General features: G+C 65.4%; 41 protein-coding genes and 1 pseudogene. 30 read left to right on the top strand and 12 right to left on the bottom strand.

From position 1 onward, the window contains the following. Positions 1-55 precede the first annotated feature (55 nt). A complete protein-coding gene (gene lexA, locus GO615_RS20015; protein WP_169131294.1) occupies positions 56-667 on the bottom strand; it encodes a transcriptional repressor LexA in 612 nt (203 codons plus the stop codon). A gap of 139 nt (positions 668-806) precedes the next feature. On the opposite strand from lexA, the gene GO615_RS20010 reads away from it, so the two are divergent. The 3 genes from GO615_RS20010 to GO615_RS20000 all read left to right on the top strand — a co-directional run bounded on the left by GO615_RS20010 (position 807) and on the right by GO615_RS20000 (position 3,937). Next, entirely contained in the window at positions 807-1,319 is a 513-nt protein-coding gene (locus GO615_RS20010; RefSeq protein WP_169131292.1) for a peroxiredoxin, read from the top strand. Beyond that, positions 1,285-1,764, top strand: a complete 480-nt coding sequence (locus tag GO615_RS20005) for an FKBP-type peptidyl-prolyl cis-trans isomerase (RefSeq protein WP_169131290.1) — start codon at positions 1,285-1,287, stop codon at positions 1,762-1,764. The genes GO615_RS20010 and GO615_RS20005 overlap by 35 nt, the downstream gene beginning before the upstream one ends. 91 nt (positions 1,765-1,855) lie before the next feature. Beyond that, entirely contained in the window at positions 1,856-3,937 is a 2,082-nt protein-coding gene (locus GO615_RS20000; RefSeq protein ID WP_169131288.1) for an ABC transporter ATP-binding protein, read from the top strand. An 18-nt stretch (positions 3,938-3,955) separates the two neighbouring features. On the opposite strand, the gene GO615_RS19995 is transcribed toward GO615_RS20000, so the two are convergent. Next, complete coding sequence (locus GO615_RS19995; RefSeq protein ID WP_246262384.1) at positions 3,956-5,476, bottom strand: transglycosylase SLT domain-containing protein; 1,521 nt, start codon at positions 5,474-5,476, stop codon at positions 3,956-3,958. A gap of 142 nt (positions 5,477-5,618) precedes the next feature. Here GO615_RS19995 and GO615_RS19990 point away from each other — a divergent pair, with 142 nt between their 5' ends. Continuing rightward, positions 5,619-6,587 carry a diguanylate cyclase domain-containing protein gene (locus GO615_RS19990; RefSeq protein ID WP_169131286.1) on the top strand — a complete coding sequence of 323 codons (969 nt, stop codon included), beginning with the start codon at positions 5,619-5,621 and terminating at the stop codon, positions 6,585-6,587. Between the two features lie 6 nt (positions 6,588-6,593). Here the strand turns inward: GO615_RS19990 and gloB are convergent, their stop codons facing one another. Further along, the gene (gene gloB / locus GO615_RS19985) at positions 6,594-7,385 is read right to left on the bottom strand and encodes a hydroxyacylglutathione hydrolase (protein WP_169131284.1); all 792 of its coding nucleotides are present in this window, start codon (positions 7,383-7,385) and stop codon (positions 6,594-6,596) included. On the opposite strand from gloB, the gene GO615_RS19980 reads away from it, so the two are divergent. The 3 genes from GO615_RS19980 to dnaQ are packed head-to-tail and all read left to right on the top strand — an operon-like array spanning position 7,384 to position 9,360. After that, positions 7,384-8,124: a class I SAM-dependent methyltransferase gene (locus GO615_RS19980; RefSeq protein WP_169131282.1), complete on the top strand. Its 741-nt coding sequence runs from the start codon at positions 7,384-7,386 to the stop codon at positions 8,122-8,124. The genes gloB and GO615_RS19980 overlap by 2 nt on opposite strands. Then, entirely contained in the window at positions 8,125-8,586 is a 462-nt protein-coding gene (rnhA, locus tag GO615_RS19975; RefSeq protein WP_169131280.1) for a ribonuclease HI, read from the top strand. A 45-nt stretch (positions 8,587-8,631) separates the two neighbouring features. Beyond that, a complete protein-coding gene (gene dnaQ / locus GO615_RS19970) occupies positions 8,632-9,360 on the top strand; it encodes a DNA polymerase III subunit epsilon (protein ID WP_169131278.1) in 729 nt (242 codons plus the stop codon). 130 nt (positions 9,361-9,490) lie between these two features. Here dnaQ and GO615_RS19965 read toward each other — a convergent pair whose 3' ends face one another. The 3 genes from GO615_RS19965 to GO615_RS19955 form a co-directional block, all read right to left on the bottom strand. Then, a complete protein-coding gene (locus tag GO615_RS19965; RefSeq protein WP_169131276.1) occupies positions 9,491-10,246 on the bottom strand; it encodes a fused MFS/spermidine synthase in 756 nt (251 codons plus the stop codon). After that, positions 10,243-12,846 carry a DNA mismatch repair protein MutS gene (mutS, locus tag GO615_RS19960; RefSeq protein ID WP_246262383.1) on the bottom strand — a complete coding sequence of 868 codons (2,604 nt, stop codon included), beginning with the start codon at positions 12,844-12,846 and terminating at the stop codon, positions 10,243-10,245. The genes GO615_RS19965 and mutS overlap by 4 nt, the downstream gene beginning before the upstream one ends. 223 nt (positions 12,847-13,069) lie before the next feature. Next, on the bottom strand, positions 13,070-15,265 hold the full coding sequence (locus GO615_RS19955; RefSeq protein ID WP_169131274.1) for an OsmC domain/YcaO domain-containing protein: 2,196 nt from the start codon (positions 15,263-15,265) through the stop codon (positions 13,070-13,072). A gap of 338 nt (positions 15,266-15,603) precedes the next feature. Here GO615_RS19955 and GO615_RS19950 point away from each other — a divergent pair. Beyond that, a pseudogene (locus GO615_RS19950) lies at positions 15,604-15,870 on the top strand (hypothetical protein); the annotation flags it as partial. Here the strand turns inward: GO615_RS19950 and GO615_RS19945 are convergent. Beyond that, on the bottom strand, positions 15,797-16,426 hold the full coding sequence (locus GO615_RS19945; RefSeq protein WP_246262382.1) for an RES family NAD+ phosphorylase: 630 nt from the start codon (positions 16,424-16,426) through the stop codon (positions 15,797-15,799). The pseudogene GO615_RS19950 and the gene GO615_RS19945 overlap by 74 nt on opposite strands. Before the next feature lie 61 nt (positions 16,427-16,487). After that, positions 16,488-16,868: an antitoxin Xre/MbcA/ParS toxin-binding domain-containing protein gene (locus GO615_RS19940; RefSeq protein ID WP_169131270.1), complete on the bottom strand. Its 381-nt coding sequence runs from the start codon at positions 16,866-16,868 to the stop codon at positions 16,488-16,490. Between the two features lie 334 nt (positions 16,869-17,202). On the opposite strand from GO615_RS19940, the gene purU reads away from it, so the two are divergent. From purU to GO615_RS19870, 14 genes are all read left to right on the top strand, one after another. Then, positions 17,203-18,072 (top strand): formyltetrahydrofolate deformylase, encoded by an 870-nt coding sequence (gene purU / locus GO615_RS19935; protein ID WP_169131268.1) that lies wholly within the window; start codon positions 17,203-17,205, stop codon positions 18,070-18,072. An 87-nt stretch (positions 18,073-18,159) separates the two neighbouring features. After that, positions 18,160-19,182, top strand: coding sequence for a GlxA family transcriptional regulator (locus GO615_RS19930; RefSeq protein WP_169131266.1), 1,023 nt, complete (start codon positions 18,160-18,162; stop codon positions 19,180-19,182). A gap of 310 nt (positions 19,183-19,492) precedes the next feature. Then, on the top strand, positions 19,493-20,875 hold the full coding sequence (locus tag GO615_RS19925) for a purine-cytosine permease family protein (protein ID WP_169131264.1): 1,383 nt from the start codon (positions 19,493-19,495) through the stop codon (positions 20,873-20,875). Between the two features lie 80 nt (positions 20,876-20,955). Continuing rightward, the gene (locus GO615_RS19920; RefSeq protein ID WP_169131262.1) at positions 20,956-21,726 is read left to right on the top strand and encodes a creatininase; all 771 of its coding nucleotides are present in this window, start codon (positions 20,956-20,958) and stop codon (positions 21,724-21,726) included. A gap of 481 nt (positions 21,727-22,207) precedes the next feature. Further along, positions 22,208-23,038 (top strand): outer membrane protein OmpK, encoded by an 831-nt coding sequence (locus GO615_RS19915; RefSeq protein ID WP_246262381.1) that lies wholly within the window; start codon positions 22,208-22,210, stop codon positions 23,036-23,038. 140 nt (positions 23,039-23,178) lie between these two features. Then, on the top strand, positions 23,179-24,333 hold the full coding sequence (locus tag GO615_RS19910; RefSeq protein WP_169131260.1) for a polyamine ABC transporter substrate-binding protein: 1,155 nt from the start codon (positions 23,179-23,181) through the stop codon (positions 24,331-24,333). A gap of 59 nt (positions 24,334-24,392) precedes the next feature. Then, positions 24,393-25,235, top strand: coding sequence for an ABC transporter permease (locus GO615_RS19905; protein ID WP_169131258.1), 843 nt, complete (start codon positions 24,393-24,395; stop codon positions 25,233-25,235). Continuing rightward, complete coding sequence (locus GO615_RS19900; protein ID WP_169131256.1) at positions 25,232-26,086, top strand: ABC transporter permease; 855 nt, start codon at positions 25,232-25,234, stop codon at positions 26,084-26,086. The genes GO615_RS19905 and GO615_RS19900 overlap by 4 nt, the downstream gene beginning before the upstream one ends. Positions 26,087-26,094: 8 nt before the next feature. Further along, on the top strand, positions 26,095-27,183 hold the full coding sequence (locus tag GO615_RS19895) for an ABC transporter ATP-binding protein (RefSeq protein WP_169131254.1): 1,089 nt from the start codon (positions 26,095-26,097) through the stop codon (positions 27,181-27,183). Positions 27,184-27,366: 183 nt separating this feature from the next. Continuing rightward, positions 27,367-28,611, top strand: coding sequence for a M24 family metallopeptidase (locus GO615_RS19890; RefSeq protein WP_169131252.1), 1,245 nt, complete (start codon positions 27,367-27,369; stop codon positions 28,609-28,611). Positions 28,612-28,871: 260 nt separating this feature from the next. After that, complete coding sequence (locus GO615_RS19885; RefSeq protein ID WP_169131250.1) at positions 28,872-29,246, top strand: RidA family protein; 375 nt, start codon at positions 28,872-28,874, stop codon at positions 29,244-29,246. A 66-nt stretch (positions 29,247-29,312) separates the two neighbouring features. Further along, complete coding sequence (locus tag GO615_RS19880; protein WP_169131248.1) at positions 29,313-30,038, top strand: response regulator; 726 nt, start codon at positions 29,313-29,315, stop codon at positions 30,036-30,038. Beyond that, positions 30,035-30,820, top strand: a complete 786-nt coding sequence (locus GO615_RS19875; RefSeq protein ID WP_169131246.1) for a substrate-binding periplasmic protein — start codon at positions 30,035-30,037, stop codon at positions 30,818-30,820. Before GO615_RS19880 ends, GO615_RS19875 begins: the two co-directional genes overlap by 4 nt. Then, positions 30,804-33,191 carry an ATP-binding protein gene (locus tag GO615_RS19870; protein WP_169131244.1) on the top strand — a complete coding sequence of 796 codons (2,388 nt, stop codon included), beginning with the start codon at positions 30,804-30,806 and terminating at the stop codon, positions 33,189-33,191. The genes GO615_RS19875 and GO615_RS19870 overlap by 17 nt, the downstream gene beginning before the upstream one ends. A gap of 6 nt (positions 33,192-33,197) precedes the next feature. Here the strand turns inward: GO615_RS19870 and GO615_RS19865 are convergent, their stop codons facing one another. Together GO615_RS19865 and nhaC are read right to left on the bottom strand one after the other, a co-directional pair. Further along, positions 33,198-34,259: a GlxA family transcriptional regulator gene (locus tag GO615_RS19865; protein ID WP_169131242.1), complete on the bottom strand. Its 1,062-nt coding sequence runs from the start codon at positions 34,257-34,259 to the stop codon at positions 33,198-33,200. A gap of 124 nt (positions 34,260-34,383) precedes the next feature. Continuing rightward, a complete protein-coding gene (gene nhaC / locus GO615_RS19860; protein ID WP_169131240.1) occupies positions 34,384-35,892 on the bottom strand; it encodes a Na+/H+ antiporter NhaC in 1,509 nt (502 codons plus the stop codon). Between the two features lie 396 nt (positions 35,893-36,288). Here nhaC and GO615_RS19855 point away from each other — a divergent pair, with 396 nt between their 5' ends. The 4 genes from GO615_RS19855 (at position 36,289) to GO615_RS19840 (ending at position 40,048) form a co-directional block, all read left to right on the top strand. Then, a complete protein-coding gene (locus tag GO615_RS19855) occupies positions 36,289-36,975 on the top strand; it encodes an isochorismatase family protein (RefSeq protein WP_169131238.1) in 687 nt (228 codons plus the stop codon). A 156-nt stretch (positions 36,976-37,131) separates the two neighbouring features. Next, complete coding sequence (gene dctP, locus GO615_RS19850; protein ID WP_246262380.1) at positions 37,132-38,157, top strand: TRAP transporter substrate-binding protein DctP; 1,026 nt, start codon at positions 37,132-37,134, stop codon at positions 38,155-38,157. Positions 38,158-38,234: 77 nt separating this feature from the next. Then, positions 38,235-38,762, top strand: coding sequence for a TRAP transporter small permease (locus GO615_RS19845; protein ID WP_169131236.1), 528 nt, complete (start codon positions 38,235-38,237; stop codon positions 38,760-38,762). Further along, the gene (locus GO615_RS19840) at positions 38,759-40,048 is read left to right on the top strand and encodes a TRAP transporter large permease (protein ID WP_169131234.1); all 1,290 of its coding nucleotides are present in this window, start codon (positions 38,759-38,761) and stop codon (positions 40,046-40,048) included. Before GO615_RS19845 ends, GO615_RS19840 begins: the two co-directional genes overlap by 4 nt. A 148-nt stretch (positions 40,049-40,196) precedes the next feature. Here GO615_RS19840 and GO615_RS19835 read toward each other — a convergent pair whose 3' ends face one another. After that, on the bottom strand, positions 40,197-41,114 hold the full coding sequence (locus tag GO615_RS19835) for a LysR family transcriptional regulator (protein ID WP_169131232.1): 918 nt from the start codon (positions 41,112-41,114) through the stop codon (positions 40,197-40,199). Between the two features lie 148 nt (positions 41,115-41,262). Between GO615_RS19835 and fabF the strand changes: the two genes are divergently transcribed. Next, positions 41,263-42,576, top strand: a complete 1,314-nt coding sequence (fabF, locus tag GO615_RS19830) for a beta-ketoacyl-ACP synthase II (RefSeq protein WP_211167243.1) — start codon at positions 41,263-41,265, stop codon at positions 42,574-42,576. A 113-nt stretch (positions 42,577-42,689) separates the two neighbouring features. Next, positions 42,690-44,066 carry an MFS transporter gene (locus GO615_RS19825; RefSeq protein WP_169131230.1) on the top strand — a complete coding sequence of 459 codons (1,377 nt, stop codon included), beginning with the start codon at positions 42,690-42,692 and terminating at the stop codon, positions 44,064-44,066. A gap of 73 nt (positions 44,067-44,139) precedes the next feature. On the opposite strand, the gene GO615_RS19820 is transcribed toward GO615_RS19825, so the two are convergent. Continuing rightward, complete coding sequence (locus tag GO615_RS19820) at positions 44,140-44,556, bottom strand: DUF3592 domain-containing protein (protein WP_169131228.1); 417 nt, start codon at positions 44,554-44,556, stop codon at positions 44,140-44,142. Between the two features lie 414 nt (positions 44,557-44,970). Between GO615_RS19820 and glyA the strand changes: the two genes are divergently transcribed. Then, positions 44,971-46,233, top strand: a complete 1,263-nt coding sequence (gene glyA, locus GO615_RS19815) for a serine hydroxymethyltransferase (protein ID WP_169131226.1) — start codon at positions 44,971-44,973, stop codon at positions 46,231-46,233. A gap of 23 nt (positions 46,234-46,256) precedes the next feature. After that, on the top strand, positions 46,257-46,650 hold a 394-nt coding region (locus tag GO615_RS19810; RefSeq protein ID WP_281358736.1), incomplete at its 3' end, for a serine dehydratase beta chain.

Raw genomic sequence — 46,650 nt, 5'->3', positions numbered from 1 at the left:
GGATAAGAGACGGCATCGGAAGCGGGGGGCGGGAGGAGGATCACGGCGGCAGGCTTCACAGCGAGCCGTTACGTACCAGGCCGACGGCGATGCCCTCGATCGTCAGGGGGGTGCTGCGGGTATCGACGACGATGGGCGCGAAATCGGGATTGGCCGGCAGCAGGCTGACGATCGGACCCTTGCTGGTGAAGGTCTTCACGGTCACTTCATCCTCGACGCGGGCGACCACGACCTGTCCGGAGCGCGCCTCCTGGCTCCGGTGCACGGCGAGCAGGTCGCCGTCGAGGATGCCCGCGTCGCGCATGCTCATGCCGCGCACGCGCAGCAGGTAATCCGCACGCGGCGAGAACAGGGCCGGGTCGATCTGGTGGCGCGATTCGATGTGCTCGACCGCGAGGATGGGGCTGCCGGCCGCGACCCGGCCGATCAGCGGCAGGCCGAGCCCCTCGGCGAGGCGGATGCCGCGCGCGCGCCCCTCCTCGAGCAGGATCGCGCCCTTCGCGGCGAGCGCGCGCAGATGGCTTTCGGCCGCGTTCGGCGAACGGAAGCCGAATGCGCTGCACACTTCGGCGCGGGTGGGCGGACGCCCCTCGGATTCGACCGTCTGGCGGATGAAATCGAGGATTTCACTCTGGCGGGCGGTCAGGTTATGGTCGCGGTTGCTCATGGGATTCTCCGGAGTAACTGTAATTTTAAACAGCTTATGCCGATCCGCAAGCATTAAATCGGTGTAGCGCAAGCGGGGGAGACGCAGGTAGAGTTCGCTTCGTGTCTCGGCTAGAATCCAACGACGTCAGGGAGATCACATGTTGCAGATCGGTGATATCGCGCCAACGTTTTCGCTGCCGGATGCGGACATGGAGGATTTCGACCTCGCCGCAGAACGCGGCAGGCACCATGTGGTCCTCTACTTTTACCCTCGTGACAACACGCCGGGATGCACCCTGCAGGCGGCCGATTTCTCCGATCATGAAGATGACTTCGCCCGCCATGGTTGCATCGTCGTTGGCGTCAGTCCCGACGATTGCCTGACCCACGCCGAATTTCGCGACCAGCACGGCCTGTCGATACGTCTGCTTTCCGACGTCGAGACCGAGGTGTGCCGGCTCTACGATGTCTGGCAGCCCAAGGAAGTCGATGGTGTGAAGAAGATGGGCGTGGCACGGACGACCTTCGTGATCGACAAGGAAGGCATCATCCGTCACGCACTCCGCGACGTCACCCCCCGCGGCCATGCGGCGGGGGTTTTCGAACTGGTCAGGAAACTGGAAACAGAGAAAGCTAATGGAAATCGTCAAGAACAGCGTCGTAACGCTTAAGTACACCGTCGTCGACCCGGACGGCAACATGATCGATGACGGTCAGCAGCCGCTGGTCTACCTGCACGGCGGCTACGATGGCATCTTCCCCGCCATCGAGGAGGCGCTGCACGGCAAGAAGGTCGGCGAGCAGCTGAAGGTCAAGCTGCAGCCCGAAGACGCCTTCGGCGATTACGACGAGGAGCTGGTGCTGGTGGAGGACATCAGCCAGTTCCCCGAGAACATCGAGGTCGGCATGTCCTTCGAGCGCGTCACCGACGACGGCGAAGAGGAGATGATCTACCGCATCACCGACATCGCCGACGGCAAGGTCGTGGTGGACGGCAACCACCCGCTGGCCGGCACCGCGCTGGTGTTCGACGTCACCGTTGCGGAAGTGCGCCCGGCGACCGCCGAGGAGCTGGCGCACGGCCACGTGCACGGCGTGGGCGGCCACCACCACTGATCGGCCGATCGGTCGCAGCATTGCCACAGGGCCGCGCAAGCGGCCCTTTTTCCATCCTTCTGTCGCTCAGCTCCCCATCCATATCCGTCCGATGACCGTACTTGCCGGAACCGACCACCCGCCCGCGCAGCAGGGCCGACCGCTGGATGCGCCGCTCCTGGAGGTGCGGGACTTGCGCGTGCATATCGGTGCCGCCGCGCGGCCAGTGCGGCCCGTCGACGGCGTCGGGTTCTCGATTGCGGCGGCGGAGACCTTCGCGCTGCTGGGCGAATCCGGCTGCGGCAAGTCGATGACGGCGCTGGCCCTGCTGCGCCTGCTGCCCGACGCCGGACGCATCGTCGGCGGCGCTGTGCGCTTTGCCGGCGACGAGCTGCTCGCGCGCAGCGAGGCGGACATGCGCGAGGTGCGCGGCGGCCGGATCGCGATGATCTTCCAGGAACCCTCCACCAGCCTGAATCCGGTGATGACCGTGATGACGCAGATCGGCGAGGTGCTGGCACGCCATCGCGGCCTGCGCGGCGCGGCGGCGCGTGCGGAGGCGCAGCGCCTGCTCGACGCGGTGGGGATCCCCGACGCTGCGCGGCGGCTGGACGATTACCCCTTCCAGTTCTCTGGCGGCATGAAGCAGCGCGTGATGATCGCGATGGCGCTCGCCGGCGAGCCGGAACTATTGATCGCGGACGAGCCGACGACCGCGCTCGACGTGACCATCCAGGCCCAGGTGCTCGACCTGCTTGCGCGCCTGCAGGCCGAGCGCGGCATGGGCATGCTGCTGATCACGCACGACCTGGGCGTCGTCGCGCGCATGGCGCATCGCATTGGCGTGATGTACGCGGGCGAGCTGGTCGAGACCGGTGCGCGCGAGGATTTCTTCCGCGCGCCGCTGCACCCGTATTCCCGCAAGCTCTTCGCCGCGCTGCCGACCGACGCCCAGCGCGGCCATCCGCTGGCGGCCCTGGGCGGGCATGTGCCGCCGCTCGACCAGGTCTTCACCGGTTGCCGCTTCGCCGGGCGCTGCCCCGACGTGTTCGAGCGTTGCCATCACGAGGCCCCGGCGTGGCAGTCCGTCGGAGTACAGGCAGTGCGCTGTCATCTGTACGCGGAAGATCACGCCGAAAGGCCCGCGGTCTCCGCCGCGGCGGCCTCGGCCGGTGCGGCCGGCGAACGTGCCGCCACAAGGACGGTGCCCCTGCTCGATGTGCGGGACCTGCAGGTGCATTTCCCGGTGCGCAAGGGCCTCCTGCGGCGCGAGGTGGCGCGCGTGCGCGCCGTCGATGGCGTGAGCCTGGCGCTCGCGCCGGGCCGCACCCTGGCGCTGGTAGGCGAGTCCGGCTGCGGCAAGACGACCGCCGGCAAGGCGATTCTGCAGTTGGTGACGCCGACGGGCGGCGAGGTGTACCTCGACGGTACGCCGCTCGCGGGGCTGTCCCGCGCGGCCTTGCGCGCGCTGCGGCGCGACTTCCAGATGGTGTTCCAGGATCCCTTTGCGTCCCTGAACCCGCGCATGCGCGTCGGCGAGATCATCGAGGAAGGCATGCTCGCGCTGGGCGTCGAGAAGGAACCGTCAAGGCGCGCAGGGCACATCGATGCGCTGCTTGCGCGCGTGGGGCTCACGCCGGAAATGAAGCTGCGCTATCCGCACGAATTCTCCGGCGGCCAGCGCCAGCGCATCGCCATTGCCCGGGCGCTCGCGGTGCGCCCGAAGCTGATCGTGTGCGATGAGCCGACGAGCGCGCTGGACGTGTCGGTGCAGGCGCAGATCCTCAACCTGATGCGCGAGCTGCAGCGGGAGTTCGATCTCGCCTACCTCTTCATCACGCACAACATCGGCGTGGTGAGCTGGCTCGCGGACGAGGTCGCGGTAATGTACCTGGGACGCATTGTCGAGCAGGGGCCGGTGGCGAAGGTGCTGGCTTCGCCGGCGCATCCCTATACCCATGCGCTACTCGCGGCGGTTCCCGATATCGCGCGCGCAACCGTGGCGCATGCGGGCGCTGCGGAGCGCACAACGCGGCCGGTTGTGGCTGGCGACCTGCCGTCGCCGCTGGCGCCTCCGCCGGGCTGCCACTTCCACCCCCGCTGCGAGCGGGCGACCGATATTTGCCGTGCGCAGTATCCGGCGCCAACCGACCTGCGCGGCGGGCGCAGCGTGCGCTGCCACTGGCCCGCCTGAGGCGGCTCGCCGCCGCGTTCAGCGCTTCTGGTTCTTCTGTGCGGAGGTGGTCGTCTTGCCGGACGACTTCGGCGCGGTCTTGGCGGCCGATTTCGCGGGCGCCTTGGCGCTCCCCGACGAAGCCTTCTTGCCGGCTGCGCGCTTGCCGGCCGACGCCTTGCCAGCCCCCGATTTCTTTCCACCCTTCGCCTGAGCGCCCTTGCGGCCGCCCTTCGTGTCCGCCTTCGACGGGATCGTGCTGGTGTCGAGTGCGGCGTTGCGCGGGATCATCCGGGCCGCGGCGATCGCGCCGTCGGGTTCGACGCCGTTGGGCACGAGCAGGGTGTAACCGGGGCTCACGCGGCTGCGCGCATCGAGGCCGTTGATCTGGTGCAGTTCGCTCAGCGACAGGCCGAAGTCGCGGGCCACCGACGCGAGGGTGTCGCCGCGTCGCATCTCGTAGGTGCGCCACTGCTTGCCCGAGTTCTCGTGTTCGGCCAGGCGTGCGCGGAAGCGTTCGGCGCGGTCCACCGGAATCACCAGCGAATCGGCTCGCGTGGTGGCGGGACGGTTGTAGGAGGGGTTGAGCGCGAGGAACTCGTCGAGCGGCATTTCGGCGAGGCGCGCGGCGGTCGCGAGGTCGATGCCGGCAGGGGCGTCGACGGTGACGAAGTGGCGGGTGTTCGGAACGTAGGGCAACTCGAAGTGGAAGAGCTCGGGTTGCGCGACGATGTTCTTCAGCGCCTGCAGCTTGGGGACGTAGTTGCGGGTTTCCTCGGGCATCCGCAGCCGGCTGTATTCCGCGGGCAGCCCCTCGGCGAGGTTGCGCTGCACGGCCCGCCCGACGGCGCCTTCGCCCCAGTTGTAGGAGGCGAGGGCGAGGTGCCAGTCGCCGTGCATCTCGTAGATGGTCTGCAGGTAGTCGAGCGCGGCATTGGTCGACGCGATCACGTCGCGCCGTTCGTCCACCCACTTGTCCTGCGTCAGGTTGTAGTTGCGTCCCGTCGAGGGGATGAACTGCCACAGGCCCGAGGCGCGGGCGCGCGAATAGGCCATGGGGTTGTAGCTGCTCTCGACCATCGGCAGCAGGGCGAGCTCGGTGGGCATGCCGCGGCGTTCGAGTTCGTCGACGATGTGATAGAGGTAGCGCCCGCCGCGCTCGAACACCCGCTTCAGGAATCCCGGACGGTTGAGGTAGAAGAGCTGCTGTTCGGCGACCGTCTCGGTATCGAGGTCGGGCATGCCGAAGCCGCGGCGGATGCGGTCCCAGATGTCGTTCGCGTCGCGCGTGAGATCCAGTGTGAGCACGCGTGGGGCAGGGTCGCGCAGCTCCAGCACCTGGCTGGGGGACGCGGCGAGGCCTTCCGATCCGCGGGCGGCGGAGGGCGGGCGCAGGCTCCCGAGCGAACGCGGGCCGCTTTCGGCCGGCGCGGAATCCACGGGCGCAAGGGTATCGGCGGGCGGGGCATCGCCGGCCTGGGTGTCTTCCGCAATGGCCGAGGATGCCGTCGCGGTCAGCGCGATGACCAGCAGGATGATTCGCAGGAGAGGAATCGCCATGAATCCGGCGCCTCGTTCGACAAAAGAGGGTGGACTCTAGGGCAGGGGAGAAAGTGCGTCAAACCGGAAATCGCTGGCGACATATCGGAATATAGTTGATACGATAACAAGGCTTTATGGTTGCGATGGAATATCGACCGGGATGAAGGTCCTCGTAATAGAAGACACCGTGACGAGTGCTGCCCTGATCTGCCGGATGCTCGGCGGAATGGGGCTGGAAACCGTGCACCGGCGCGACGGTGAGGGGGGCATCGAGGCCTTCCGGCAGTCACGCCCGGATCTCATCATGCTCGATGTCGTGATGCCCGGAATGGATGGCTTCGAGGTCGCGCGGCGGATACGGCAGCTCGAGTCCGACGGCGAATGGACGCCGATCATCTTCCTCTCGGCGCGGACGCGCGACGAGGACATCGAACGCGGCATCGCCGTGGGCGGCGACGATTATCTCGTCAAGCCGGTTTCCGAGGCGGTGCTCAAGGCCAAGGTGCGGGCCATGCAGCGCATCGCCCACATGCGTGCCTCGCTCGTGGCGCTCACGCGCAAGCTCGACGAGGCGAATCGGGAGCTGACGCGCCTGTCGGCCTTCGACGGGCTGACGGGGATCGCCAACCGCCGCACCTTCGACGCTACGCTGTCGCGCGAATGGCGGCGCGGCGCACGCAGCGGCGCGTCGATCGCGCTGATGGTGGTCGATGTCGACTGCTTCAAGCAGTTCAACGACGCTTACGGCCATCAGGTCGGCGACGAGTGCCTGAAGGCGGTTGCACGCGCGCTCGCGGGCAACACCCGACGGCCGGTCGACCTGGTGGCGCGCTATGGCGGCGAGGAGTTCGCCGTCGTGCTGCCCGACACCGATGCACAGGGCGCCGCGATCGTCGCCGAGTCGATGCGCAGGGCGGTCGAGGCGCTGGCGATCACGCACCGGCACTCGACGGCGGCGCGCGTCGTCACGGTGAGCATAGGCATCGCTGTGACGCGGCCCGAGCGCAGCGACGACGGCGGCTTTGCCACGCTGGTCGCGCGCGCCGACGAGGCGCTGTACCGTGCCAAGCGCGATGGCCGCAACCGTTGGCACCTTGCCGCGACGACGGCGCTCTCCGTGGTGCAATAGGGGCGTTCAGAACACGTCCTTCCAGCGGCGCAGGGCGGCGAAGCACTCGGCGGAATTGGCCGGGCGCTGCCCGCTGTGTGCCGTGACCGTGTCGATCACGCCGGGCGAATCGGTGCGCAGGAAGGGATTGATGCCGCATTCGCGCGCGATGCTGGTGGGCAGCGTCGGTCGGCCTGCGGCGCGCAGGGCTTCGCATTCGACGAGCCATGCATCGCGCGCGGGGTTCGACGGTTCGGCTGTCCGCGCGAAGGCGAGGTTGGCCAGCGTGTATTCATGGGCGGCATAGACCGCAGTGTCGCCCGGTAGCTGCGCCAGGCGCTGCAGCGAGGCGTGGAGCTGCGCTGCCGTGCCGCCGAAGAGGCGGCCGCAGCCGGCGCTGAACAGGGTGTCGCCTGCGAACAGGATTCCGGGCGCGTGGTAGGCGATGTGAGTCGTGGTATGGCCGGGGATCGCCAGCACGGTGAAGCGCTGCTCCAGCGCATTGAGGGCGACCTCGTCGCCTTCGCCGACACGGCGCGTGAGTCCGGGGATGTTCTCGCCGGCGGGACCGAACACCACGGGGTGGTGGCGCGCAGCGAGTTCGGCCACGCCACCGATGTGGTCGTCGTGGTGATGGGTGAGCAGGATCGCGACGAGCCGCAGGCCGTGCGCCTGCAGGGCCGCCTCGACGACGGCGGCGTCGCCGGGGTCCACGACGGCGGCGCAGGGGCCGTGGCGAAGCAACCAGATATAGTTATCGCGGAAGGCCGGAAGAGGGATAATGTCGGCGCTGCGGATTTTTGAGTGCTGATCGTCCATGTCCATCCTCAGTCTGTCGGACTGGCTTGAAACCCCGCAGGGAAGTTATCTGCTGCGGTGGGAACAGGCCAAGTTCGATCTCATGGTAGCCGACATTTTCGGCTACAACGCGGTGCAGATCGGATTGCCGGAATATGATTTCCTGCGTGGCAACCGTATTCCGTTCCGCTTCCATTGCGCGCGCTCGGGCGATATCGCTGTCGTCGCCGAAGGTGCGGCCTTGCCGTTCGCGTCGGCGAGCATCGATCTGGTGCTGCTGCCGCACGTGCTGGAGTTCTCGCGCAATCCGCACCAGGTGCTGCGCGAGGTGGAGCGGGTGCTGGTGCCCGAGGGTAGCGTGATCATCGCGGGATTCAATCCCCTGAGCCTGTGGGGATTGCGGCGTCTGGTGGCGCGGCGCTCGGGGAGCTATCCGTGGCGGGGGCAGTACCTGTCGGTGCGGCGCACGAAGGACTGGCTGGCGCTGCTCGGTTTCGAGACCCAGGCGGGCAGCTTCGGCTGCTACGCGCCGGCGTTCGCGAGCACGAAGTGGCTGGAACGTTGGGGCTTCATGGACAAGGCGGGCGATCGCTGGTGGCCGATCTGCGGCGGCGCCTACATCATCCAGGGCATCAAGCGGGTGCAGGGAATGCGCCTGATAACGCCGAACTGGCGCGATGCGCGCGCCGCGGCAAAGCGCCTTTCACCGGTGACCCATCGCGGGCGGCAGGTGACGGGCGGCGTACAGAAAGTGGAATGAATGGAAGAAGTCGAGATATTTACCGACGGGGCGTGCAGCGGCAATCCGGGCCCCGGCGGCTGGGGCGCGATCCTGCGCAGCGGCCCGCACGAGAAGGAAATCTGGGGCGGCGAGCCGCAGACCACCAACAACCGCATGGAACTGCTCGCCGTGATCCGTGCGCTGGAGACGCTCAAGCGTCCCGTCGCGGCGCGCGTGCATACGGATAGCCAGTACGTGCAGAAAGGCATTTCGGAGTGGATCCACGGCTGGAAGAAGCGCGGTTGGAAGACCGCCTCGCGCGAGCCGGTGAAGAACGAGGATCTGTGGCGCGCGCTCGACGAAGCGGCGAGCCGGCACAAGGTGGCGTGGATCTGGGTGCGCGGCCACGCGGGGCACGCGGAGAACGAGCGCGCGGACGAGCTCGCCCGGCGCGGCGTCGAGGCGGTGCGCACGCGCGGCAAGGCTGTCGCGGAAATCTGATCAACCGACCCGCAAGGGCGCGAACGAACTACCGGGGATGAACCCTTGAGACAGATTGTCCTGGATACGGAAACCACCGGACTCGACTGGCGCAATGGCGACCGCGTGATCGAGATCGGCTGCGTGGAGCTGCTCAACCGCAACCTGACGGGGCGGCACTATCACGTCTATATCAACCCGGAACGGGGGATCGACGCGGAAGCGATCGCAGTTCATGGCATCACCGAGGAATTCCTCGCTGACAAGCCGAAGTTCCGCGACATCGTGGCCGACTTCATGGATTTCGTGCGCGATTCGGAACTCGTGATCCACAACGCGAGCTTCGACGTCGGCTTTCTCGACCACGAACTGTCGCTGCTGGGGCATCCGAAGCTGGGCGCGCTGTGCGCGGGCGTGATCGACACCCTCAAGATGGCCAAGGAGCAGAACCCGGGCAAGAAGGCTTCGCTCGACGCGCTGTGCGACCGCTTCGAGATCGACAACGCCGCGCGTACCCTGCACGGCGCGCTGCTCGATGCGGAATTGCTGGCCGAGGTTTACCTGGCGATGACCCGCGGGCAGGAAAGCCTGATGATGCTGCTCGACGACGAGCCGGCGATGGGCGGCCTCGACGCGAGCGGCAGCCCGATCGAGCGGCCGCCGCTGCGCGTGCTGCGTCCCACGGCCGACGAACTCGCCGAGCACGACAAGGTGTTGCAGGACATCAGCAAGGCCAACAAGGGCGCCTGCATGTGGATTCCACCGGCGCCGGCCGAGGAAGTGCCCGCGGCCTGAATGGTGGCGGGGAATTCGCAGGACCCGTAGGGCGGGAGGAGCGCAGCGCATCCCGCCGGACAGCGCTTGAGTCGGAGCGGCCGATCATGCGGCGGATAACGCTTGCGGCTCATCCGCCCTGCGAAGGGCCTTAAAGAATCAAGCGCCCGCCCGGCAGGCTTCCGGCCTGCTCCAGTCGGGTGACGGTGGGGCCGAGGTCGAGGCCGGTCTTCTCCTTCAACACACGGGCGCGTTCGCGCAGCTCGGTCACGGTAATGTCGATGCGTTCGCCTTCCGCGCCGAAGGCGACGACGTTGCCGCTGTCGCAGGACGGAAAGGCGATCGCGCGGTCGTCGAAGGCGGTGATGATGCGCTCGACGCTGGCGCGGAAGCCGCGCGAGCGTCCGAAGAGGTTCACGGACATCAGTCCCTGTTCCGACAGCCGTGCCCGGGCCGCCGCATAGAACGGGGCGGTGTCCAGCGCGCCGGCGCGGGCATTGCGATCGAAGCCGTCGACGAGGATCAGATCGAATTTCCGCTCCGTCTCCATCACGTAGCGCACGCCGTCGCCGACGTGGATCGCGAGCCGCTCGTCTTCTTCCGGCAGCTTGAAGAACTGGCGTGCTGCGGCGACGACGCGGGGTTCGATTTCGATGACCTGGATGCGGGTTTGCGGGCAATGGTGATGCAGGAATCGGGTGAGGGATGCCGCACCGAGTCCGATCACGAGTGCCGTGCGCGGCCATTCGTCGGCGTCGCGCAGCAACAGCCCCGCCATCATCTCGCGCGTGTAGGCGAGTTCGAGCGCGTTGGGGCGGCGGATGCGCATCGCGCCCTGCACCCACTCCGAGCCGAAATGCAGGTAGCGGACGCCGCCGTCCTCGCTGATGTCGATGGGCGTGCTCATGCCGCCAGCTTCTTCAGCGCGTACAGCTGTTCCAGCGCTTCGCGCGGGGTGAGGCTGTCGGGGTCGATCTCCGACAGTGCGGTGAGCGCCGGGTGCGACAGCGGCTCGTTGTCCGGCTCCGGCAGCATGGCGAAGAGGTCCGGCTGCGGGCCGGCGCCGACTTCGCGGTTTTCCAGTGCGCGCAGGCGGCGCTTGGCGTCGCGGATCACCGAGCCGGGAATGCCGGCCAGCGCCGCGACCTCGATCCCATAGCTCTGGCTCGCGGGGCCTTCCTCGACGGCGTGCAGGAAGACGATGCGGTGCGCGTGCTCGACCGCGTCGAGATGGACGTTCGCGCACTCGGGGTAGTCGGCGTTGAGGCGCGTGAGCTCGAAGTAGTGGGTCGAGAAGAGCGTCAGGCAGCGGTTCTTTTCGAGCAGATGGCGAGCGATCGCGAACGCCAGCGCGAGGCCGTCGAAGGTCGAGGTGCCGCGGCCGATCTCGTCCATCAGCACCAGGCTCTGGTCGGTGGCGCCGTGCAGGATCGCGGACGCCTCGGTCATTTCGACCATGAAGGTCGAACGTCCCGAGGCGAGGTCGTCGGAGGCGCCGATGCGGGTGAAGATGGCGTCGAGCGGGCCGATGCGCGCGGCCTGCGCGGGCACGAAGGCGCCGACGTGGGCGAGCAGCGCGATCAGCGCGACCTGGCGCATGAAGGTCGATTTACCGCCCATGTTCGGGCCGGTGATCATCAGCATGCGGCGCGTCGGGGCGAGGCTGCAGTCGTTGCCGATGAAGTTCTCGACCTGGCGCTCGACCACCGGATGGCGGCCGCCGACGATGTCCATGCCGGGCTGGTCCGAGAACTGCGGGCAGACGTAGCCGTAGCGCACGGCCGCCTCGCCGAAGGCGCCGAGGCCGTCGAGGCAGGCGAGCGAGCGGGCGATGTGCTGCAGTTTCGGGATGTGGGCGGCGAGCTCTTCGAGCAGGGCCTCGTAGAGCATCTTCTCGCGCGCCAGCGCGCGCTCCTGCGCGGACAGCGCCTTGTCCTCGAAGGCCTTCAATTCGGGGGTGATGTAGCGTTCGGCGTTCTTCAGCGTTTGGCGGCGGCGGTAGTCGTCGGGCACCTTGGCGGCATTTGCGTGGCTGACTTCGATGTAGAAGCCATGCACCTTGTTGAACTCGACCTTGAGGTTGGCGATGCCGCTGCGTTCGCGCTCGCGCGCCTCCAGCGCCAGCAGGAATTCGCCGCAGTTGGTCTGGATGCCGCGCAGCTCGTCGAGTTCGGCGTCGTAGCCGGTGGCGATCACGCCGCCGTCGCGCACCGCGGCGGCCGGTTCGGGGGCGACCGCGCGCACGAGCAGGTCGAGGGCCGCTTCCGGCACGCCGAGCCCGCTTGCGAGCTGGGCGAGGAGCGCGGACTGCGGACGGCCGAGCGCATCGTGCAGTTCGGGCAGGCGCGCGAGGCTGTCGCGCAGCGCGGCGAGATCGCGCGGGCGGGCACTGCGCAGCGCGATGCGCGCGGTGATGCGGTCGACGTCCGCGACGCCGCGCAGGGCCTGGCGGGCGTTCGCGAGCATGCGTGCGTCGCCGGTGTCGTTGCCGATCAGCTCGGCGACGGCGCCTTGGCGCGCGGCGGCGTGGTGACGGTCACGCAGCGGGTGGTGCAGGGCGTGGCGCAACCAGCGCGAGCCCATGCTGGTGATGCAGGAGTCGAGCAGCGACAGCAGGGTGGGCGCGGGTTCGCCGCGTAGCGTCTCGGTGAGCTCGAGGTTGCGCCGCGTCGCCGCATCCAGGCGCAGGTATTCGGATTCGCGTTCGACCTTGAGGCCGGTGACGTGCTCGAGGCTCTGGCGCTGGGTGCTGCGTGCGTAGTCGAAAAGGGCTGCGGCGGCCCCCAGCGCGACCGGCATGTCTTCGACGCCGAAGCCCGTGAGGTCGCGCGTGCCGAAGTGGGCCGTGAGCAGTCGTTCGCCGGTGTCGCCTTCGAACTGCCAGTCGGCCAGGCGGCGCAGCACCGGCGAGAGCGCCTCGACCAGCGGCAGGGCGAGGCCGTCGGGCACCAGCACCTCGGCGGGGCGCAGGCGCTGGAACTGGGCCTGCAGCTGCTCGGCGGGGCATTCCATCACGCGCAGGTCGCCGTTGGCGAGGTTCAGCCACGCGAGGCCGAGCACGCCGCGGTGCAGGTTGGCGGCGAGCAGGAGCGAATCGGAGCGGTCGTCGAGGAGGGCCGCGTCGGTGAGCGTGCCGGGGGTGACGATGCGGCTGACCGCGCGTTCCATCGGCCCCTTGGTCGTTCCCGGTTCGCCCACCTGTTCGGCGATCACGACCGATTCGCCGAGTTTAACCAGCCGCGCGAGGTATTGCTCGACCGCGTGGAAGGGCACCCCGGCCATCTTGATCGGTTGTCCCGCGGATTGTCCGCGCGTGGTCAATGTGATGTCGAGCAGTCGGGCGGCCTTCTCGGCGTCCTCGAAGAACAGCTCGTAGAAGTCGCCCATTCGGTAGAAAAGCAGCGTGTCGGGGTGCTGCTGCTTGATTCCGAGGTACTGCTGCATCATCGGGGTGTGCTCTGCGGTCACCTGTCCGCCCCCCGATTCAGCTGCGGAAATTCTTTTCATTCAATGCCTTGATAATTCTTGATGTCGCCGTTTGCGCGCAATTGCCGTCATTTGTCTTCATCCATGTCCGATCTCTGTCTGATCAAGCGGTTGCGACGGGAACGCAAACCAGTCGGCGTGGATGACAAAGGCGCTATTGTCTTCGAAGACAACCCGGGGGGCGAGCGCTTACGGTCCAGGTTTGTTCGACGCGTGCCATCGGCCATGCCGGATCATCGCTGGATCAAGCCGCCACCTTGACCCGCGCCGTGTGGAGTTTCTTGTAGCTGTCGATCAGACGCTGGTGCCTGTCGAGTCCTTCCAGCTTCATGCTCGTTGGCGTCAAGCCGAAGAAGCGCACGCTGCCGTCCACTGACCCCAGCACGGCGTCCATTCGCGGGTTGCCAAACATCCGGCGGAAATTGACCACGTAATCGTCCAGTTCCAGGTCGTCGTCCAGCAGTACCTCCAGCACCACGTTCAAGGCCTGATAGAACAATCCGCGCTCGACCGTGTTTTCGTTGTACTGCAGGTAGGCTTCCACCAGTTCTTTCGCCGCTTCAAATTGCTGCAAGGCGAGTTGAATCAGCAACTTCAACTCCAGAATCGTCAGCTGACCCCATTCGGTATTCTCGTCAAACTCGATGCCGATCAAGGTGATGATGTCGGTGTAGTCATCGAGCTGGCTGTCTTCCAGACGTTCGAGCAGTGCTTGCAGGCCGGCATCGTCCAGGCGATGCAGGTTCAGGATATCGGCGCGGAACTGGAGCGCTTTGTTGGTGTTATCCCAGATCAGATCCTCGACCGGGTAGATTTCCGAATAACCCGGCACCAATATGCGGCAGGCCGTGGCGCCGAGTTGGTCATACACCGCCATGTACACTTCTTTGCCCATGTCTTCGAGAATGCCGAACAAGGCCGCGGCTTCGTCGGAATTGGAGTTTTCACCGTGACCGGAGAAATCCCACTCGACAAAGTCGTAATCGGCTTTGGCGCTGAAAAAGCGCCACGACACCACGCCGCTGGAATCGATGAAATGCTCGACGAAGTTGTTCGGCTCGGTGACGGCGTTGCTTTCAAATGTGGGCCGAGGCAGATCGTTCAGGCCTTCAAAACTGCGCCCCTGCAGCAACTCCGTGAGACTGCGTTCCAGCGCCACCTCCAGGCTCGGGTGCGCGCCGAATGACGCAAACACACCGCCCGTACGCGGGTTCATCAGGGTGACGCACATCACCGGGAACTCCCCGCCCAGCGACGCATCCTTCACCAAAACCGGAAAGCCCTGTTTTTCCAGCTCCTCGATGCCGGCCAGAATGCCGGGATATTTCGCCAGCACTTCGTGCGGCACATCGGGCAGGGCGATTTCGCCTTCCAGGATCTCGCGTTTGACCGCCCGTTCGAAAATTTCCGACAGGCATTGCACCTGGGCCTCGGCCAGTGTGTTGCCGGCACTCATGCCGTTGCTGAGGAACAGGTTGTCGATCAGGTTGGTCGGGAAATACACCACCGCGCCGTCCGACTGGCGTACATAGGGCAGCGTGCAGATGCCGCGCTCCACATTGCCGGAGTTGGTGTCGTAGAGATGCGAGCCACGCAGCTCGCCATCGGCGTTGTAGATCTGCAGGCAGTAGTCGTCGAGTATTTCACGCGGCAGCGCATCCTTGCGGCCGGGCTTGAACCAGCGCTCATCGGGGTAATGCACGAAGGGCGCGTTGGCGATGTCTTCGCCCCAGAACTGGTCGTTGTAGAAGTGATTGCAATTCATCCGCTCGATGAATTCGCCCAGGGCCGAGGCCAAGGCGCTTTCCTTGGTCGCGCCCTTGCCGTTGGTGAAACACATCGGCGAGTGCGCGTCGCGGATATGCAGCGACCACACGTTGGGCACCAGATTGCGCCACGAAGCGATCTCGATCTTCATGCCCAGGCCGGCCAACACTCCGGACATATTGGCGATGGTCTGCTCCAGCGGCAGATCCTTGCCGGCGATATAGGTGCTTGCTTCCGAAGCCCGATTCAGTGTCAGCAAGGCCTGGGCATCGGAATCTAGGTTTTCCACTTCCTCGATCACGAATTCTGGCCCGGTTTGCACCACCTTTTTCACCGTGCAACGGTCGATGGAGCGCAGGATGCCTTGGCGGTCCTTCTCGGAGATATCCGGCGGCAACTCGACCTGAATCTTGAACGTCTGCTGGTAGCGGTTTTCCGGATCGACAATATTGTTCTGCGACAGGCGGATGTTATCGGTCGGGATATTGCGGGTGTCGCAGTACAACTTCACGAAGTAAGCCGCACACAAGGCCGACGAAGCCAGAAAGTAATCGAACGGCCCCGGCGCAGAGCCATCGCCCTTGTAGCGGATTGGCTGGTCGGCGATTACCGTGAAGTCATCGAACTTGGCCTCAAGACGAAGCTTGTCGAGAAAATTGACCTTGATTTCCATGCGGAATCCTGAAATTGCGTACAAAAAGTTGGCGGCCATTATCGCCGACCCATGCTTGGCAGTCAGCTAATAAACCGGCAATCGAACCTATGAAGTCTGCTGAGGCACGGTGGTTCTCCCCCTTCAAGGGGGGCGGAGCAGGGGGTTCGGTGAGCACTGCACGCCGCCTGTGTCGAAGGCGAAGCCGTGCTGCGCGCGTTCGAGATCGTCGATTCGTGCTACTCGGCTTCAAGTTCGACCTCGCCAGCGTGATCGCCGAAAACGGCTCGTCGGCGCGCTTCGTCGGAGGCGGCAGCGCCCGCTATGCCGAGGAACTCGACCTGCGCACGCTCTTGATGTATGTCGAGATCGTCGCGAGCCTCGCGTCGAAGTCGGTCGGCCCCGGCGCCCGCGCCAACCTAGACGAATTCACCTATACGACCTCGAACGCGATCTGCGCGGTCGGCGGCGCACGTCGCGGCAAGGCGCTGTGCATCATCAACCCGGCCGAGCCGTCGATGATCATGCGCAGTGCCAGCTCCGGAAGCAGTCCTAACCGGCAAAGTCGAACAGCCAGTTTTCACCCGACAGTTCCCGTTGCCATACGACGCGGTGAGGCGGATTGATCAGAAGCATCCAGCTCTGCTGCGTGTTGCGATACGGTTCGGCAATGGCCTTGAAGACGTCCGGGGCAAGCAGCGCGAGGCAGTATCCGCCGGGATTGCGCACGGATTCGTAACGGATGGCCTCGACCTCGGCCTCGCGCGCCGTTTCGGCGAGTTGCTGGGTGGCGGAATAGTCGGAAGGGTGCATCCAGGCCGCGCGGTCTTCGACCAGCGGAGACTTCGAGAGGTCCAGAGCCCGCAGCGTCGCGCCGAAGAATTCGAAGAGTGTGATGGACACCGATTTCGACTGTCCCTGAAGAAACTCGCTGTCCGTCCAGAAGCGCAGGCGCCAATAGCTGCTTTCGGCGCACGCGGTTTGACGTTCCTCCGCGCCATAGAACACGCCGGGATCGTGTCGCCGGCGAAAGCGTGAGCCGCCCGGCAGCGGCCAGTGGCGGAAAGGTGTCGCGAGAAGCCAGTGCAGCCCCTCTGTCGACTCGGGAGACCGGGGCTTGGCTTCTTCGAGGATGTCTTCGAGCAAGGCTTGGCATGCAAGATCCCCGCCGACGAGGGCCATCGTGGCGACCTTGTGCTGGGCCTCGACCGCGCGCCAGCCCGAGCCGGACCACGGCCAGGCTTCAGACGCGAGCGCGGTAGGCGTCCAGGTACTCGCAGACATGGATCAGACCGTCCACGCGTTTGATCAGGTCGATCGGGCGCTGACCCGGAAAAGCCCGGTTCGGAGCGTGCAGCCAGCCGCGAGCGAGGTTGTCGTCGCCGCCGACCAAGGAAAAAAGCGATCGGTAGAGCCGCACGACGAACGCGGAGAGCTCCCACTCCTTGGTCGATGTGCGCAGCCCGTACTCGCCCTTCAGCAGGCGCGAGGCGGTCGGCTGGCTGACGCCGATGATCTGTCCCAGGTCGGTGGGGCCGATGTGGAGCCGTCTTGCGGCTTCACTCACCGCCTGTCCCAATACCTGCGCGCGATCGGCCGGGGAGGGCGCGGATTGCTTTCGCATCGCATTCTCCAGGATGAGCTATTGTCTCCTTATTCTAGTGAATAATTCTCGCCAGGTCCATGCGAGGCCTCGACCACCACGGCGACCTCAACACGCCAGCAGCGCTTCAATGACTTCGAGACGGAGCGGCCGCATTCAACGCGGGATTCCGCCCCACCGTCCGGGCGAATGACGACGAGCTCTTTGCCAATGCCAGGCAGTATCAAGAAGTAGTCCGAGGCGCTCGGCCCCCCCCGCCTGCTGCGCGGTAAAAATCGTGGATCAGTTGTCGCGTGCAGACAAGTCGGTGTCGTATGTCTGACGTAACTTTACGACGCATAACAGGAGGAGAGACATGCACAACTCACAAGAGAAGCGCTGGACGCTGACCGTTTCGGTCCCCAGCGCCGCAGGCCAGGTCGCCGCGATTTCGGGCTTCCTCGATCGTCAGGGGTGCTACATCAACGAGTACTCGTGTTTCGACGACGAGCTGAACGACCGTTTCTTCGTCCGCTGCGTCTTCAGCCATGAAACCGAGGGAGCGATCGACGTCGCGACCCTGCGTCGCGAGTTCGCGCCGCTGGCGGAACGTTTCGGCATGGACTGGGCGATGCACGCGCTGTGCGAGCGCCCAAAGGTCCTGATCATGGTGTCGAAGCTCGATCACTGCCTGCGCGACCTGCTTTACCGCTGGCGTATTGGCGAACTGCCCATCGACATCGTCGCCGTGGTTTCGAATCACCCCGATCTCGAGCACCTCGCGGTGGCCGAGGGGTTGCCCTTCCACCATCTTCCCGTGACCGCGGAAACCAAGGCGCAGCAGGAAGCGAAGCTGATGGCGATCGTCGAGGAAACGGGGGCCGAGCTGGTGGTGCTGGCGCGCTACATGCAGGTGCTGACCGACGATCTGTGCCGGCGTCTGCATGGCCGCGCGATCAACATCCATCACTCCTTCCTGCCGGGATTCAAGGGGGCGAAGCCCTATCACCAGGCGCATGAGCGCGGCGTGAAGCTGATCGGGGCGACGGCCCACTATGTGACCGGCGATCTCGACGAGGGGCCGATCATCGAGCAGGTCGTGGAGCGCGTGACGCATGCGCACAGCGCCGAGCAACTGCTCACGGTCGGCCGCGACATGGAGTGCCAGGCGCTGGCGCGCGCCGTGCGCTTCCATATCGAGCGCCGTATATTCCTCAACGGCACCCGGACGGTCGTCCTGCCCTGAGCGTACCGATTCCCGCCTGCCGGCGTCTTGATGGCGGCGGCAGTGCTATAGACTTGGAAAAGGAATTACGACTTTCAGGGTATCTTGATGAGCAATGCGACTCCCGGCCAGGGGCCGGGCCACTGGGCCGGACGAGGCGGCGATGCGCCGATCCGTTTCGGTTTTCTTCTTGTTCCCGATTTCACGCTGATCGGCTTTGGCGCCGCAATCGATCCCCTGCGCCTTGCGAACATGGTGGCGCGCAGGAAGCTGTACGAGTTCGTGACGATCACGATGGACGGCCAGCCGGTGCGATCGAGCGCCGGTGTGTGCGTGCAGCCGGACTGCGCAGCCGCCGATGCGGTCGAGCTCGATGGCGTCTTCGTGGTGGGGCCGAATCCCTTGCCGATTACCGGCACCGAGCCCATCCAGCGCTGGTTGCGCACGCTCGCCGGGCGGGGTGTCGCGCTCGGCGGGGTGGATACCGGCAGCTACTTCCTCGCCTGCGCGGGACTGCTGGACGGCTATCGCGCCACCATCCACTGGGAGGACATGGACGCGCTGCTCGACCGCTTCCCGCGCCTGGTCGTGTCGAACAAGATCTACGAGGTCGACCGCAGCCGCTGTTCGTGCAGTGGCGGCATCGCGCCGGTGGAGATGATGATCCACCTGATCGGCCTCGGCGGGGGCGGCCGCAAGGTCGCCAAGGCGGTGGCCGAACTGCTGATCTACGAGACCCGCGGCCCGGACGAGAAGCAGAAGACCTCGCTGCGCGACGTCTCCAGCGCATCGCATCCCAAGCTCGTCGAGGCGATCAAGATCATGGAGTGCAACATCGAGGAGCCACTCTCGATGGAAGAGCTCGCCGCGCACATGCAGTTCTCGGCGCGCCAGCTCGAACGCCTGTTCCGCGAGACCCTGAACTGCACGCCGCGTCAGTACTACCTGCAGATTCGCCTGGAGCGCGCGCGCCAACTCCTGACGCGCACCAACCGCCCCATCGCCGACATCGTGATGGCTTGCGGCTTCGTCTCCTTCGCGCACTTCTCGCATCGCTACCACGCCGGTTTCGGCATCTCGCCGAGCGCCGAGCGGCGGCGCCAGACGACGGACGCGGCCGGGTCGAAATGACCGGCACGCGTCGCGCCGCTTCCTGATCCCCCTCTCCCACGGTCGTTCCGCGACCGGGTTGCAAGCCTCCGGCCGGTCTCGGTCGGAGGTTTTTCTTGCGTCGGTTTCGCGAAAATCCGTGTCGGGCGTCGGATATCGACACGCAGTGGTCGCATCTACGATAGTCTCAAATACGGCCCGCCGATGAAGACGACGGGCGCGGAGCATGACCGGGGCGACTCAAGACTCCCGGCATGCCCGGCTCCCCCTGCGGGCGGGGAGTCGCATAACAAATACAAGACAGCAGGACCACTACAAAGGAGGCAGTACGATGGAGTACGGTACGGCAAGGATCCCGCACGACAAGCGGGAATACGGGTTCGTCGACACGGTATTCACGTGGTTCGGTTCCGGGGTCAATACGGGATCGTGGGTGTTCGGCGGCATGGCGGCGGCCCTGGGGATGTCGTTCGTGTGGTGGTACAGCGCGGTGTACCTGCCGCTGATGATGATCCCGTGGGCGATGGTGGCGTGGATCGGATGGAAGCACGGGGCCTCCACCGTGACATCGACCATTCCCGCGCTTGGGGTGAAGGGTGCGCGCTTCATGGGGATCGGCGAATTTTTCGGGCTGATCGGCTGGCCCAGCATCAACACCTTCATTGCCGCGATCTCGCTGACGCACGTGTTCCACGCGATGTTCGACTGGCCGGCCTACGGTTCGCCCGGCTCGACCTGGCCGCTCGTGGCCGGCATCCTCGTGACGGCGCTGCTGCAGGGCATCATCGTGTGCATCGGACACAGCGCGATCAAGTACCTGGAATGGCTGGCGGTCGTTCTGCTGCTCGTCCTCGGCGTCTGGGAAACGAAGGTCGTGCTCGAGCACTGGGACTACGACAAGATCGCCAACTTCACGCTGCCTGCCGCGCAGCATTCGCCGGCGTTCTACATCGACCTCGCCTTCGGTTTCTGCTGGGGCTGGGCGCAGATCTGCGATTTCTCGCGTTTCTCGAAGAACTCCGCTTCGGCGACCATTGGCAGCTGGATCGGTGTTAACCTCGGTCAGGGCTGGTTCATGATCGTCGGTGCCATCGGCGTCATCGGCGTCGTACTCCAGACGGGTGTCTTCGATCCGAACAATGCCGATCCGAGCTCGACGATCGCTTCGCTCGGCCTCGGCGTGGTGGCCTTCCTGGTGGTCTTCTTCGCCACGGTGAGTACCAACGTGACCGTCCTGTATGGTGCAGGCATGGGGCTGGTCGGTGCCTCGCGCACGTCGAATCCGCGCAAGTTCCTGTACTTCATCGCGATCCTGCAGCTGGTCATGTGCTTCCTGCCGCTCGTGTTCGACAGCTTCATCCACTACTTCGAGTTCTTCCTCGGGATCGTGGGCGGTATCTTCATCCCCTTGTGGACCCTGGTCGTGCTCGACTATTTCGTGGTGCGCCGTGCGCGTGTCCGCGACGAGGATCTGTTTGCCGGCGAGGACAGCCTTGGTCGCACCAAGAGCGCGCTGGGCGACTGGAACATCTGCGGCTGGGTGGCCATGATCGTCGGGCTGGCGGTGTTCTACCTGCTGCACTACGGGTTCAAGGAAATAGCCATCGTGACCACGGCCTCGCTGCCCGCCATTGCAGTCACCGCGGTGACCTACCTGTTGCTGGTTGCCGTGAAGGGCGTGCCGGCACAATCACGGATGCTGAAACGCGCGTGAGCGGCATTGATTGACAAGAACGGCCCGATACCCGCTCGCCGCAAGGGCGGGTGGTCGGGCCGGAACAAGGAGACGATTTCATGAAGAGTGTGCATATTTCCGAGCTCGCCTGGCCGGAATACGATGCCCGGGTCCGCGACGGGCGGACCCCGGTGTTGATCCCGGTCGGCGCACTCGAACAGCACGGCCCCCACATGTCGATGAACCCCGATGTGTTGCTGCCGACGGCAATTTCGGAGCGCGTCGCCGATCGTATCGGCGCACTCGTCGCCCCGCCGATCGCGTATGGCTACAAGTCGCAGCAGAAGAGCGGGGGCGGCAATCACATGCCGGGGACGACGAGCCTCGACGGCATGACGGTGACGTGCACGATTCGCGACGTGCTCAAGGAGCTTGCGCGTCACGGCGTGCGCCACACGGTGCTGGTCAATGGCCATTACGAGAACTCCGCATTCATCGTCGAAGGGGTGGATCTGGCGCAGCGCGAATTGCGCTGGGACGGTATCCGCGATTTTTCCACCGTCGTCCTGTCGTATTGGGATTTCGTGACCCAGGACGCGATCGATGCGATCTATCAAGGCGAATTTCCGGGCTGGGCGGTCGAGCACGGCGGTGTGCTCGAGACCTCTCTGATGCTGCATCTGCATCCGCATCTGGTCGATATGCACAAGGTGTGCGACCACGCGCCGGCGCAATTCCCGCCCTATGACTTCTTCCCGATCAAGCCGGAATGGACGCCGGCTTCGGGTTGCCTGTCATCGGCGAAGCGCGCCAGCGCCCAGCATGGCGAGACCCTGCTGAAGGTCTGCGTGGATGGCATAAGCAAGGAGTTGATGACCGCATTCGACTGAAACACCCATGGCGGCCTGGCCGCCATGAACGAATCGGCCCTGCCTGCGTTTGATAACGCGGCAGGGCCGATTTGCGTTTACGACCCTTGTTTTCGGCTCGTCCTCCGGTTCCGATTCGATCGCAATCAGCACCGCCCGTTTGCTGTCGGCTTTGCTGTTGGAGATCGATTTCTACGCATGTTTCGGCAATAGATCCATGTCGGCAACACGATAACAGCTGTCGATATCAGGAAATGCCTGGAGGCCGTGCATTTCCATACTTGGCTCCACCGGATCCGGAAAAAGTACAGCAACAAACAAGTCGGATCAGGGGGGGGGCGCCGCTGGCGCAATGCGACTCTCGTTCAAGGAGGAGGGATTCTCGCAGATCGATTCGCGCGTCGAGCGGTATCAGATATTCCGGGATGCCATATGAGAACTGCAATAGCGGTCATGTCCCGGTAATCAAAACAATGAAATTCACACCAAAGGAAAGCGAATGATGAGCAAGGCCATTGGACGGAAATCCGGCGCCGCATTCATTGCGGGTTGTTGCGTCGCCCTTGGAATGACAGCGGGGAAAAGCGCATTCGCCACGGAAAGCTGGCAGAACACCAACCTCACCGTCGGCTATACGACCGAATCCAAATTCGATCCCGTGTTCGGCACCGGAACTGCAGACAAGAAACTGACCACCGTTCGCCTCGAGCATTTCGGTGTGCATGAATACGGCGACAATTATTTCTTCTTCGATACCTATCACGGCAAGGAGGTGGGCAGCTTCTTCGGGTTCGGTGCCGGTTCCTTCGGCGAGCAGACGAAGGATCAGTACTTCGGGGTGTTCAATCCGCGCTTGAGCCTCTCCAAGATCACCGGCGCGAATCTCTCGTTCGGTTTCATCCAGGATGTGTATCTCGCGGCGCGACTCGAGCGGGGCTCCTATGCGAATTTCCGCGCCAATAATTTCGGTATTGCGGTTGACCTGAAAGTGCCCGGTTTCAGCTTCTTCGAAACCGATCTCTACGCTCGCAGCGCGAGGTTTACCGGCGATGGCGGAAAGGATATCCACACCCTGTTCTGGCGCACCTTCGCAATGCTGCCGTTCGAGATCGGCGGCCTCAAGTTCACCTGGTCCCCCTTGTTGCTTGTCAATTTCAACAACAAGCAGCGCGACAACACCGTCTTCGTTCAGCCTGACCTATGGCTGAAGCTCAACAAGCATTTTGACGTCGGTTACCGCCACGAATACGCGACCTACAGCAAGACTGCAGGCGAGGGCGGCGGCACCTATTCGCGCACGACTCCGACGCTGCTGGTGCGCTGGAATTTCTGACTTCCCGCAATTCGTGATCGGCGCCCGCCCGCAAGGGCGTGCGCGGCTGGTCGCGATCGTGTTGCAAACATTTCCGGCGGATCAAGAGAGCTGCAATAGCAGCCATGGCCGCCGAACCGTTCGTGCCAAAGGAGACCAAAATGAAAGAGGAAGACAAGAACCTGCAGTCGCCGCTCCGCCGCCGCTTCCTGCAGGGCAGCGGCGCCCTCGCAGTGGGCGGCGCATTGCCGCTGTCGCTCGTTTCCGCGAACAGCCTTGCGCAAGCGGGAGGCCAGCCGCGCACCCTGACGATGCTTGCGTGGTACGGCCACGCGGAACCGGACATCGTTGCCGAGTTCGAGGCGAAGCACAATGTCAAGGTGAAGCCGAAGTACTACACCGGCGGCGACAACATGCTGGCGCTGATCTCGCAGTCGCCAGCCGGCACCTACGACCTGATCCTGTCCGACGCGGAGTACGTGCCGCAGCTGCGCAAGGCGGGCTACCTCGAGCGCCTCGACGCGAAGGACTATGCGTTCGACGATTATTTCCCCGAGTTCCAGAAGTTCCCCGGGCACTGGGACGGCAACGACCTCTACGCGGTGATGGTCCGCTTCGGCTTCCTCGGGGTCGCGTACAACACGGATGCGGTGCCGGAGAGCAAGGCGCGCTCGTTCAAGGTGTATTGGGATCCGGCGTACAAGGGCAAGGTCGGGCACTTCGACTGGTACCTGCCGAACATGGGGGAGATCAGCCTCTACGCCGGCCACAAGGCGCCCTACAAGCTGGAGAAGGAGCAGTTCGCCAAGCTCCAGAGCGTCATGAAGTCCCTGCGTCCGCAGGTCGCGGGTTTCTTCGACTACGGCGGCACCTTCAGCGGCCTGAAGAACGGGCAACTGCAACTGGTGTGCGGCATCGGCGACTGGATCACCGGCACGCTGGCGCGCTCGGGGGCCAAGGTCAGTTCGGTTGTTCCGGACGAGGGCGGCCTGCAATGGACCGAGTCGCTGTCGATCGGCAAGGGCACGCGCAACGCTGATCTTGCCAAGGCCTTCATCCAGTACGTCACCTCCGCGCAGGGGCAGGTGAAGTCCGCGAAGATGGCGGCGTATCCGGCGCTGATCCCGAACCGCAAGGGCTGGGAGCTGCTGGGGCAGAGCGACCCGGCCGAGGCGCGCCGCCAGGGGATGGTGCTGCAAGGGCACAACGTCATGGATGACATCCGCTCCGGGAAGATCACGTTCCGCCAGCTGCCCGTGCAGCAGAGCATCGAGGACTGGAACGACTTCTGGTCCGAGTACAAGGAAAAGGCCTAAGCCTTCCCGCAACGCCGGGCGGACCCGCGTCCGTCCGGCGACATCCCGGAGCCATCGCCATGTCGTCGAACACCAGCCGTAGGAGGTGGCCCCTGCTGCTGCCTCCCTTGCTGTGGCAGCTCACATTCTTCCTGCTGCCACTGCTCTTCCTTTTCGTCATTTCGTTCTGGAGCGTCGTCAATTTCCGCCTCGAGCCGGACATGACCCTGAAGAACTGGGACTTCATGCTCAGTCGCAGCTCTTTCTGGTCGGCATACAGCCACACCTGGGCGCTGGCCCTGGGGGCGGCGGTCGTCACGACCTGCTGTTCCTTTCCTGCCGCCTGCAGCCTGGCGTTCACCGTGTCGGAGCGCACGCGCAAGCTGGCGTTGATGTTCCTGGTGGTGCCGTTCTTCACCAGCTATCTCGTGCGCGTGTATTCGTGGCAGGCCTTCCTGTCCGATAACGGCATCGTCAATGCCTTGCTCGGGCTCTTCGGCCTGGACGGTCTGCCGATGCTCAATTCGGACTTCGGCTCTCTGGTCGGCTACGTGACCCTGGCGCTGCCGCTCGTGACGCTGGTGCAGACGATGGGTTTTGCGCAGATCGACCGCAACCTGATCGAGGCGGCGCATAACCTGCGCGCGGGGCCGGTGCGCACCCTGTTCGAGGTGATCATCCCGCTGGCCAAGCCTTCGCTGGTCGTCGGCGCGTTGTTCGCGTTCATCCTCGCCTTCGGCGACTTCGTCGCGCCGACCTATCTCGGCGGCGGCGCTCCGCCGACCCTGAGCAACCTGATCATCGATACCACGAAGTCCGGCCAGCAATGGCCGAGGGCCGCGGTGGTCGCGATCATGATGATCCTGACCCTCGTCCTCACGTCCCTCGCGGCGGTGCGGCTTGCCTACGGGAGGCGCAAATGATGCTCAGACTTGGTCGTTGGTTCGGGTGGGCCTACACGGGCTACACCTTCATTTTCATCATGGCGCCCATCGTCGCCAGCCTGGTCTTCTCGTTCAACGCGGACCGCTTCCCGTCCTTGCCGCTGCAAGGGTTCACGACGGACTGGTACGGCGGCACCTTCACCGATCCGCTGGTGATCGAGTCGTTCCAGCGCAGCGTGATGGTGTCGATCCCGGTGGCACTGATATCGACCATTCTCGGCTTCTGCGCGGCCTACTGCGACTTCCGCTTCAATTTTCGCGGCAAGTCGCTGTTCAGCCTGCTGATGCTGCTGCCGCCGACGATCCCCGCCGTCATCATGGGCCTGGGGATGCTGTCCTACCTTTCGCGCATCGGCCTCGCCGGCGAGATCTGGGCCGTGCTGATCAGCCATGTGGTCATCGCCTTGCCCTTCGCGATGGCGATGATCCGGCTGCGTCTCGCGCAGATGGACAGCGCATTGGAGGAGGCGTCGTGGAATCTCCGCGCCACGCCCGTACAGACGCTGTGGTACGTGGTCCTTCCATTCTGCAAGCAGAGCCTGGTGGCCGCGTTCCTGATCACCGCCGCGGTGTCGTTCGACGAGTTCGCGGTCGCGTGGTTCGTGTCGGGCCTCAACGAGACGGTGCCGGTGCGCGTGCTGGTGTTCCTGCAGGGGCAGGTCAGTCCGGTGATCAATGCCATCGGCACGGCGGTATTCACCTCCTCGATCCTCCTCGTCGCGATCGGGATGGCGTTTTCCGGCATGGGCAAGGCGAAACGCGCTGCCGCCGACGCTCCCGCGCAGCCAGCGTGCGGCACGCTGGTATCCAACAACGGTTTGTCCTTGTGAGAACGACCATGAGTGAAGCACTGGTAGAGATCGATCGCGTATCGAAGAGGTTCGGCGACTACACGGCGGTGACCGAGACCTCGTTCAGCATCGGGCAGGGCGAGTTCCTGGCGATCATGGGTTCGAGCGGCTGCGGCAAGACGACCATGCTGCGCATGCTCGCCGGGCTGGAGGAGCCGAGCGCCGGGGAGATCCGTCTCGAAGGCCGTTCGCAGAAGGGGCTGCCGCCGTGGGGGCGTGATTTGCCGCTGGTGTGGCAGAGCCTCGCGCTGTTCCCCTTCCTGAGTGTGCTCGACAACGTCGGCTTCGGACTGAAGATGCGCGGTGTCGCGAAGCCGGAGCGGGACCGGCGCTCGCTTGCCTGGCTGCAAAAACTGGAGCTGGGCGAGTTCGCGAGCCGCAACGTGATGCAACTCTCGGGCGGCCAGCGGCAGCGGGTCGCGTTGGCGCGGGCGCTCGTCACCGAACCCAAGGTATTGCTGCTCGACGAGCCCCTGAGTGCACTCGATGCTCACCTCAGCGTGCGCATGCAGGCCTTGCTGCGCTCGCTGCAGCGCGAACTGGGGATCACCTTCGTGTACGTCACGCACAGCCAGACCGAGGCTTTCTCGATGGCGGACCGCGTGGTGATCATGAGCCGCGGCAAGGTGGAGCAGATCGGTTCGCCGCAGGCGATCTACCGTCATCCAGCGAACCGTTTCGTCGCCGAGTTCATCGGCAACGTGACGATCCTGCGGGGCAGCGTGGCGGAAGTCGGGGAGCAGTCCGTGCGGCTCAACACGGCCAACGGGGGCATGAGTGTGTCGCGCGGCAACTTCGCCGGTTCGCACGGTGCCCAGGCGGATTTCTACGTCAATGCCGACCAGATCGCGATCGGCGACGAACCGCGGCACGAGAACCACGTGCGTGCGCGTTTCCTGAGCCACAAGTTCATCGGCAACATGGTCACGCTGTTCCTCGAGGTTCCCGGCATCGACGACGATCTCAAGGTGATCCTGCCCGAAAGGACTTACGACTGCCTCGGCCTGCAGCCCGGCGACTCGGTCGTGGCGTCCTGGCCGGCGGCTGCCGCGCATTTTTTCGGGGGCGCGGCCTGACCTCGTCGGGGCGCCTTCACCTGCGATTTCGGCGGTCGTCGTTTTCACGAAAACGCCCGTCGAAGTGCGGAAACCGGCGCCCCGGCCCCTTCTCTAGCATGGACTCACGTTGCTGCTGCGCGAATCTTCAAGCGGTCGGCGATGGTTTTCGGAACACCCCACAACAAACAGGAGCGGATGGACATGACGAATCTGGTTACCGGCATTCAGTCGATTTCGGAGATGAAGGACCTGCTGCGCATCGAGAACGGCGAGAAGGTGAAGCACACCTTCTCGGAGCAGGAGTATCACAACCGCCAGGCCAAGCTGCGCAAGTACATGGCCGACAACAATATCGATGCGGTGCTGTTCACGTCGATGCACAACATCAACTACTACAGCGACTTCCTGTACTGCTCCTTCGGCCGCCCCTACGGCCTGGTGGTGACGCAGGACAAGGTCGTGTCGATCAGCGCCAACATCGACGGCGGGCAGCCGTGGCGCCGCACCGTGGGCGACTACAACATCGTCTACACCGACTGGCGCCGTGACAATTACTTCCGCGCGATCCAGCAGGAGATCGCCAACAAGGGCCGTGTGGGCGTCGAATACGACCACATCCCTGTCGAGCGCCTGGAAAAGCTCAAGGCCGCGCTGCCCAACGTCACGCTGACCGACATCGGCGCGCCGACGATGCGCATGCGCATGATCAAGTCGGACGAGGAAATCGCGCTGATCAAGCACGGCGCGCAGGTGTGCGACGTCGGCGGTGCGGCGCTCGCGGCGGCGGTGCATGAGGGCGCGCCCGAGCACGAGGTGGCGCTGGCCTCGACGCAGGCGATGATCCGCGAGATCGCCAAGCGCTTCCCGGATTCGGAGCTGATGGACACCTGGACCTGGTTTCAGTCGGGCATCAACACCGACGGCGCGCACAACCCGGTGACCACGCGCAAGGTGCAGAAGGGCGACATCCTGTCGCTGAACTGCTTCTCGATGATCTCCGGCTACTACACGGCGCTCGAGCGCACGATGTTCTTCGACCACTGCGACGACGCCTCGCTCAAGCTGTGGGAGGTCAACGTCAAGGTGCACGAAGCCGGCCTCAAGCTCGTGAAGCCGGGCATTCGCTGCTGCGACGTCGCGGCCCAGCTCAACGAGATCTTCGCCGAGCACGGCCTGCTGCAGTACCGCACCTTCGGCTACGGCCACTCGTTCGGCGTGTTGTCGCACTACTACGGCCGCGAGGCCGGCCTCGAATTCCGCGAGGACATCGAGACGGTGCTCGAGCCGAACATGGTCGTGTCGATCGAGCCGATGATCATGCTGCCCGAAGGTATGCCGGGTGCGGGCGGTTACCGCGAGCACGACATCCTGGTCGTGACCAAGGACGGCGCAGAGAACATCACCGGCTTCAAGTACGGGCCGGAGCACAACATCATCCGTCGCTAATTCGTCGGTGACAGGCCAGCCGCGTCAGCGGCAGGCCACTGCTCTTCGGTCTCAGCGATACCGTCCCGACCAGCGTGCGCGAGTGCGGCTTCGCTGGTCGGGATTCTTTCGTGGCGTGCCCGAGCGGTGCGCCAGGATTGGCGCGTACAGATAAGGAATTGGCGCCGTCCGGCAAATGACGCGCCACCTTTGTGCCTATTCTCGATACAAGTCACCGGTCAACAGACGGTGATACTCGAATCATAAAGAGACATCTGTTCATGAAGTTCATCACTGCTTCGTCCGCAGCCTCCCCGGCCGGACCGTACTCTCCTGCCGTCCAGAGCGGTAACCTCCTGTTCGTTTCCGGCCAGATCCCGCTCGCGGCCGACGGATCGATTGCCGGCGAGGACATTGGCACGCAGACCCGTCAGGTGTTTACGAACCTCAAGGCGGTGCTTGCGCAGGCCGGCGCAGATCTTCCAAACATCGTCAAGACGACCGTGTTCCTGAAGGATCTGGGCGATTTTGCCGACATGAACGCGGTCTACGCCGAGGCGTTCGGCGAGCATCGTCCGGCGCGTTCGACGGTGCAGGTGGCGAAGCTGCCGCGTGATGTGCGCGTCGAGATCGAGGCGATTGCGGTCCTTGGTTGACGTTGCCGTCCGGTGGATGTCGTCATGAACGCACGCAGGACATCGCGAATGTAGGAGCGCGAAGGCGTGGCCGGTGAAGCAATCGTGCTGGTGGTCGATGACGACCCCGTGACCAGAAACTGCCTGGCGGAGTACTTCGCGGCCGAGGACTTTGGTGTCCTGTGCGCGGCGACCGCAGAGGAGGCGGAGGACCTTATCGCGGGGGAGAACATCGACCTCGTGTTGCTCGACATCCGGCTGCCGGGCAAGGACGGGCTGACCCTGACGCGCGAGCTCCGCGTGAATAGCGAAGTCGGCATCATCCTCGTGTCGGGCAAGCAGGACGAGATCGAACGCATCGTCGGCCTCGAGTGCGGGGCGGACGAGTACGTGACCAAGCCCTTCAACCCGCGGGAGATCCTTGCGCGGGCGAAGAACCTTATCCGGCGCGTGAAACAGTCCAGGTCGATGTCTCCCGGCACCGCGCGCGCGAAGGAGGTGGCGTTCGGCGCCTGGACGCTGCACCCCGACCGCCGCCAGCTCGTCGATGCGTCGGGCGTCGAGGCCGAGCTCACCGAGGGTGAGTTCCAGCTCCTGAAAGCCTTTCTCCGTCATCCCGGCCGGACGATGAGCCGCGATCAGCTGCTCGACCAGATCCGCAACCGCGAATGGGTGCCGAGCGACCGCACCGTGGACGTGCTGGTCGGCCGCCTGCGCCGCAAGCTGAAGGACGACCCCGCAAGCCCGAAAGTGATCCTGACCGTGCACGGGGCCGGATACCGCTTCACTCCGGTTCCACGCGAACGCCCATGAGGCGCGCGAGCGTGGCGCTGGCCCTGTGCGGGCTCGCCGCCGGTGCGCAGGGGGCAACGTTCAGCGCCTGCGGCCATCCCGCCTATCCGCCGGTGTCGTGGGTCACGCAGGGCCAGTTGCGGGGACTCGCGCCCGAGGTGGTTGGCGAGATCTTCCGCGAGATGGGGCACGAGCTGCGCACCGAGCCGCTGGGCAACTGGAAGCGCTGCCTGCTGGAAGCGCAGGAGGGGCGCATCGACGTCGTCGTCGCGGCCTACCGCACATCGGAGCGGGAGCGGCGGCTCGCGTTCTCGACGCAATACCTCGTCGCCGACCCTATCGTCCTATTCGTCCGGCGCGACCGGCAATTCGCCTTCTCGCGCTGGAGCGACCTGGAGGGCAAGACCGTCGGCCTGCTGCTGGGCGACAGCTTCGGCGAGCGCTTCGATCGTTTCGCCGAGGCCCGCCTGAAGGTCGAGCGGGTGTCGCGCAGCGAGCAGAACGTGCGCAAGCTCGCGCTCGGACGTATCGACTTCATGCCCGTCGGGCTCCGCACCTGGCATCTGCAGGGTCAGCGTCTGGGCTACGGTGACGAGATCATGCGCCTGCCCGAACCTCTGGTCACCGAGCACTACTACGTCGCCGTGCGCCGGGGCTCGCCGCTCGAACCGCTGCTCCCGTACATCGACCGGCGACTCGCCGAAATGCATGCGGACGGCAGCCTGCAGCGCCACGAGCGTGCGCACGCGGATGCCTACCTGGCAGAACTCGAAGGAACGGAGTCGGATGCTGCGCGCCGCTGAACGCTGGCTGCGGCGCCTTCCCGGCTACCGGCGCGAGCATCCCCTCGCGCATCGCGTGACGATCTACGTGCTGGCCTGCAGCCTGGGCTTCGCGCTGCTGTCGACCGCCCTGCAGGTCGCGATCGAGTACCGGCGCGAGATGCGTTCGATCGAGGAACGGATCGAGTTGATCCACAGCAGCTATCTCGCGAGTCTCGCGCGCAGCGTGTGGGACCTCGACGAGGAGCAGTTGCGCCTGCAATTGCAGGGGATCTCCGATTTTCCCGACATCGGCGGCCTGCGACTGGATGGTGCCGGCTTCCTGACTCCGTTCCAGATCCCCGCCCGTCGGCAGGTCATCGCGCCGATCGAGCACAGCTTCGAGCTCATCTATCCCGCGCCCGAAGGCGACCGGAGCCTGGGGCGGCTGGTCGTGCAGACCGACCGCGGGGCGCTGTTCGCGCGGCTCGGCTGGAGCGGGCTCATCATCCTGTTGAGCCAGACGCTCACCGTCCTGCTGATCGCGGCGGCGCTGGTCGTGGTGTTCCAGTGGTTCGTCACGCGCCACCTCGAGGGCATGGCGCGCTTCGCCCGGCTGCTCGGCGAAGGACGCCTGGATGCGCCGCTGAAGCTGGCGCGTCCGCCTTCGGCCGTGCCCGACGAGCTCGACGCAGTGGTCGCGGCCCTCAACGACATGCAGCTGGCGATCCGCCAGGACATCAGCCGGCGCCAGCTTGCTCACGATCGGCTGCTGTACAGCCGCGACCAGTTCAAGGAAATGGTCGAGAAGCGCACACGCAGCCTGCAGGCGGCCAAGGATGCGGCCGAGGCGGCGAACCGCGCGAAATCGGCCTTCCTCGCCACGATGAGCCACGAGATCCGCACGCCGATGAACGGCATGCTCGGGATGCTGCAGCTCCTGCGTCACAGCGAGATGCCGGAAACGTCGCGGAACCAGCTCGATGTCCTGCAGCGGTCGGGCGAATTGCTGCTCGCGACGCTCAACCACGTCCTCGATTACGCCCGCATCGAGGAAGGTGGGGAGATACCGGAGGAGGAGGCCTTCGACCTTCAGGAGCTGGTCGACAATCAGCTCCTGCTCGTCGCCGGCTCGGCCGGTGCAAAGGGATTGAGGCTGGCGGCCGAGATCGCGCCGGGGCTGGCGGGGCGGTATATCGGCGGCGCGGGGAGCCTGCGGCAGATCCTCGCCAACCTGCTGTCGAATGCGATCAAGTTCACGCTCGAGGGCGAGGTCAGGCTGTGCGTCGACGCCGATGACAAGGCGGGAGCCGCGACCCGCCTGCGCTTCGAGGTTTGCGACACCGGCATCGGCATCGACGAAACCCAGCAGGCGCGCATCTTCGAGCGCTTCACCCAGGCCGACGACACGATCACGCGGCGTTTCGGCGGATCCGGCCTCGGATTGGCGATATCCCGGAAGCTGGTCGAGGGCCTGGGCGGAACGATCGGCGTGACGAGCGTGCCGGGGGAGGGGAGTCGCTTCCGGGTCGAAGTGCCGGTACGGGCCTTGCCGCCGGAGGCATCCGTCACACGGTCGGTGGCCCCGGCGGACCTGCCGAGCCTGAGCCTGCTCCTCGTGGAGGATGTCGAGGTGAATCGTGTGGTCCTGTGCGGCCTGCTCGAACATGCCGGACATCTGGTGTGCACGGCCGTGGACGGCCGGCAGGCGCTCGAGATCTGCAGGCAGCAGGGATTCGACGCGATCCTCATGGACATGCACCTGCCGATCATGAGCGGCAGCGAAGTGAGCCGGGAGATCCGGGGCGACCCGGGAAATCTGAACGGGACCACGCCGATCATTGCGCTGACCGCCAGCGTGAGCCCCGAAGACATCCGGCACTGTCTCGACCACGGCATGGACGCCGTCGTGGCCAAGCCCGTCCGGATCGAGCACTTGCTGCAGACACTTGCCGAAGTGCTCGGGCCGAAGGAGCCATACATCCCGGCCCCGATGCGTGCAAATGAGGCTGAGCGCACTGTCACGGTGGACAGGCGCTTGTTGGTGGCTCACGCGCGGGTGTTCGGCTGCGCCCGCGTCCTGAGCCTGGTGGAGTTGCTGCGCGAGCAGGCTAAAACCACGCTGCCGCAGATCACCGAGGCACTCGAGCAGGGGGATCTGTTTGAGGTGCAGGAACTGGCGCACAAACTTGCGGGCGCATGCGAAATGCTGGGCCTGCGGGACAGCAGCGAGCGCTTGCGCGCGCTGGAGGGGAAGGCGGGCGCAGACGACGTCGCGGGCTGCCGTAGCACGCACGACGGGATCGGGATCATCCTGGCGCGTGAGCTGGATGAGGCCGGGGATTGCCTGCAGCCCGACGAACCCGCCCCCGCTGCCTCCGGCCCGGACGAGATGCAGGGCCGGGCAGCATAGATCCCGTCAGGGGCGACGCCGCCGCGTGCCGACCTGGGACGGGGAGACGCCGAAGAATTCCCGGTAGCAACGGCTGAAGTGCGGCGCGCCGCTGAAGCCGCAGGCGATCGCGATGCTGGTGATCGGCTCGTTCGTCTGCTGCAGGAGGCGCCGGGCGCGCGTGATGCGGGTCTCGAGGTAGTAGCGTGCCGGCGTGGTATTCATGTAGCGCTGGAACATCCTGTCGATCTGGCGGCGCGACACCTGTGCGTGCTGCGCCAGGTCGTCGATGCTGAGGGGTTCCTCGATGTTGTTCTTCATCAGCTGCAGCACCGTGCTGAGCGCAGCGGGCAGCGTGGGGTCGTCCGCCAGCGCCGTCATCGGAAGGTCGGGCAGGTCATCGAGGGTGCGGTCGCAGGAGAGGATCTCCTCCACGCCGCGCACCACCTCCTCGCCGTGATGGTTGCGGATCACGGCCAGCATCATGCTCAGGGCGCTGTTGGCGCCGGCCGATGAAATCCGGTCGCGATCGATGACGAAAGGTTGCGCGAGGAGCTTGACCTGCGGGCAGACCTCCTCGAGCCCGGCGCGGCTGTCGGGGTGCACCGTGCAGGCGTAGCCGTCGAGGAGCCCCGCGTGCGCGAGCAGATAGCTGCCGTTCCACAGGCCGCCCAGCATGACGCGATGGCGCGCCGCCTCGCGGAGTTTTTCGACGGTCGGACGCGCGGGCTCGAGCTTAGAGCGGTAACCGCCGCATACGATGAGGACGTCGAGGGTCTTCACGGGGATGGACGACAAGTCGCCATCGACCGAGATATTGATCGCGAGGTCGCTGCGAACCGTCGATCCTTCCAGGCTGTACGTCTCGAAGCTGTATAGCGGCTTGCCGCTGACGAGGTTGGCGGTAACGATCGCGTCAACGGCGCCGGTAAACGCCATCATCGAGAAATGCTCGAGCAGCAGGAAGCCGATGCGCCTGCAGATCGAGGTGGGTATGCCTTCGGCCGGCTGTCCGGGCAGGTGGGGTTGATTGCTGTGACGCAGGCGACTGTCGAACTTGCGCTGATTCTGAAGCGGTTTGTCAGCCATGCCGGTCCCGTCGTGTCGAGGCTTTTGTCTGCTGGAAGATCAAATTATAAGGGCACGGCCCCTCGAGGAGGGGCCGTGCCCGGGGCTTCGCGGTGCATCGGGGCGCCGCCTTGACAGATAGACGTCAGGCCGCCGCCGGACTCGGCTTCAGGCCGCCCATCGATTCATCGTGGTCGAAGGTCTGGATCGCTTCGCCTTCAGCGTGCCAGCGCGCTTTTTCCGCCTCGCTGGCGCGCGGCGAGAACCAGCCCATGTAGCCGTAGAAGATGCCGATCACCGGCGACATCCAGCATGCAAACGACAGAGGAATATACAGCAGGTTCTCGAAGTTGCCTTCGGCCACGCCCAGGCCGAGCGCGGTGATGACGATGGCGCCGCCCGCGTTCCAGGGCACCAGCGGGGACACGAGGGTGCCGCCCTCCTCGAGCGCGCGTGACAGGTTCAGCGTCGAATAACCCTTGCCGCGATATGCGGGGGCGTACATGCGGCCGGGCAGGGCGATCGAAAGGTAGGGGTCGCCCGCAACCAGGTTCGTCGCGATCGCGGTGCCCGTTGCAGCGGCCTGCATCGAGCCGAAGCGGCGCGTACGCTTGAGCATCGCGTCGACGATCACTTCGAGGCAGCGTGTGTGTTCGAGTGCGCCGCCGAAACCCAGCGCGATCATGACCAGCGTGATGACCCAGGTCATCGACTGGATGCCGCCGCGGTTGAGCAGGCTGTCGAGATCCTTCACGCCGGATTCGAACTTGTAGCCGTTCTGCATGTAGGCGAACACGTCGTGCACGCTCGCACCCTGTACCAGGATGGCAACCAATGCTCCGGCGACGGCGCCTGCGAACAAGGACGGGATCGCGGGCATCTTGCGCAGTGCGAGGAACAGCACCAGGACGGCCGGCAGCAGGACCGTCCACGACAGCGTGAAGTGCTTCTCGATACCGGACGTGATCGTCTCGATCTTGCTGAAATCCGCTCCTTCGCCCCCGATCAGGCTGAAGCCCGCGACGAGGTAGAGCGCGAATGCGATCAGCATCGACGGGACCGTCGTGGGCATCATGTTGCGGATGTGATCGAACAGGCCTACGCCGGTTACGGCGGGAGCGAGGTTTGTCGTGTCCGATAGCGGCGATACCTTGTCGCCGAAGAACGCGCCCGACACCACGGCGCCGGCAGTCCAGTATGGCGGAATGTCGAAACCCGCCCCGATGCCCATCAGTGCGAGACCGACCGTGCCGGTCGTACCCCAGGACGTCCCCAGAGATACCGACACCAGGGAGCACAGCAGCATCCCCGCGGCAAGGAACCACTGCGGGGTCAGGAGGTTGAGTCCCGCGTGGATGATGTAGGGCACCGTGCCGCTCGCGATCCACGTACCGATGATCATGCCGACGACAATCAGGATCGCAATCGACTGCAGCCCGATGCTGACGATGTGCAGCACCCCTTGTTCCATCTGCTGCCAGCGATGGCCCTGCAGCCAGCCGATCGCCGCGGTGATCGCAAGACCGATCGCCAGCGGCACGTGGGGGGTGAAGTCCTTGTAGTAGAAGAGTTGCACGCCCAGTACGCCGAGCGTGAGGACGATGGGCAGCAGGGCGAGGCCGAGCGAGGGCCTCTCGGTGCGCAGATCACTCATTGTTTTGTCTCCGAATATATGACCCGACGATCGTCCGGGACCGTCGAGGACAGCTGGATTTTTTCGCTGTCGATACGGAGGCTAGCAAGCACTTGTAAACGGGGTTTCGAGCGTTTGTGCAGAATTGTGATGGCTTGTCACTTCCCGCTTTACATCTCGGCTGCAGCGCGCTCTGCAATGTGATCGGCGCTGTTCCGTGCCGACTCGTCGCGACGCCCGGTGCTCGTTCCGTTCCGGGCAGGGGCATACGAGGCCGTGTCTATCGCTTTATATGCGTCAAAGTCAATAATATAATGTTAATTGTAAATATTAAGATCAACAGTATTGGCTAGTATTCCTCCAGACAAAGACGCCTTTGTCGCCAACCGAAACCACCATTGTCTGGAGACGAATCACATGGAAAGCCAACTCAACGACATGCTCAAGCAAGCCTTCGCCGAAGCCACCAAGCTGTACCAGGAACGCGGCTTCCAGCGCCGCGTGGGCTTCGGCAAGAAGCCGGCGCTGATCAACGTCGACCTCGCGAATGCCTGGACCCGTCCCGGCAACCCCTTCACCTGCGAGAAGATCGACGACGAGATCATCCCCGGCGTGCAGCGCCTGCTGAAAGCCTGCCGCGAGAACAACCATCCGGTGATCCACGTGACGACCTGCTACCAGGTCACGGACCGCAAGAATCCGCACACCGACATGGGTCTGTGGCACAACAAGATCCCGGTCGACGTCGTGAATCAGGAAGACGAGAACATCTGGGCGATCGACTCGCGCATCGCGCCGATCGCCGGTGAGCAGGTCCTGATCAAGAAGCGCGCGAGCTCCTTCCACGGTACCTACCTCGCGGGCTTCCTGCGTGCGGCCGGTGTCGACACCATCCTTGTGACCGGCGTGACCGCCTCGGCCTGCGTGCGCACGACCCTGTGCGACGGCCTCGCCGAAGGTTTCCGCACCATCGCCGTGCGCGAGTGCATCGGCGACCGCGTGCCCGGCGCGGTCGAGTGGAACCTGTTCGACATCGACGCCAAGTTTGCCGACGTCGAGTCGGTCGACCGCTGCGTCGACTACCTGTACTCGATGAAGGGCTGATCCCCGGGGCCGGCGGGGGCATCGCTGCCTCCGCCGGCCCACCGTGCTTCACCCGCCCGCGAGCCGGGACCCGCAATAACGAAAACAAGCGACGACCGACGCGTGGCGGCAGGTGCGCGCGATCGGCGCGCGCCCATCACCAAAGGAGTGTTTGTCATGAGTGGTTTGTCGATTTTCAGGAAGCTGCTGCTTGGCGCGCTGTGCGTCGTGGCCGGCGGCGCGGCGGCGAGCGAGACGATCGAGCTGAAGATGCATAGCCAGATCGTCGAGTCCCGCCCGGAGGCGAAGTACCTGCAGCAGTTCGCGGACGACGTTGCGGCACGCTCGAACGGCCGGCTCAAGATCAACGTCTTCCATGCCGGCTCGCTGGGGCTGAAGGATGCGGATCTCCTGCGCATCATGCAGGCGGGCGCCGTCGACATGGCGATGCTGTACGGCGAGTACTTCACGCGCGACGCGCCCGAGCTGGGCGTCGTGTACGTGCAGGGCGCGATCCGCAACCCGCAGCAGCACCTGCAGCTACTGCCAACGATGCGCGCGATCTACGAGGAGGGCTACTCGAAGTGGCGCATCCACACCGTCGGCGGCGTCGTCAGCCCCGTGTTCAACGTCGGCGTGCATTGCAAGGAGCCGGTGAACAGCCTCGCGCAACTGAAGGGCAAGAAGCTGCGCGTGTGGGGCAGCCACCTCGTCGGCACCTTCCAGGGCCTGGACGTCGCCGCGCAGGTGATCCCGCAGAACAGCATGTACATGGCGCTGCAGACCGGCGTGGTCGACTGCGCCTACTACCTGTCGACGGTCGCCAAGACCGTGTCGATCCAGGAGGTGGCGAAGTACGAGGCCTACATGCACCCGTGGGCGGCCGTGCCGTGGATGTTCGGCGTCAGCGACAAGGCCTGGTCGCGCCTGCCCAAGGACCTGCAGACGGTGCTGGTCGAGGCGGGCGAGGCGATGTGGGCGAAGACACGCGACGCGGCCGTGAGCCCGGAGCGCGAGAACGCCGCGATCGAGGAGCGCAAGGCGCTCGGCATCACGATGCTGGAGCCCTTCTCGCAGGGTGACGTCAGCAGCTTTGTCGCAGCATCCGACAAGGCCTGGGCGGATATGGCGAAGTCAGCGGGGCCGAAGGGCACCGAGTACTACCAGCGCATGAGGGAGGCGATCGCCAAGCTGACGCCCTGAGCGGCGTCGCAGGGGCGGCCTGTCTTGACCCATGACGGCCGCCCGGATCGTGTCGCAACCCATCGCTGGAGACCAAGATGCACTTCCTGATCCGCTGCCTGGAAAGGCTCGCGCTCGGCATGAACCGGCTCGCTGCCGTGGCGGCCGTGCTGATGAGCCTGTTCGTGTTCCTGGGCGTCGTGATGCGCTACTTCGTCGGCGCACCCTTCGCCTTCTCCGATGAATTCATCGGCCTGCTGTTCGCCACGATGGCCTTTCTCGCCATGCCGCTGGGCCTCGTGATGCGCCGTCACATCATCCTCGACATCGTCACGCGCGGCCTGCAGGGGCCGCTGCGCCACTTCGTCGACATCGGCGCCACCGTGATCCTCACCACCTTCTGCGTGTGGTTCTTCGCGCTCTCCTACGATTTCGCCGACTTCTCGCGCCTGCTCGACGCGCGCTCGGACATCGGCTCGATGCTGCTGTGGCCGTGGATGGCGATGCTGCCGCTGTGCACCGTGGTGATGGTGCTCGTCAGCCTCGGCCAGCTCTTCGACAGCCTGCGCCAGCTTGCCGGCCGCCCGTCGCTGTTCTCCCTCGCTGGCGAGGAGGAAGCGCTATGACCTGGGGCATCCTTTCGACCAGTATGCTCGTGCTGATGGTGACCGGCGCGGTGCTGGGCGCAGCGCTCGGGCTCACCGGCCTGATCCTGCTGCAGTTCCAGGTGGGGGACGCGACCTCGCTCGCGGTGCAGGCGGTGTGGAACACCTTCACCGACTTCACCCTGAGCGCCGTGCCGCTGTTCATCTTCCTCGGCGATATCCTGATGGCGAGCGGCATCTCCGGGCGCATCTACAACGGCCTCACGCCGCTGTTCCATCGCTTCTCGGGCAAGCTGCTGCACACCAACATCGCGGTGTGCACGGTGTTCGGCGCGGTCAGCGGCTCGAGTTCGTCGACAGCGGCGGCGATCGGTTCGGTCGGCTATCCCGAACTGGTGAAGCGCGGCTACGACCCGGCGACCGTCATCGCCTCGCTCGCGGCCGGCGGCACGCTCGGCCTGCTGATCCCGCCCAGTCTGTCGCTGCTGATCTATGGCGCCACGCAGGACGTGTCGATCGGCAAGCTCTTCCTCGCCGGCATCGTGCCGGGGCTGCTCATCGCCGGCCTGTTCTCGGCCTACATCGCGGGCCTGTGCTACTTCCGCAAGGATCTGGCGCCGAAGGAGGACGAACGCCCGACCTGGGGCGAGATCTTCACCGGGCTGCGCGCGATCTGGCCGCTGCCGATCCTGATCTTCTTCGTGCTCGGCACGATCTACATGGGCCTCGCGACGACCACCGAGGCCGCCGCACTGGGCGTGGTCGCGGCGACGGTGCTGGGCTTCGTGTGGGGCGACCTGACGCTGCCGAAGCTGTGGCAGTCGTTCAAGACCTCGGTGCTGATGTTCGGCACGATCGCGATGGTGCTGCTCGGCACGCTGATCCTCGCGCAGGCGATCAGCGTCCTTGGCCTGCCGAAGGAACTCGTCGACTGGGTCGCGAAGATGGGCCTGAGCCGCTACGAGGTGCTGTTCGCGATCGTGCTCGTGTATCTGGTGCTGGGCTGCTTCTTCGACGGCATCTCGCTGCTGCTGATGACGCTGCCGATCGCCTTCCCGCTGATGATGTCGATGCAGTTCGACCCCATCTGGTTCGGCATCGTCGTCACGATCCTGATGGAGGTCGGCATGATCACGCCGCCGGTGGGGCTCAACCTCTTCGTGCTCGTGACGATCTCCAGGCGCAAGGTGAGCCTGGGCGAGGCGTCGTGGGCCACCGTGCCCTACTGGCTGATCATGCTCGGCGTGATCGGGCTGTTCACGGTGTTCCCGGAGATCGTGACCTTCGTCCCCAACCGCTTCTTCTGATCTCGCTCACCGTCCTCCCCCTTGGCGATCCGCAGGCACTCCAGGCCTGCGGGTCGCTTTTTTCCTGCGGGTGAGGATCGATGGCGATTATTGCGCACCAAAACAACAATCGCCCTGCAAGCGGCAACAGTTCCGGCGCGGTGCGCGGCTATTCTCGTGCTTCGCTCGCGATGCCGAATTCCTCGGCGTTGTCGTGCAGGAACTGCGCGAAGCGGTCCACGGTGGGAGTCGGAATGTCCTTGCGCCAGCACACCAGGGTCTCCAGCGGCTTTTGCCGACCGGCGAGCGGACGGATCACCAGCCCCTTGCGCTGGATGTTCTCCGCGCAGCGCGCGTACAGCGCGACGCCGATGTTCGCAGCGACCAGCCCGAAGATGCCGTCGCTGGTCGAGGCCTCCTGCGCGACGAGGGGCGAGAAGTTGGCAGCGTGGCACAGGGCGAAGAAGTGCGAGCGGAAGGCTTCCCACGACTCCTTCGAGCCGAGGATGAATTTTTCGTTAGCGAGGTCGCGGATCGAAATCGACGGCTTGTCGGCGAGTGGATGCGCGGCCGGAAGCAGCACGACCAGTTCCTCGCGCGCGAGCAGGAGCTGGCTCACGGTGGGTGATTCGAAGGGGCCGATCAGGAAGCCGATGTCGATGCGCGACTCGAGCAGCGCCTCCTTCTGCTTCGAGCTCGGGAAGTGAAACAGCTCGACCTTGATGCCCGGATGCGTGTGCAGGAATTTCTCGATGATCATCGGCAGCTTGCCGTTGATCGCGAAGTCCATGTACGCGATGCGCAGGTAACCCACCTTGCCGTCGGCGGCGGCCTGCGCGAGCAGCGAGGCCTTCTCGATGTGGCCGAGCGCGAGGCGGCATTCGTAGAGGAAGGTGCGCCCGGCCTCGGTGAGCTGCACGACGCGCGTCGTGCGCGACAGCAGCTCCGCGCCGACGGCTTCCTCCAGGTGCTGGATCGTGCGCGTGAGCGCCGACTGCGTCATGTGCAGGCGCTCGGCGGCGGGGCGGAACTGCAACTCCTCGGCGACGGCGATGAAGGCGCGCATGTGGCGGATTTCGAAGCGCATGGGCGGGGCTCGGGTGAGTGGATAGTGATTGCTGAAGGCAATAATCGCGCATCAACTGTAAATAATATTGGAAATAGTGTCGACTAGGATTCACACATCGGGGCGGCTGCAGTTGCGGTCGCTCGGCAGACTTGCATGAGGAAGTAAGATGGCGGGAGCAGGGGCAGGGAGCAGGGCGCTGCGGCGCGTGGTCGTGACGGGCTGGGGGCTTGCGACCCCGCTCGGTGTCGGCGTGGAGCACACATGGGCGCGGCTCCTCGCGGGCGAGTCGGGCATTCGCGCGATCGACCGCTTCGAGGTCGCGGATCTGCCCTCGCGCATCGCCGGCCTGCTGCCCGAAGGTCCAAGTGCCGACGGCGGTTTCAATGCCGACGAATGGGTGCCGCCGAAGGACCAGCGCAAGATGGACCGCTTCGCGATGTACGCGCTGTGCGCGGCCGAGCAGGCGCTGCAGGATGCGGACTGGCATCCGACGACCCAGCGCGCCCGCGAGCGCACCGGCGTGCTGATAGGCTCGGGCATCGGCGGCCTGCCGGCGCTCGCCGAGGGTGCACTGACGCTGGAACGCCAGGGCGCGCGGCGCATCTCGCCCTTCTTCATTCCGTCCGCGCTGGTGAATCTGGCCGCCGGCCAGGTCGGGATCCGTCACGGCCTGCAGGGGCCCACGCACGGCGTCGCGACCGCCTGCGCGAGCGGCGCCCACGCGATCGGCGACGCCGCGCGCATGGTGATGCTGGGCGATGCCGACGTGATGGTGGCCGGCGGCACCGAGGCTGCGGTGTCGCGCCTGGGCATCGCCGGCTTCTGCGCCGCCCGCGCGCTGTCGACCGGCTTCAACGACACCCCGCAGGCCGCCTCGCGCCCGTGGGACGCCGCGCGCGACGGCTTCGTGATCGGCGAGGGTAGCGGCATCGTCGTGCTCGAGGACTACGAGCACGCACGGGCGCGCGGCGCGCGCATCCACGCCGAGGTGCTGGGCTACGGCCTGTCGGGCGACGGCTATCACATTGCCGCGCCGCCTGAGGACGGCAGCGGGGCCCTGCGTGCGATGCGCGCCGCGCTCGCGTGGGCGGGCGTTGCTCCGGCGGACGTGGACTACGTGAACGCCCACGCGACCTCGACCCCGCTCGGCGATCTCGTCGAGCTGCGCGCGCTGCGCGAGGTCTTCGGCGAACATGCCATGCGCGGCGGGGAGGGCGGGTTGTCGGTATCCTCGACCAAATCGGCGATGGGGCATCTGCTCGGTGCCGCGGGCGCCGTCGAGGCCATCGTGTGCATGCTCGCGCTCCGCGACCAGATCGTGCCGCCGACGCTCAACCTCGCCGAACCACCGGTGGAGTTCGCCGGCATGGACTTCGTGCCCCGCGTCGCCAAGCGCCGCCCGGTGCGGACCGCGCTGTCGAATTCCTTCGGCTTCGGCGGTACCAACGCGGCGCTGCTGTTCGGCGCCGTCAAGGACTGAAGGGAGGGCGGAACCGAACTGAACTGAACCGCAGCACCGGCGGACGCGCCGGCATCACCGGCGCACCGTCGATCCACACCGATTCGAAAAAATATTCGAACGAGGAGACACGAATGACTACAACAGTACTGGAGATGCCCTTCGCCGCGGGGCCTCGTGAGGGCGTGCAGGAGCAGAGGGTGGACGCGACCTATCGCAAGATAACCTGGCGCCTGATGCCCTTCCTGTTCATCTGCTACGTCGCCGCCTACCTCGACCGCATCAACGTCGGCTTCGCCCAGCTGCAGATGAAGGACGCGCTGGGCTTTAGCGACGCGGTGTACGGCCTGGGCGCCGGCATCTTCTTCGTGGGCTACTTCCTGTTCGAGGTTCCGAGCAACCTGATCCTGGAGAGGATCGGCGCGCGCAAGACGCTCGTGCGCATCATGGTGCTGTGGGGGCTCACGTCCGCGGCGATGATGTTCATCACCTCGCCGGCCGTCTTCTACGTGCTGCGCTTCCTGCTCGGCGTGTTCGAGGCCGGCTTCTTCCCCGGCATGATCTTCTACCTCACCTGCTGGTACCCCGCCAACCGGCGGGCGCGCGTGATGGCGCTGTTCCTCACCGCTGTCGCGACGGCGGGCGTGGTTGGCGGCCCGCTGTCGGGCTGGGTCATGCGGACATTCGACGGGTTCAACGGGCTGGGTGGCTGGCAGTGGATGTTCCTCATCGAGGGCCTGCCGTCCTGCCTGCTCGGCGTGATCGCGTACTTCTACCTCGACGATCGGCCGCAGCAGGCGAGGTGGCTCAGCGCCGAGGAGAAGGCCGTCGTCGTCGCCGAACTGAAGCGCGACCACGCCGCGCGCCCCTTCTTCCACAACCATTCCTTCGGCGACGCCGTGAAGTCGCCGCGCGTGTATGCGATGGCGCTCGCGTGGTTCACCTTCATCTGCGGCGTGTATGCGATCAGCTTCTGGTTGCCGACCCTGATCAAGGGCGCAGGCGTCACCGACGTGCTCTCGATCGGCCTGTACTCGGCCATCCCCTACGGCGTCGCGGTGCTGACGATGATCCTCGTGTGCCGCCACTCCGACCGCAGCGGCGAGCGCCGTCGCCACACCGTTGCCTGCGCGTTGATCGGCGCCGCCGCGCTCGCCACCATCTCGCAGACCGCGGGAAACCTGCCGCTATCGCTGCTGGTGATGAGCATCGCCACGGCCGGCATCTTCACGCTGCAACCGCTCTTCTGGGCGATCGCGACGGATTTCCTCGGCGGCACGAAGGCCGCGGCGGGCACCATCGCCTTCATCAACAGCCTGGGCCTGATCGGCGGTTTCGCCAGCCCGACCATGCTCGGCTGGGTGAAGACGACGACGGGAAGCCTGGACAATGGGTTGTATCTGATCGCAGGCTTGCTGGCGGTGGGGGCGGTGATTACCTTGCAGTTTCGCCACGGGTCGGCGCATCCGGAGTCGAACCGGCGCCTGTACGGTCGGTCACCGCAGGAATAAGGATTCGCGGACGCGATTGAATGTCGGTCCTGGGTGGAGGCGCGAAGGCGGGCCGCTGCCACCCGGCCGGCTTTCAGACGGGCAACAGGCCGGTGAGGATCCCAAGGCCCACCACGAGGAACACAAGGCCAAGTCCCCCGAACAGCAGCGCCTGCCCCCACAGCGGCATGAAGCGGTCGATCTCGGCAATGTGCGGCTGGTCGGCGCGGTAGCGCACCACGACGCTGTCGCCGATGCGTCCGGCATCCTGGCTGCTGCCCATTGCTGACTGGAAAGTGATTTCACGCCCCGTGACAATCCTGAACTTCACGGTCGGGAAGTAGCTGACCTCATCCCGCTCACGGTTTTCGGTCAGCGCGACGATCGTACCCGGGGCGACCACCGACTGCCGGACGAATACGCGCGTCCGTGCGAACTGTCGCCCGGCGGCAATCAGCATCGCCGCGCCGATCAATGCGAAGAGGCTGCTCAGGGCCGTAATCCAGGTCATGAACGTGTATGGCCATCGGTGCCGGCTCTCTGTCCAGCACGGCGGAGCAGGTGGATCGTGCCGGGGGGTGACAGACAATGCATGTCGGCATTCAGGGGGCTGTGTCGGGTGGCCCGGACGATACAGCATTCCTTGTGCCTGGAGCCATTCCCGAATGCTTCCGCCCCCCTTGCATTGCCACATGCGACGCATGTCGCCTTCGGCACATCCACCCCAGGAATTCGCGGCGGGCTGAAACGGCAGGGCGCCTGGGGCGGGGATTCCGTTCCTCGCCTTCGGTCCATATCAAGCAAACGCGTGACGGATACAGGCAAAAGCGCCCCGGGCGAACTTCCTAACATCTCTTCCCATGAAGCCGCCATCCGCTGCGGCCGCTGTCGGCAACGACAGTCCAAGACCGAGGAGACAATACGAATGTTTGCACTGACCGACCGCATTGCCGATTTCGACGACGAGCTGCAGGCGGCGATGGAGGGCGAGTTCGAGCGCCAGGAATCGCACATCGAGCTGATCGCCTCCGAGAACTACACCAGCCCGCGCGTGCTCGAAGCGCAGGGCAGCGTGCTCACCAACAAGTACGCCGAGGGCTACCCGGCGAAGCGCTACTACGGCGGCTGCGAGCACGTCGATGTGGTCGAGCAGCTCGCGATCGACCGCGCCAAGCTCCTCTTCGGCGCCGACTTCGCCAATGTCCAGCCGCACTCGGGCTCGCAGGCCAACGCCGCGGTGTACATGGCGCTGCTCGAGCCGCACGACACCGTGCTGGGCATGAGCCTCGCCCACGGCGGTCACCTCACGCACGGCGCCAAGGTGAACTTCTCCGGCAAGCTCTACAACGCCATCCAGTACGGCCTCGATGAAGCGACCGGCGAGATCGACTACGCCCAGGTCGAACAGCTCGCGAAGGAACACAAGCCGAAGATGATCGTCGCGGGCTTCTCGGCCTACTCGCGCGTGGTCGACTGGCAGCGCTTCCGCGCGATCGCCGATGCCGTGGGTGCGTATCTCTTCGTCGACATGGCCCACGTCGCCGGCCTCGTCGCCGCGGGCCTGTATCCCAACCCCATCCCCTTCGCCGACGTCGTCACCACCACCACCCACAAGACCCTGCGCGGCCCGCGCGGCGGCCTGATCCTCGCGCGCGCCAACCCGGATCTGGAGAAGAAGCTCAACGCCGTGGTGTTCCCCGGCATCCAGGGCGGCCCGCTCATGCACGTCATCGCGGGCAAGGCGGTCGCGCTCAAGGAAGCGCTGCAGCCCGAGTTTCGCGCCTACCAGCAGCAGGTGCTCAAGAACGCCCGCGCGATGGCGGGCGTCTTCATCGAGCGCGGCTACAAGATCGTCTCCGGCGGCACGGACGACCACCTCTTCCTCGTCGATCTCGTCGCCAAGGGCCTCACCGGCAAGCAGGCCGACGCGGCCCTGGGCGCGGCGCACATCACGGTGAACAAGAACGCCGTGCCCAACGACCCGCAGTCGCCCTTCGTCACCAGCGGCATCCGCATCGGCACGCCGGCGATCACCACGCGCGGCTTCAAGGAAGCCGAAGCCAAGGAGCTCACGAACTGGATCTGCGACGTGCTCGACCACATCGACGACCAATCCGTGATCGCCGCGGTGCGCGAGAAGGCGAAGGCCTTGTGCGCGCGCTTCCCGGTCTATCCGGCCACCCGCTGAACCGGCCTCCGGAGCGACCCGTCATGGCGATCAGCGTATTCGAGATGTTCAAGGTCGGCGTCGGCCCGTCCAGTTCCCACACCGTGGGTCCCATGCGTGCCGCGCTCACCTTCGCGTCCGGCCTCAAGGACGCGGGGCTCTTGCCGCGCGTGCGGCGGGTGAAGGCAGAGCTGTACGGCTCGCTGGGGGCCACCGGCAAGGGCCACGGCAGCGACAAGGCGGTGCTGCTTGGCCTGGAAGGGGAGGCGCCCGATCTCGTCGACCCCGACACCATCGAGGCGCGCCTCGTGCGCATCCGCGAGGGCAAGCGCCTGACGCTGCTGGGCCTCCACCCGGTGGACTACTGCGAGAAGACCGACCTCGTCTTCCTGCGCCGCCAGACGCTCCCCTACCACCCCAACGGGATGCGCCTGACGG

Source organism: Aromatoleum evansii, from assembly GCF_012910805.1.
Taxonomy (GTDB): Bacteria; Pseudomonadota; Gammaproteobacteria; order Burkholderiales; family Rhodocyclaceae; genus Aromatoleum; species Aromatoleum evansii.
Note: the sequence above shows the minus strand (reverse complement) of the source record. Positions and strands in the feature narration are given on the sequence as shown.

What these genes read in the sequence shown, in the direction of transcription:
- GO615_RS19820 (WP_169131228.1), bottom strand. Translation starts at nt 44,556, where the DNA reads ATGACCTGGATTACGGCCCTGAGCAGCCTCTTCGCATTGATCGGCGCG.
- GO615_RS19840 (WP_169131234.1), top strand. Translation starts at nt 38,759, where the DNA reads ATGACCTGGGGCATCCTTTCGACCAGTATGCTCGTGCTGATGGTGACC.
- GO615_RS19925 (WP_169131264.1), top strand. Translation starts at nt 19,493, where the DNA reads ATGGAGTACGGTACGGCAAGGATCCCGCACGACAAGCGGGAATACGGG.
- fabF (WP_211167243.1), top strand. Translation starts at nt 41,263, where the DNA reads ATGGCGGGAGCAGGGGCAGGGAGCAGGGCGCTGCGGCGCGTGGTCGTG.
- GO615_RS19955 (WP_169131274.1), bottom strand. Translation starts at nt 15,265, where the DNA reads ATGGAAATCAAGGTCAATTTTCTCGACAAGCTTCGTCTTGAGGCCAAG.
- GO615_RS19990 (WP_169131286.1), top strand. Translation starts at nt 5,619, where the DNA reads ATGAAGGTCCTCGTAATAGAAGACACCGTGACGAGTGCTGCCCTGATC.
- glyA (WP_169131226.1), top strand. Translation starts at nt 44,971, where the DNA reads ATGTTTGCACTGACCGACCGCATTGCCGATTTCGACGACGAGCTGCAG.
- GO615_RS19845 (WP_169131236.1), top strand. Translation starts at nt 38,235, where the DNA reads ATGCACTTCCTGATCCGCTGCCTGGAAAGGCTCGCGCTCGGCATGAAC.
- GO615_RS19905 (WP_169131258.1), top strand. Translation starts at nt 24,393, where the DNA reads ATGTCGTCGAACACCAGCCGTAGGAGGTGGCCCCTGCTGCTGCCTCCC.
- lexA (WP_169131294.1), bottom strand. Translation starts at nt 667, where the DNA reads ATGAGCAACCGCGACCATAACCTGACCGCCCGCCAGAGTGAAATCCTC.
- GO615_RS19865 (WP_169131242.1), bottom strand. Translation starts at nt 34,259, where the DNA reads ATGGCTGACAAACCGCTTCAGAATCAGCGCAAGTTCGACAGTCGCCTG.
- GO615_RS19835 (WP_169131232.1), bottom strand. Translation starts at nt 41,114, where the DNA reads ATGCGCTTCGAAATCCGCCACATGCGCGCCTTCATCGCCGTCGCCGAG.
- GO615_RS19945 (WP_246262382.1), bottom strand. Translation starts at nt 16,426, where the DNA reads ATGGCCCTCGTCGGCGGGGATCTTGCATGCCAAGCCTTGCTCGAAGAC.
- GO615_RS19900 (WP_169131256.1), top strand. Translation starts at nt 25,232, where the DNA reads ATGATGCTCAGACTTGGTCGTTGGTTCGGGTGGGCCTACACGGGCTAC.
- GO615_RS19930 (WP_169131266.1), top strand. Translation starts at nt 18,160, where the DNA reads ATGAGCAATGCGACTCCCGGCCAGGGGCCGGGCCACTGGGCCGGACGA.
- GO615_RS20005 (WP_169131290.1), top strand. Translation starts at nt 1,285, where the DNA reads ATGGAAATCGTCAAGAACAGCGTCGTAACGCTTAAGTACACCGTCGTC.
- gloB (WP_169131284.1), bottom strand. Translation starts at nt 7,385, where the DNA reads ATGGACGATCAGCACTCAAAAATCCGCAGCGCCGACATTATCCCTCTT.
- GO615_RS19890 (WP_169131252.1), top strand. Translation starts at nt 27,367, where the DNA reads ATGACGAATCTGGTTACCGGCATTCAGTCGATTTCGGAGATGAAGGAC.
- GO615_RS19870 (WP_169131244.1), top strand. Translation starts at nt 30,804, where the DNA reads ATGCTGCGCGCCGCTGAACGCTGGCTGCGGCGCCTTCCCGGCTACCGG.
- GO615_RS19995 (WP_246262384.1), bottom strand. Translation starts at nt 5,476, where the DNA reads ATGGCGATTCCTCTCCTGCGAATCATCCTGCTGGTCATCGCGCTGACC.
- GO615_RS19895 (WP_169131254.1), top strand. Translation starts at nt 26,095, where the DNA reads ATGAGTGAAGCACTGGTAGAGATCGATCGCGTATCGAAGAGGTTCGGC.
- purU (WP_169131268.1), top strand. Translation starts at nt 17,203, where the DNA reads ATGCACAACTCACAAGAGAAGCGCTGGACGCTGACCGTTTCGGTCCCC.
- nhaC (WP_169131240.1), bottom strand. Translation starts at nt 35,892, where the DNA reads ATGAGTGATCTGCGCACCGAGAGGCCCTCGCTCGGCCTCGCCCTGCTG.
- GO615_RS19965 (WP_169131276.1), bottom strand. Translation starts at nt 10,246, where the DNA reads ATGAGCACGCCCATCGACATCAGCGAGGACGGCGGCGTCCGCTACCTG.
- rnhA (WP_169131280.1), top strand. Translation starts at nt 8,125, where the DNA reads ATGGAAGAAGTCGAGATATTTACCGACGGGGCGTGCAGCGGCAATCCG.
- GO615_RS19885 (WP_169131250.1), top strand. Translation starts at nt 28,872, where the DNA reads ATGAAGTTCATCACTGCTTCGTCCGCAGCCTCCCCGGCCGGACCGTAC.
- GO615_RS19980 (WP_169131282.1), top strand. Translation starts at nt 7,384, where the DNA reads ATGTCCATCCTCAGTCTGTCGGACTGGCTTGAAACCCCGCAGGGAAGT.
- mutS (WP_246262383.1), bottom strand. Translation starts at nt 12,846, where the DNA reads ATGAAAAGAATTTCCGCAGCTGAATCGGGGGGCGGACAGGTGACCGCA.
- GO615_RS19910 (WP_169131260.1), top strand. Translation starts at nt 23,179, where the DNA reads ATGAAAGAGGAAGACAAGAACCTGCAGTCGCCGCTCCGCCGCCGCTTC.
- GO615_RS20010 (WP_169131292.1), top strand. Translation starts at nt 807, where the DNA reads ATGTTGCAGATCGGTGATATCGCGCCAACGTTTTCGCTGCCGGATGCG.
- GO615_RS19920 (WP_169131262.1), top strand. Translation starts at nt 20,956, where the DNA reads ATGAAGAGTGTGCATATTTCCGAGCTCGCCTGGCCGGAATACGATGCC.
- GO615_RS20000 (WP_169131288.1), top strand. Translation starts at nt 1,856, where the DNA reads ATGACCGTACTTGCCGGAACCGACCACCCGCCCGCGCAGCAGGGCCGA.
- GO615_RS19875 (WP_169131246.1), top strand. Translation starts at nt 30,035, where the DNA reads ATGAGGCGCGCGAGCGTGGCGCTGGCCCTGTGCGGGCTCGCCGCCGGT.
- dctP (WP_246262380.1), top strand. Translation starts at nt 37,132, where the DNA reads ATGAGTGGTTTGTCGATTTTCAGGAAGCTGCTGCTTGGCGCGCTGTGC.
- GO615_RS19825 (WP_169131230.1), top strand. Translation starts at nt 42,690, where the DNA reads ATGACTACAACAGTACTGGAGATGCCCTTCGCCGCGGGGCCTCGTGAG.
- GO615_RS19855 (WP_169131238.1), top strand. Translation starts at nt 36,289, where the DNA reads ATGGAAAGCCAACTCAACGACATGCTCAAGCAAGCCTTCGCCGAAGCC.
- GO615_RS19940 (WP_169131270.1), bottom strand. Translation starts at nt 16,868, where the DNA reads ATGCGAAAGCAATCCGCGCCCTCCCCGGCCGATCGCGCGCAGGTATTG.
- GO615_RS19915 (WP_246262381.1), top strand. Translation starts at nt 22,208, where the DNA reads ATGAGCAAGGCCATTGGACGGAAATCCGGCGCCGCATTCATTGCGGGT.